Here is a 57,671-nt window from a genome sequence, read left to right as displayed (position 1 = left end):
CTAAATACGCCTGCCTTACAGGGCTGGGGTACCAGCTCTGCATTGGTAGGCTGCATGGTCGGTGCTATCGCCTGCGTTTTTTTGAGTGACAAATATGGACGTAAACGCCTACTGATTTTTGCAGGCTTTCTTTTTACCCTTTCAGCAATAGGCACTGCGCTGGTATCGGATTTTGGCTGGTTCAATATCTACAGGATTGTTGGAGGGGTAGCCATGGGAATCGCTCTGAATCTTTCTCCTATGTACATTTCTGAAATTTCTCCACCAGAGAAAAGAGGTATGTTTGTAACCATCAATCAGCTATTGGTAATGATAGGTGTGTTGATGGCACAGTTGGTCAACTGGCGAATATCGCTGCTGGATACAGCGCTGCCGGTGGATGCTACTAACGCGGTGATCGCCCAAAGCTGGAGTGGCCAGGCCGGATGGAGGTGGATGTTTGGCGCGGAAACTTTACCTGCTTTTTTATTTTTTGTGCTCATGTTTTTTGTGCCGGAAAGTGTGCGTTGGCTGGTGAAAAACGGACAGGAAGAAAGTGCCATGCGGGTGCTGAATAAAATAGGAGGAAGTGAATATGCCCAGTATCAGGTGAAAGAGGTGAAGAGAACAATTTCCAAAGAAGATGTATCGCATGTCAATTTTAAGCAACTTTTAAATTCCAGAGTCCTCAAGTTTATAGGTTTAGGAGTGTTTCTGGCTTTCCTTCAGCAGTGGAGCGGCCTGAATGTAATTATCTATTATGCCTCCGACATTTTTCAGGCGGCTGGTTATAATCTCAAGCAGATGATGCTCAATATCGTGGTAATTGGTACAGTCATGGTACTGTCAGTGGTAGTGACCATGCTTACGGTAGACAAACTGGGCAGGAAAACCCTGCTGTTGTTTGGTACATCTACCATGGCTGTGACTTATGCCCTGATAGGTTACTGCTTTTATGCCAACTATGAAGGTTTTCTTATCGTGCTGTTGGTACTGGCCAATGTCATGTTCTATTCTATTACCCTCGCGCCGCTTCTGTGGGTGGTGCTGTCTGAAATATTTCCTAATCGTATCCGTGGAGCGGCCATGTCAATCGCTGCTTTTGCCCACTGGTTAGGCAACTTTACGCTTACTTTCAGTTTTCCTACCATCAAAGAAAACCTGGGCTGGGCTAATAATTTCTGGCTTTATGGGGTGATTTGTGCAGTAGGTTTTGTAGTACTGTACTATATCTTACCCGAGACCAAAGGGAAATCCCTTGAGGAAATTGAGCACGAACTGATTGACGGCAACCCCAAAAAGGAAGAAGCGCTTCAGTCAGTAGTAAATGATTAACTTAGGGAGAAAGAAATAAAGTTTTAACAAAAACAAAAGTGCTTGTAGCCGTATGACTGCTGGCACTTCGTTTTTGTATATGGCTGCAAATATTTTTACCAAAAAAACAGGAATTGATAGTGTCAAATTTTCAACATTATTTCTTATTCCTTATGAAATAATCAACAAACAGCTCTATTTGTTATTTAAGGTGAAAAAGTGAAAAAATAGTTATCTCAGTTTGAAGGTGTTTGGCAATCGCTCCTCCACTTAGTTCATAGATACTCTGAATGTCTGAAATGAGGAGTATCTAAAGCATTCTGGGAGTAGCAATAAGCACAGGCAAAGTAGCTATTGCTCAGAGTGAAGCTAAAGCGAAACCATTAACAACCTAAAACTAATAACTATGTACACATCACTACTCTATGTGAAGAGAATACCTCTCTTCATCATCTACCTATGCTTTAGCATACCTGTACTTGCCCAGGATCTTGCGAGCAGTCAGCAGATTTCTGACCAGCAGGAAAACCTCTCGGAAGATAGGCAGAAGCCGGACAGCGAAGATCAGATGTTTGCCATCGTTACCGGAACTGTTACAGATGCTACAAATGGGGGAGCATTGCCCGGAGTAAATGTATTAGTAAAGGGAAGTACCACCGGTACGGTAACTGATATTGAGGGTAAGTACAGTATCAATGTGCCTAATGAGGATGATATCCTGGTGTTTTCTTCTATCGGCTACTCCCCGCAGGAAATAGCGGTGAATGGAAGAACAGTAATAGACATATCGCTCTCAGAAGATGTACAGAGCCTGGAAGAGATTGTAGTTGTGGGTTACGGTAGCCAGCTGAAAAAGGAAGTCACCGGCTCTGTTCAAACTGTTGACGCCACTGAACTGAAAGATGTACCCGTTGCTCAGGTAACCCAGAAACTTCAGGGTCGCTTAGCGGGTGTACAGATCAACCAAACTACCGGTAAGCCCGGACAAGGCATGTCGGTAAGAATTCGCGGTCAATTATCTGTTACAGGAGGTAGTGACCCACTCTATGTAGTGGATGGGTTTCCCATTAGTGGAGATATCAGCAACATCAACCCCGATGAGATACAGGATATTTCTGTGCTGAAAGACGCAGCTTCTACTTCACTGTATGGTTCCCGGGCTGCCAATGGTGTGGTACTGATCACTACCAAAAAAGGAAAAGCAGGACAGACGAATGTGAGCTTTACTGCTTTTGGTGGTATACAGGAAGTACCCGAAAAAGGGAGACTGGAAATGATGAATGCTGAAGAGTTTGCCCAGTTCAAAAAAGAGTATTACGAAGATGCCGGTCAGCCAGTCCCTGAGATATTCCAGGATCCTTCTGATTTCAGAGGTAAAAACAATGACTGGTACGATGCACTATTGAGAAAAGCCCCTATCCAAAGTTATAACCTGACCATTACTTCTAACAAAGAGAAAGTCAATACTGCCATTATCGCCGGGGTATTTGATCAGCAGGGTGTAGTGAAAAACTCGGAGTTTAAAAGGTATTCTTTGCGTATGAATACTACCTATGATGTTTCTGATAAGGTGAGGCTAGGCTTCAATATTGCTCCTTCTTACATAGAGGATAATATACCGAGAACGGATGGAACACGGGGTACAGGGATCTTATTTAACGCGCTTCATACCTGGCCTATCATGCCTATCTATGATGAAAATGGTGAATTGACCTTGTTTAACAGGTTTCCTGCTGAAACAGGTAATATTTTCGCCTATGCTAACTGGGTACGTTCTGTTGAAGAATTACAAAATGAAACAAAAGATGTGAATGTCTTATCCAATGCGTTTGTTGAGTTTAAGCCTATTCCCGGACTGACTCTCAAATCCACTTTTAACGCGGAAATCTATAATTCAAAGTTTTTCTATTTTAACCCTTCTACTGCCACAGGAAGTATTAACGTACCGCTGCCTACTACTGCGGTTTCTATCAGAGAAAACGTAGAAGATTTTTCCTGGCTGAATGAGAACCTGGCTACCTATTCCAAGACCTTTGGAGATCATAATTTTGAGTTGCTGGGTGGTTTTACTTTGCAGAAGTTTCGCAGAGACAGAACCCGGATACAGGCAGATACTTACGCGGATGACAGGTTACCAACCATACAGGGAGCGATCAATATCAACCGGGGAGGTACCAATAGTGGAGTGGAAGAATGGAGCCTGATGTCTTTCCTTTCCCGACTTACATATAATTACAGAGGGAAGTACTTGCTGACTGCCGCAGTACGTTCGGATGGTTCGTCTCGCTTTGGTTCAGAAAATCAGTGGGGTGTATTTCCCTCTGCATCCGCCGGCTGGGTAATATCTGATGAAGGCTTCCTCCAGGATATTCCTGCCATATCATTTGCTAAGATCAGAGCCAGCTATGGAGTAACCGGTAATAATAATATCGGTAACTATACGCAGTACGCGCTGATCAACAATACTGTAAATGCTGCTTTTGGAGAAAATATAGCGCCCGGCGCAGTAGTTACTTCTTTAGCCAATAGCAACCTGGGTTGGGAAACTACCAAGCAATTTGATATCGGCTTAGACCTAGGCTTGTTTGAGGACAGAATCCAGTTTGTATATGACTATTATACCAAACGTACTACTAACCTGCTGTACAGCGTACAGGTACCACAGGAGTCAGGTTTCTCTAATTTCAACGATAACATCGGTGAAATTAGATTCTGGGGACATGAATTTGCGCTGAATACCATTAATACTACTGGTAAATTTAGATGGACTACCAACTTTAATATTTCATTCAACAGAAATATTGTAGAAGAGCTGGCTGAAGGAATTGACAGGGTATATGGAACCTATCACATCACTAAAGTGGGAGAGCCTTTTGGGCAGTTCTATGGTCATATTGCCGATGGTGTGTACATGAACCAGCAAGATCTTGACAACTCTCCTCAGGTGCCAGGCCGATCCACCGTGGGTAGTATTAAGTTGGTAGATGTTAATGGTGATGGTGTAATTACTCGTGGAGGAGATAACGATGACCGTGCCATCATGGGAAATCCTTTTCCTGACTTCACCTATGGTATTACCAACAATTTCAGATTTGGCAATTTTGATATGAGCATCGTAGGTACTGGTTCTCAGGGTAATGAGCTATTGGTTCGCCACCTTTATAGTACCACCAACCTGGATGGTGTATTTAACCTGATGCGTGAAGTGAAATACCGTTTCAGATCCCCTGAAAACCCCGGTAAAGGTTTCTTTGGTACTACTGTAGGAGGTGGAAATGTAACTGGTATAGAAAGAGACTGGATAAATAGCCGTTTTGTAACGGATGCGTCATTCTTCACCATCAGAAATATTACGCTGGGCTATACTTTCAATGGATTAGGCAATGTGTTCAGGTCTGCCCGCCTCTATACTTCTATACAAAACGCTTACATCTTTACCAATTACTGGGGTGGTTCCAACCCTGAAACCAGTATGGAAAATGACGGAGATGGTGACGGAGGTAACCTGAGCCAGGGCGTAGACCTTTCCGGCTACCCGGTTCCCCGTACTTATACCATCGGTGTAAACCTGAACTTCTAATATGAGAAATATAATCTTTTATATTTTGACAACCTTACGCTATAATACCATGAAAAAAATATATGTTTTATTAATATCACTAGGCTTAGCATTGCCCAGCTGCCAGGATGATTTTCTGACCATTGTACCTGAAACATCCTTAAGTTCAGCTACATTCTTCAATACTGCCTCTGACTTCCAGCAGGCGGTGAACGGAACTTATGTTCCGTTGAGGACTATTTTTGATGACAGAGCCTGGCTGTTAGGTGAAATGCACTCTGATAATACTTACTATGCACGTAATATCCTTTTCGGAGCAACTGAACAGCAGGAAGATATTGCTGACTTTGCCATTCCCAGTGATGGAGGTGTAACTACCAACACGCACGTTACTAATCAGTACATCCAGGATTACCAGATCATTGCCCGTGCCAATCAGGTCTTAGCTGAAATTGATGATGTTGAATTTGATGCGGATCTGAAAAGCAATCTGAAAGGTCAGGCTTTATTTTTAAGAGGCTTTGCCTATTTTGAGTTGGCCCGTTATTTCGGAAGTGTACCGCTGCATCTGGAACCAGTTACTGTTCGTCAGGAAGCTGCCTTGCCACTTTCACCCGAAGAAGATATCTATGCCCAGGTCATCAGCGATGTGGAGCAGGCCGCCAGTTTACTGCCTCCCAAGTCTGAGCAGGAAGAGGGTAGAGCTACCTCAGGAGCAGCTAAAACCCTACTGGCCAATGTATATATCATACAGGAAAGATGGGCCGAGGCAGAAAGCCTGCTCAAAGAAGTGGTAAACAGCGGTGAGTATGCCCTGATGGAAGACTACGCGGATGCATTCTCAACCAGTACTGGCAATAAGAACAATATGGAATCCGTATTTGAGGTTCAGTTCAAAGAAGGGCCTGATGGGCTCAATGGTGATTTTATTTATGCTTTCATGCCTCGCCCAATGGCACCGGAAGAGCTGGTTACTATTACTGGTACTTCCAATCCTCAGCCTCTTAATGGTGAAGGTAATAACATCCCTACCCCCGATATCATTGCGGCATATGAGGAAGGTGATGAAAGAGAAGAGGCTTCCGTAGGTTATATCACCATTGACGGAAGTTTCTGGGCAGACAAAACTTATCCTTACATTAAGAAATTTGCTCATCCTCACTCCCTGCACGCTAATCACGGTATGAACTGGCCCGTTTATCGCTATTCCGAAGTGTTGCTCTTTTTGGCAGAAGCACTGAATGAGCAGGGCAAAGGAGGCGAGGCCGAAGGCTATCTGAACCAAGTACGTAGCCGGGCAGGCTTAGGTCCTGCTGAAGGTGACCTAGGAGAAGCTATCTTCCGGGAGAGAAGAGTAGAGCTTGCCTTTGAGAACAAGCGCTGGTTTGATCTGGTCAGAACAGGTAGAGCGATTGATGTGATCACTGCTTATGGAAATCGTATAAAAGCCAACCCTCAGGATTACTATTACCCTGAAGGTGCCGAGCCCAGAGGCAATGCCTTTACCAATATCAGTTTGAAATACGCGCTACCCGCAGCGGAGGCCGATCTAAGCCCTCATTTTTAGGAGAACGCATATATAACCCTAAATTGCTTCTCAAGCTTTTCAACACACCGGTGAAATGAGCCACATGCTCATTTCATTGGCGTGTTGTTGTTTTAACAGATAGATAAAATTTTGATGGATTTGCAAAAAATGTATCAGACCATAATGGTACAGGATACGTTATTTTATAGAACTTATAAATTTACTGTTTCTATAATTTTGCTAAATAGGAAGTGAATACGGACAAATTGAATTACCTTTTAAGAAATTACTACTGATACATACACCTATGAATCTGAATCATTTAACTAAAGCACTCACCCTCCTCTATGTGCTGATCATTTCAGCCTGTAACACTACCCCAGAGACTGAGGCTGATGTGGAAAGCGGACCTGTTGATCCTAAAGTAGAAAAGCTCAAGCTTCAGGATGGCTTCAAGGCTGAGCATTTATACAGCCCCTCAGAAAATGAAATGGGTTCCTGGGTATCTATGACTTTTGACGATAAAGGCCGCTTGATTACATCTGATCAGTATGGAGCCTTGTACCGTATGGAACTGGCGCCTATCGGTTCCGATTCCTTAACGCCAAAAATAGAAAAACTTAAAATTGAGGTTGAAGAGCCCGTGGCAGACTCAGTCATACAGATGGGTTACGCACAAGGCTTGCTGTGGCACTTCAACAGTCTGTACGTGATGGTAAACCATCGTGGTGATGATGAATTTGAGAAAGGAAGCGGGTTATATCGCCTGCAGGATACTGATAACAATGACCAGTTTGATAAAATTACTTTACTGAAAGCCTTAGAAGGTGCCGGCGAACATGGGCCTCACAGCATCGTTCCCAGCCCTGATGGTCAGTCTCTTTATGTGATTGCCGGAAATCATACCGATATACCGGAGATGGACGCTTATCGCCTTCCTAAGGTATGGACCAACGATAACCTTTTTCCTTTGATCAAAGACCCCCGGGGACATGCAAACGACCGGGAAGCCCCGGGGGGATGGATCGCCAATATTGACTCACTAGGAGAGCGCTGGGAGTTGGTTGGTGCGGGTTTTCGTAACCCATTTGACTTAGCTTTTAATGAAGCCGGGGATATGTTTACCTACGATTCGGATATGGAATGGGACCTGGGAATGCCCTGGTATCGTCCTACCCGTATCTGTCATGTAACCAGCGGTGCTGAGTTTGGATGGCGTACCGGTAATGGTAAATGGTCTCCCGCCTATCCCGACAACCTCCCAGCAGTGCTGAATATCGGCCAGGGGTCTCCTACCGGAGTGCTGCACGGAAAAACTGCCGCCTTCCCTGAGCCTTATCGCCGTGCTTTGTTTGCCTTTGACTGGAGTTTTGGTATCATCTACGCAATCCATTTGACTCCAGAGGGTGCATCTTATCAGGGTGAGAGAGAAGAGTTTATTTCAGGAATGCCTTTACCACTGACTGATGGTGTGATAGGCCCTGATGGCGCAATGTATTTCATGACCGGGGGCCGCCGTCTGGACTCCGATCTATACAGAGTGTATTATGATGGGGGAGAAGAAAGCAATATTGCACTGGCTTCTCTTGAAGAGGCAGATGTTACTGAAGCACATCAACTCAGAACCCGCCTGGAGCAGTACCATGAAGATGGGAAATCTGGTGGGCTGGAAGCAGCATGGCCTTATTTGAATCACGCTGATCGTTTTGTAAGGTATGCCGCCCGCATTGCCGTAGAACATCAGCCCGTAAGCAACTGGCAAAGCAAGGTGCTTGAGGAAGAAGATCCGGTGACGCTGATTCAAGGTACAATAGCATTGGCAAGACACGGCAATAAAAGTTTGAAAAACCAAATCCTGAATAAACTTGCTGAAATAGATTACAGTACACTCAGTGAAGCCCAGCAGGTAGATTTATTAAGAGCATTTGAAGTCACACTCGCACGTATGGGTATGCCCTCTGCCACTACCCGTCAGGCCATGATAGACTACCTTAGCCCCCATTATCCGGCTGATAAAGAAGTGCTCAACGGTTCTTTAAGTAAGCTGTTAGTATATCTGGATGACCCCAATGTTATTGAAACTACATTGACGCTACTGGAAGAAGATAACAGTGGCCTTACAGAACAGGCGAATGCTGCTACTGATGGCTCAGACCTGATCCTGCGAAACCCTCAGTACGGACTGGATATCGCCCAGATGCTTAAAAATGTGCCTCCTGCTCAGCAGACTTACTATGCCACCGTACTTAGCAAACAACGTTCGGGCTGGACTCCAGAACTGCGTGAAAGATACTTTAAGTGGTTCTACGATGCTTTTGACTTCAAAGGAGGTAACAGCTACATAGGCTTTATTGACAAAGCTCGTCAGGAAGCGCTTACCCATGTGCCCAAGAGCGAGTTTGACTATTATAACCAAATGTCTGGTGATTCACTACTTGCTAACAACGGTAGAGATCTGGCTGATGTGCCTCAACCCAAAGGGCCTCGTAATAACTGGGATCTGGAAGAAGCAGTAGCCGTACTGGATAGTGGTGGGTTGGAGAACAGAGACTTTGAAAATGGTCAGAATATGTACCTCGCTACCCGTTGTGTCACCTGCCATAGCATGCGGGGAGAAGGGGGTATCATCGGACCTGACCTTACCCAATTAGGTACTCGTTTTTCTGCCGAAGATATGATTACCGCGATCGTTGAACCCAATAAAACGATCTCCGATCAGTATGCTTCTACTGTCTTATATCTCAAAAACGGTCAATCAGTAGTAGGCAGGCTTACCGATCAGGATGAAGAGAACTATTACCTCTCCCAAAACCCATTTGCCCCGGATGTAATCCGTGAAGTACCCAAGGAGGAAGTAACAGATACCAAAATGTCTGCTGTATCAGTAATGCCTCCCGGTACCATTAACGCACTGGGCGAGGATGAACTTAGGGATCTGATTGCTTACCTCATGGCAGGAGGCAACCCGGATCATCCCATTTATCAGGAAGGTGAAAGTGAAGCCAGTACAGAAAGTACGGAATAAGCTTCTATGTCTTAACTCAATTGTACATTTTAAATACAACCTAACTACGAAACCAAACCCTATGCTGAAGAGAAATTTTTTAAGATACATCCCATTAGGAGCGCTGCTGCTGGCTTTTATAGTCAGCAGTTGCCAAAGCGCTAGCGAGAATAATGCTGAGGACAGTTCCACTGAAGAAAATCTGGCAGTACAAAACACAGCAAATGAGGATGCAGAAGGTTTTGTAACCATCTTCAATGGAGAAAACCTTGAGGGATGGGAAGGTGATCCTGGCTTGTGGAGGGTAGAAAACGGTAGCTTGGTTGGGGAGATCACGCCTGGTAATGAGCTGAAAGCCAACTCATTTATTATCTGGCAGGGAGGAGAGCCCGCTGATTTTGAGCTGAAAACCGAATTTCGCATTACTGAGACGGGCAATAGCGGTATCAACTACCGTAGTGAACGCCTGGATACTATTCCTTATGCACTCCGAGGTTATCAGGCAGATATTGATGGAAGAAATCGCTATACCGGACAAAATTACGAAGAGCGTAAGCGTACTACTCTGGCCTATCGCGGGCAACAAACAAGCATCAGCAGCCAGCCCAACCCTAACGAAGAAGGCTCTTTACGTGCCAACGTAGAAAGGAATGCCTGGAAAAATGCTGAAGTGACAGGAAACCTGGGGGAGGATGAGGCTTTAAAAGCCAAAATCAATGCAGAGGATTGGAACGAAGCCCACCTGATCATTAAAGGGAACCGCATGCAGCACTACATCAATGGCGTTCTGATGAGCGATGTAACAGATAATGATACGGTAAACCGCAATATGAAAGGCCTGTTGGGTGTGCAAGTGCATGTTGGCCCTCCCATGAAGGTAGAGTACAGAAATATCCGTTTGAAAGAATTGTAAAATTTATTGTCTTCTTTCCCTCTTCAGCGTTCTCCCCGAGTAACTCTGAAGATGTAGAAGTACAGTGACATAGATTTTTATGGTAGAAAGCGAGGCAGAAAACCAAAGCTGGAAAAATAAAATCTCCAATCCTGCACAGCTTGGAGGTATTGAGACTTCCGTAATTGACAATGGATTAGGGCGGGGAACTCGTATTGCCTGGCTCAATACTGGGACTGGTTTGCGCTATAAAATAGTGCTGGACCGGGCCATGGATATTGCGGATGCTTTTTACAATCAGCACAGTCTGGCCTGGCTTAGTCATACTGGAATTACCTCTCCTCAGCCCATGAGTCTCCAGGGTATTGACTGGATCAAAACTTTTGGAGGAGGCTTGTTTACCACCTGCGGACTCACCCATGTAGGAGGTCCGGAGTCTGATGAGTATGGGGAACGTGGTCTTCACGGAAGAATCAGCAATCTGCCTGCTGAAGTAGAGTCTGTCATTCAGCCTGATCCATTAGCTGGGAAGATGCAAATGAGCATCACCGGAAAGATAAAGCAGACCCAGGTATTTGGTCCCAGTCTGGAACTTAGACGTACCATTTCCGCTACTCTGGGGCAGGCTTTTATCCGTATCCATGACGAAGTGCTCAACCGCGGAAATACGACAGTACCTCACATGATGCTGTACCATTTTAACCTGGGCTGGCCGCTGGTAGATGAAGGTGCGGAGATTTTATGGAAAGGCAAGTGGCATGCACGGGAAGGAGAAAAAGCAGAAATTTTTAGAGAAGATCATAATTTTCGTAGCTGTCCTCCGCCTATGGAGAGTCACAGTGGAGGGGGAGAAGAGGCAGCATTTATTGATGTTGAAGCAAATAAGCAGGGCCTATGCTGCTGTGGCGTACACAATCCTCAGCTTGAGCTGGCCTTAGCACTTAAGTTTCAAAAAGAGCAGCTGCCCTGGCTGACCAACTGGCAGCACTGGGGCAAAGGTGAGTATGTGACTGGTTTGGAGCCAGGCACCAATCCACCGATAGGGCAGGCAAAAGCACGCAAAACGGATACACTCATTCATCTGGCGCCCGGAGAGCGAAGAGAATATGAGCTGGAAGTGGAAGTATTTGACAATGAAGAAAGCATCAGAAATTTTTTATATCACAACAACTTAAGATGAACACACTACGCTATGGAAACAATTGAAAAAGCGAGTTTAGCACAGAAAGCATTAGATCAGGGCAAAGGTATATTACGTCTGGCTCCTACCTGGGTACCACGCTCTTTCTGCGTACCGGGAAGAAGGATAAAACTACATCCCGATGACTATTATGTGCTGGGAGGAGAACGAGGAGGCATAGATGAGCGCTGGTTCTCTTCCACTACTCCCGCTAAAAATGGACCTCTCACCGGAGAAAATGAAGGACTAAGTGCAGTGGTTTTTACGGATGGAAATAAAGAACAGCAGTTTCTCTTAAGAGATGCCGTCAGTGAACTGAAAGGTAATTTGATTGGCGATCGTATCTGGAATGAGCATGAAAGCTGGCCGATGTACTCCAAGTTTTTTGACAATATGGGGCCGCTTCCTCACCATGTACACCATAATGATGAGTATGCTAAGATGGTAGGACAATTGGGTAAGCCCGAAGCCTATTATTTTCCTCCCCAGGTAAATAACCATGGTGGCGATTTCCCCTACACTTTCATTGGTATCTCTCCCGGTACTACCAAAGAAGAAGTTCGTCAGTGCCTGGAAAACTTTACCAAAGGAGATAATAAGATTACCAATTTCTCTGCGGCTTATCGCCTGGAGCCTGGCACCGGCTGGGATGTGCCTCCCGGATTGCTGCATGCTCCCGGCAGTATGTGTACCTATGAGCCTCAGAAGGCTTCCGATGTATTCGCTATGTACCAGTCGCTGGTGAATGAAGCCATTATTCCTGAGGAGCTGCTTTGGAACTGTACGCCTAAAGATAAAATCGGAGATTTTGATCATCTCATGAATGTGCTGGACTGGGAGCTGAATGTAGATCCTAATATGAAGGAAAATCGTTTTATGGCACCTGTACCGGTTAAGGCAATGGAAGAAATGCAGGCCGATGGTTATGTGGAAAACTGGATTTGCTATAAATCTGATGCTTTCAGTGCCAAAGAACTTACTGTGCTACCCGGAGCGACTGTTACCATCAAAGACAGTGCTTGCTATGGCATGATCATGATGCAGGGACGTGGTACAATGGGTGTTTGGGAGATTGAGACCCCCTCACTCATCCGTTATGGACAACTTACTTATGATGAGTTTTTCGTCAGTGAAAATGCTGCCAAAGAAGGCGTGAAGATCGTGAACACTTCCAAGACTGATCCTATCGTAATGTTAAAACACTTTGGGCCAGGTAATCCTGACCTGAAGCTTTAATTCTTGTGACAAAACCATGATAACCAAATGTCATGGTTTTGAACATTTTATACGTGCTTATTGAATGTGTAATCTTCAATAATTTTCCATATTTTGTTATGGTGAGCATACGGCTGATAATTATTTTTTTAACCATAAAATTTTACAACCTGAACGATGAACAATTATCCAAAACTACACAATGCTACCTGGCCTGGTTTGGTAGGTAAAGGACCTGATTCTGAGCCGGTAATTCCTTTTGATACCATGTTGGAAATGACTGCCGCCGCTGAGGTAGATGGAGTCAAATTTGATGGCGTTGATCTCGGTCTGTTAGACCCACACATTAATGTGGACAGCTCGGATGACGACATCAAAAAAATAGCTGATAAAATTGCCGGGTATAACCTGAAAGTAGGAAGCCTGGTGGCGCCCATCTGGGGCGGGCCGGTGCTGGGCAGCGATGAAGACCGTAAGACCTTTGTAAAAATGGTACGCAAAGCCTGCCATTTTGGAAAAGTATTGCGTGAACACGGTGTCCGTTCCTACGGAGTCATCCGTATTGATACAGCTTCCAGTCCCGAAGCCTGGACCAAAGATCCTGCAGGTAGTAACAAATTGATCGCTCAGACTTTTCGTGAAGCCTGCGATGTAGCTGCTGATTTTGACGAAAAACTGGCTGCCGAAGGAGAAATCTGCTGGGGAGGTATGCACAGCTGGAAAACAATGGTGGATACCTTAGAAGCAGTAGACCGTCCTAATATAGGTTTTCAGGCAGATATGTCTCATACGCTCCTGTATCTACTAGGCTACAACCGTCCGGAAGATCGCATTTTGCCCAAAGATTTTGACTGGTCGGACCGCAAGACGTTGGAAGAAGGGCTGAAAAAAGTTACCGACGCCCTTCGCCCCTGGACGATTGACTTCCACGTTGCCCAAAATGATGGTACTGTTCATGGAACAGGTTCACACGATAAAACTGGCCGCCACTGCCTGGCAACCGACCCTAACGGTAAGCTTGACGTTGCCCATGATGCTGGCTATTGGTTAAGAGATGAAAATGGTAAACTTACCAAAGCTTTTCAACACATCTGCTGGGATGGCTGTATGTTTGACAATGCAGTGATGGAAAAGCAACAAACCTGGAATGATATCTTAGCTACTTTGATCAAAGTCAGAGAAGCGCATGGCTGGAAAGCGTAAGCATACCAGATTTTTTTAAGACTTTGAAAAAATATTAGCAAGAATATGCCATACGTTCAGACGAATGGAATACAGCTGTACTATGAGGAGAGGGGTTCTGGTGATCCCTTATTGCTCATCATGGGAATTACGGCTCCGGGATCTGTCTGGGAAAAGCACGTAGCTGATTGGTCACAGCACTTTCGTTGTATAATGCCCGACAATCGTGGTGTGGGCTTTTCTGATAAACCGGAAGGAGCTTATACTACTGCTCAGATGGCCGACGACTGCGCCGGGCTGCTCAATCAACTGTCAATAAGCAGCGCGGCTGTAGTAGGCGTTTCTATGGGCAGTACTATCGCCCAACAACTGGCAATTCGTCATTCCGAAAAAGTACGCGCAATGGTACAAATGTGCCCCTGGGCTCGCTGTGACCGTAAAGGCGAAGCAATCTTTAGGCATATGATGCATGCCAAGGCACACCTGAGGCCTGAAGACTTTGCCAATTTTGTGCAATTGCTGATTTATCATAAATCAAGCTGGGATCAGGATAGTGTGTACCAGGAACTGATGCAAAGCCAGAAGGACGCTGCTACAGATCCCTACCCACAACCCCTGCATGGACTGGAAGGACAGGCACATGCATGCATTTCGCATAACGTGTTGGCCGAATTGTCCAAAGTTAAACAGCCATCTTTGGTCATTGGCGGCTTGGACGACGCCTTTATTCCTGCATGGATGGTGCGTGAAGTAGCAGAGGCCATTTCAAACAGTGAACTACATCTTTATGAAGATGCAGGACACGCTTTCCATTGGGAAAAGATTGATGATTTTAACCCAAGGGTTCAGAATTGGCTAAAAGAACATAGGTAAAATAAATACTGAGATTAAGCATTAGCAATGAATAAAATACGCATTGGTTGTGAGACCTATACCTGGCAAATGCCAGGTGAGCAATATAAAGATAAGCTGGAGCATATTCTGGAGGTTACCTCGCGGGCCGGCTTTGAAAGCATAGAGCCAGACACCAGTTTTATGGGGCGCTTTTCTGATCCCGTGCTGATGCAGGAAGCATTAGACAAGCATAAGCTGGAACTATCTGTGCTATGCCTGGCTGAAGACTGGCAAAATCCCCAAGAGACTGAAGATGAAAAAGCAAGGGCTGAACAGTGGATCAAATTTTTGAAGCATTTCCCTGATACTATTCTTTTGCTCGTACAGAAGCCTGGAAAAGACCGGGAGAACCTTGCTCAGCGACAGCAAAACCTGCTCTCATGTGTCAACGGGATTGCCAGAAGAGCTACAGATCAGGGTATTGTCTGTTCTTACCACCCCAATTCACCCGCAGGATCAATCTACAGAACCGAAGAAGATTATAAAATCCTCCTGAACGGTCTGGATGAGCAGGTAATTCAATATACTCCGGATGTAGGGCACATCGCCAAAGGGGCTATGGATCCTCTCAAAATCATTCGTCAGTACCGTGAGTTGGTGAACTGTGTACATTACAAAGATATGTATCAGGATGGTAGATGGGCGCCTATGGGTAAAGGGATTATTGACTTTGAAGGAATCACCCTGGAACTTAAGCATACCGGCTTTAAAGGATGGATCATTGTGGAAGATGAATGTGATGAAGCGATCACTGACCCAGATCAGGTGACACTGACTGATGGTATATATTATGATGAAGTATTGAAGCCTTTGCTTCGTTAAGAAAACGGTTTTAATGTATAATCTAAAATTTAGACACTAATGAGCAACAAAAAAGACTTAAGAATAGGTATGATTGGTACTGGGCTTATGGCCCGTACGCATACCAATGGTTATAAACAAGTTGGACAATTTTTTCCTGAACTAACACACCGTCCGGTATTAAAAGTGGTATGTTCCCGTAATCCGGAAAAAGTTAAAACATTTGCTGAGCAGTGGGGGTACGAATCTTTTGCAACTGACTGGAAAGATGTAATTGCCCGCGATGACGTAGATGCGGTAGATATTTGTACTCCTAATGACATGCATGCTGAAATTGCCATTGCAGCGGCTGAAGCAGGTAAAATGATACTATGTGAGAAACCTCTGGCACGTACAGTAGCTGAAGGCAAGCCAATGGTAGATGCAGTCAAAAAAGCAGGAGTACCTAACACAGTGTGGTATAATTATCGCCGTGTACCTGCAGTTAGCCTGATTAAGCAGATTGTAGACTCAGGTAAGCTGGGTAAAATTTTTCATTACCGTGCTAATTTTTTACAAGACTGGACAATCAATCCCGAATTACCTCAGGGAGGAGAAGCACTCTGGCGTCTGGATGCTGATGCGGCTGGCTCCGGGGTAACCGGTGACCTGCTGGCACACTGCATTGACACCGCAATGTGGTTGAATGGGGGTATCAAAGATGTATCTGCTATGACTGAAACCTTTATCAAAGAAAGGGTGCATCAGGCAAGCGGTAAAAAGCAGAAAGTAGGTATTGATGATGCCTGTATTTTTCACTGCCACTTTGATAATGGATCATTAGGCTTGTTTGAAGCTACCCGATATGCCCGTGGTCATAAGGCGCTTTATACGCTGGAGATCAACGGTGAGCATGCTTCACTCCGTTGGGATTTGCACGACATGAACCGACTTGAATTTTTTGATCATGATGACGAAGGTATTGTTCGCGGATGGCGTTCCATACTGGTTACTGATGGTGACCAACCTTATATGGATAGATGGTGGATACCCGGTACGTCAATTGGTTACGAACATACATTTACCCATCAGGTGGCTGATTTTCTAAAAAGCCTTGAAACCGGAGAGCCTTGTTCGCCTACTTTTGAAGATGCATTGGAGACACAAAAAGTATGTGAGGCTGTCTTAGATTCTGCCAAAGACAGAAGTTGGAAAGACACTGATGTAAAGTGGAGTTAAGCACCTGTGCTTTCGTTTTTTCAAAACCATAAGGCTAATACTTATACTTTTACAACTGAAGAATCAAATAACACTTCGCACAATTATTTGTAATTATATAAGAGAGGTAAAGGTAAAAGTCTGGTCAATTACAAAGTATTACGGCGTTTTCTACCCGTTTTTTTCTTGAATAATAAAAGCCACTTTTTTAGTGGCTTTTTTCATGGGTTCGGAGAGTTCACCCTGCTTAGGGCTGAGCTTTTAAATAAAGGAAAAGCGACTTTAACTCTTCATCTGTAAATTCTTTGGTCATCTGCCAGGGCATAAACTCGTTTTGCATCACTTTTCCCTCGGGAGTTTTGCCGGTGCGTAGTGTTTGTATAAAGTCTGCTTCCGTCCAATTGGCCAGCTTACCTGTAGAAGTAATATCAGCTACCGGTGGTGAGCCAGGCACCTGAGGGCTACCACCCTTAAAATTACTGTAGTGACAGCCGGTACAGCTTACTGCAAGATACTCCCCAAATTCGTGTGAAATACTTTTGTCCATATCAGCAGGAGGGATAAACTCATGATCTATCATTTCTACAGGAAACATATGCATCTTGCCAAAGTAGTTGAGTAATTTGCCTAGCGGACGCACTTCAATCGCTGGTAGTTCGCGAGTAACAGCAGCTGACTGGGTACAGTAGGCGATGAGAGCCGCCAGGTCTTTATCAGTCATGTTGGCGGTCTCATGGGCGGGCATAAATAGAAGAGGCTTTTGGTCTGGTCCAACCCCGTGTCTTAGGGCTCTGACCCAATCTTCAGCAGAGTATTGTGCACCAGTACCCCCTTCGCCTTTGGTAAGGTTAGTAGGTACCAGCCTACCCAGGGCAGGGTCATCAATCATTACTCTGCCTCCCAGATCATCACTGTGACAATCACGACAACCTTTGATTACCGACAAATGGGCGCCCAATGCGAGGCTGGCAGAGTCATAGCTTATTTTAGGCACGCTGACCTCATAACCATAGCTTTTTGCAGCTCTCTGGTTGAAATCCCAGGAGACATAGGCGTAAAATAACAGAAGCACCAATACAATTCCCAGTACCGAGAAAAGGGCGATTTTCAAGATTCGCTTAATCATAATAGAGATAGTTTTAGGTGTATAGCGGTAAATAGAAATATGCTAAGCAAAGTAGATAAGGCTTCTGCTGAAATGAATAAATATGATTCGTAGACTTTGCTTCTTCAGGAATGTAAAAATACTACCTTAATTTATAAATAAATCAAAGAAAACCCATGCAGACAATTGACTTTTCTTCTATAAATTAACGTAAAATTGAAATGAGGGCAGGCTTGCTGACTTCCGTAATAATACCCTATGCCTATGCTAAACTGAGGTGAAATTTCTGTGGATTTTGTAGTTCAAGTATAAAGAGGAGGAGCACTGGAAATCTTTTCCCCTAGACAATTGGTAGACCGTTAGGGTGGATTAATATTGATTATCTGAACATGAAATAAACTGACTTACAAAAAGTTAATCCCACTTAGCTTTTTATGATGAAGTTTAAAAAGAAAATTTTGACGCTCTTCAAAGTATCAGAAAATAAATAAATGTTACTACATCAATATTTTAATCTTTAGGATTTTGTCAATAAAATTTTGCAAACAATTGTAAAAACAAAATATTAGTCTAATAAACTATCAATATTCACATCAATTGATCAAATTTTAAGGGTTCATGTCAATTGAAGGAAGTAAGGTATACTTTGAATTTGCACGAATTCATACTACTTTAACGGGCATACTACTGGATTTTAGATACAGCAACCTACAAAACGCCTATGATGGGTGAGCATAATACTACCTCATTTGAGCTCCCACAAAATTGGGAGCAATTATATATTGAGTATGGACCTTTACTTTACAATTATGGCTGCAAGATTACTTCTCAGAAATCTTTGGTAGAGGATTGTGTCCATGATGTATTTGTCAGCTTGTTGAAGAATTCTCAGTCTCCAAAAACTATTGAGCACCCCAAAGCTTACCTTTTTAAATCATTTCGTCGCTTATTGATCAATAAGCTTAAGGCTGAAGCCAGATCTCATGAGCTTGTATGGGATAGAGAAACATATCAGTTTAATATTGAGCTCTCTACTGAAGCATATCGGATATTAGAAGAGTGCAACGAAGAGCAAAGAAAAATAATGGCTAGTGCCATTTTGCAGCTTTCACCTCGGCAGAGAGAAGCTATCTATCTGAAATTTTATGAAAGCTATAGCTATGAGGAAGTAGCTGGTATTATGAAAATAGAGAAGGCTGCGCTTTATTCAATGATGTACAAATCTCTTGCTCAACTCAGAAAAGTGCTCACGTCTGCCTTATCTACAAAAATCTCAGTAGGCTATCCTCTTTATCTGTTAGTATTTAGCTTGCTTGCGCCAATTTTATAAGAGAATTTCTTAACAAAATACTTTTTTTGTTATCAATAGATTAATAATAGTGGTATAAATCTAACGAAATTGTAATTCTCAAAAAATAAATTGATTTCATTGGTCAAATCTTCAGGCTTCTTCTCTCTACAATAATAGTATATCAGAAAGCATGCTTTATAACCAATACACAGCCTTAGACTTTGCGATGGATGAGCACTTTCAGCGTTGGGTATTTACCCGGGATGCTGAAGTCGCCGACTATTGGCAGACCTGGTTAGCACTACATCCTGAAAAAAAAGAGGCCATAGAGGAAGCCAAACGCTTACTCAGTTCACAAAATTTCAGGAAAGATGAATGGTCTACAGAACGCATGCTGATGACCAAAGAAAGGATCAGAGAAAGTCTTAAAGAAAAGAAAGCTTATGCCTCTTCTCCCCCTCCCCAAACTAAAGACAATAGACGGCTAATGTCCCCCTGGATGGCCATAGCGGCTTCTTTATTGCTCCTTATCAGCATCATATTTCCTCTTTTTATATTGAATCAGGATGAGCAGGAATTTGCTACCACTTACGGAGAAACCCAAAAATTTGAGCTACCCGATGGTTCAGAAGTGATTCTCAATGCAAATTCTAGCTTACGTTTTATAAAAGACTGGCAGGAAAAAGAACAAAGACAGGTTTGGCTGGAGGGAGAAGCCTTTTTTAAGGTAAGTAAGCTGATTTCTTCTGATAGTAAGGAAGCAGTGAAATTTATAGTGCATTTGCAGGATATAGACGTGGAAGTGGTAGGTACGGCCTTCAATGTAAACCATCGCTCCGGAAAAGTGGAAGTGACACTGGATGAAGGGATCGTGGATTTGAAAATGACTGGAGGAGAGCGGCTACGCATGGAGCCGGGTGATATGGTTGCTTATTCTGCTGAAACCCAGAGGCTGGACAAATTTAATGTCAACCCTCAAAAGGTTACCGCCTGGCGCAATCATCAGATGATGCTGGATGAGCAGCCTCTTTCAGAATTGGCAGTATTGATTGAAAACTACTATGGTGTAAAGGTACGGTTTAGCTCAGATGAACTTGCCGATAAAAAGATCAAGGCTACCCTTCCAACAGACAATCTGGACCTCGTTCTGGAAACTTTGGAACTTATGCTTGATGTACAACTGGAAAGAAATGAAAATGAAATCATTATGAAATAATCAATCACAAGAATTTTCAAACCAGCAAATTAAACTACTCATGTTATGAAAAAAAAGCTACTCTTTCGTGTGCAGTTAGCCTGGCTTCTGGCCTTGCTTTGTAGCTATGGCTATGCGCTGCCACCCCAACAACTGGCTGTCGCCAGTGGTTTTAATGAAGATCGCCTGACTACAGGTGATGATACCAAAGAACAGCAGAAAGAAGGAAAGACACTTAAAAGTGTACTGGAACAGCTGCAATCTGAGTATAAGGTGTACTTTACCTATGACCTCAGTCTGGTAGAAAACCAAAAAGTGCAGGTAGATGAAAATACAGCAAAAGGCTCAGTAGAAGAAGTACTTGAAAACTACCTTTCTCCCCTTGACCTGAAATACAGAAAAACTGGTGATAAGTACTACGTTATCTATCGTCAGAATAAGCAGGTGGATAAGGTACAGCGTACTGAACCACAGGTGAGTGACGCCCAAAGTAAGGATCCCAGAGCAAAATACTCTGAAACACAGCCCTGGCTAAGCTCTACTGCAGCTACCATGCTACAGATGGAAGTGATGGACAAGAATATCTCTGGTAAAGTAACAGATGCAGAAGATGGTACTGGCCTTCCCGGAGTAAACATCCTGGCAAAAGGAACCACTATCGGTACGATTACAGATGTAGAAGGTAACTATAACCTGAGTGTACCCGATGAGACTACCACTTTGATTTATTCATCTGTAGGTTACGAAGCGCAAGAGGTTGAGATTGGCGGGCGTACTACTATTAATGTAAGCATGGCTGCTGATGTACAATCTCTTTCAGAGGTAGTAGTAGTAGGTTATGGTGAGCAGAAGAAAGTAACTGTAACCGGGTCAGTGGCTGCTGTTGAAGGAAAAGAGCTGACTAAATCACCTACTTTAAACTTGTCTAATTCATTAGCAGGTCGTATTCCCGGTGTATTTGCTGTAAACAGAAGCGGTGAGCCGGGTTATGATGGTTCTGCAATCCGTATCAGAGGTACAAATACCTTGGGTAATAACAACGCACTGATCGTTGTTGATGGAATACCTGATAGAGCTGGTGGTTTGGAACGCTTAAACCCTGCGGATATTGAAAGTGTATCCGTACTGAAAGACGCATCCGCAGCCATTTATGGTGCACGTGCCGCCAATGGAGTAATCCTGATTACTACCAAACGAGGAAAAAGCGGAAAACCTCAGTTATCCTACTCTTTCAATCAGGGTTGGGCGCAACCTACCAGAGTGCCCGATTTGGCAAATGCTGCCCAGTTTGCGGAGATGAGAAACGAGCTGGAGATTTTTAACTTACCAGTAGAAGAGTGGGCAGCTGCTCAGGCCGCTTTTGATTCGGAGGGAGTTTACACGAGAAATGATGGAAGTGAATTACCGGCTACATATACCCCTGAAGATATTGAGCTTTTTAGAAATGGTAGTGATCCCTGGGGACACCCTAATACAAATTGGTACGATGAGACACTCAAAAACTGGTCTCCTCAGGCACAACATAATGTGCAACTCTCCGGTGGTTCGGATAACTTCAAGTATCTGGCATCTTTAGGTTATCAAAACCAGGATGCTTTTTACAAAAACTCAGCTACCGGCTATAAGCAGTATGATATCCGTATCAACCTGGATGGGCAAATCAATGAGTATATCAAAACTTCAATAGGTATGTTGGGACGTCAGGAAAGACGCTATTTCCCTACAGTAGGTGCCGGGCAGATTTTCAGAATGCAGATGAGAGGTATACCTACTTCTCCAGCTTACTGGCCTAACGGATTGCCCGGTCCGGATATTGAAAATGGTACCCAGCCTGTAGTAGTAACCACTAATGCCACCGGATATGATCAGGATGACAGGAATTACATTCAGACCAATGGATCACTGGAGATTTCTATTCCCGGTGTAGAAGGTCTGAAAGTAACAGGTACTGCTGCGATTGATAAATACATACGCCAGACCAAGAGATGGAATACTCCCTGGGATCTTTATACCTGGGATGGATTTGATGAGGCTGGTGAGCCTATTATGAACAGAGTACAACGTGGCCCAGCTGAACCTAATCTGACACAGGGTAATGAAGACCAGTTGAATATATTGTTGGGTACAACTATTAACTATACTAAAGCATTTGGAGATCATAACCTTACTTTCCTGGCCGGTGTAAACAGAGAAACCATAGAGTGGAGCGGGTTTAACGCCTACCGCAGGTTTTTCATCTCCGATGCGGTTGACCAATTATTTGCCGGTGGTACCAACGAGCAAAGGATCGGTGGTAGTGCCTGGGAACGTGCTCGTCTGAACTACTTCGGTCGTGTAGCTTACAACTATCAGGAAAAATACCTTGCTGAGTTCTTGTGGCGTTATGATGGTTCATACATGTTCCCTGAAGATACTCGCTACGGATTTTTCCCTGGCTTTCTGGCAGGTTGGGTGATTTCAGAAGAAAACTTCTGGAAAGACAACATCAGCTTCATGGACTTTCTGAAAATTCGTGGATCGTGGGGACAAATGGGTAATGATAATATTACGCAAGGGCCCGATGGAGATCTGCAGGAATACCAGTACCTTTCTACTTTTGGCCTTAGCAGCTATATTATTAATCAGCAGGAAGTTACTACACTATTTGAGACCCGTGTGCCTAACAATTCAATTACCTGGGAGGTAGCCAATAATGCCAATATCGGTATTGAAGGTCAGATGTTAGAAGGCAGAATCTTCTTCGAGTTTGACTATTTTATGAATAAAAGAACCGATATTCTTTGGCCCAGATTTGGCTCAGTACCTCAGCATACTGGTATGACTTTGCCCCCTGAAAACATAGCTGAAGTGAAAAACCAGGGCTATGACTTTAATGTAGGCTATAATGGTCAGATTGGTGAATTTAGTTTTAGTGCCAGCGTAAATGGCGGTTATGCGCAGAACGAAATTTTATACTGGGATGAAGCACCCGGTGCTCCTGCATGGCAGAGAACTACTGGAAAGCCCATGTATACCTATCAGGTATATGAGTATGATGGTGTCTTCGCTACTCAGGAAGAAATTGATGCCAATACCATTGACTATAGCGAGTTGACTAACAACTTACGTCCCGGAGATATGAAGTACAAAGACCTTTATGGTCCTGATGGCGTACCTGATGGTAGAATTACCGCTGATGACCAGGTGAGGACTGACTATACATCCATTCCGCTTTTCCAGGGAGGTATAAATCTAAGTGCCAACTATAAAAACTTTGATTTGTCTATCTTATTCCAGGGAGCTGCCGGAGCAAAGGTATTTGTGATTACTGAATCCGGAAGTATCGGTAACTTTTTGCTGGAAACCTATGAAAACCGCTGGCAGATAGATAACCCTAGTAGTGTACACCCTCGTATCGCCGACAGAAACAATCAGTGGTATTCTACCGGTAACTCTTACTGGTTGAGGGATGCGGACTATATTCGCTTAAAGAACTTTGAGATAGGGTATAATTTACCAGTAGATCTGACTGAAAGAGTTGGTATTGGTAACCTCAGAATCTATGCTAACGGACTCAATCTGTTTACTATTGATGAGTTAGATGTATATGACCCTGAGTCAAATAGCCAGAGCGGTCAGTATTATCCGCAGTCTCGTATTATTAACCTGGGTGCAACCGTAACATTTTAAGAATTGATAAACGCAAAGAAGATGAATAAGGTAAAATATATATCTTTAACTGTCGTCATGGCTTTGGGTATTGCTACGGGCTGTAATGATGACTTTGTAAACACCGAGCCTCTGGATGAAATTTCAGAAAATGCTGTGTGGGTAGACCCAGGGTTGGCTGAAGCAGCGGTAACCGATATTTATAATGGTTTGAATGACGGAGGTTTCAATGAGGAAATGCTGGCTTCCACTACAGATGAAGCGGTCTTTACCCACCCCGGCCGTGGAATCACTACCGTTACTGAGTCTCGTACGACTCCGGATAATGTCATCAACTGGGGAGACCCTCGTTTGAGGTATGGGGACTTATACAGCAGACTCAGGGCTACAAATATTGCAATAGAAAACCTGACTGAGCCTCAGTTTGATGATCCTGAATTAGCTGAAAGGCTTCTGGGAGAAGCTCGTTTCATGCGCGCTTTTTTCTATCATCAATTAGTACGTTTATGGGGTGGAGTTCCCATAATTGACAGAGTTTACGAGCTTGGAGAGGCTGATTATAGCCTACAGAGAAGCTCTTTTGAAGAGTGCGTTGATTTTATTGTGGCAGACTGTGATGCTGCTGCTCAGTTGTTGGAAGGTAAAGTTTTGGGTGAAGGGCGCGCTAATAGAGCTGCCGCTCTGGCTTTAAAGTCTCGGATATTGTTGTATGCCGCTAGTGACTTGCATCATATCCCTACAGCTTCTGCTAACTCTAGTGTAATTTCAGGCTTTTCTAATCCGGAGCTTTTGGGTTATACTGGTGGAGACCAGGCGGCACGCTGGCAGGCTGCTCAAGCCGCTGCCAAAGCCGTACTTGATGAAGCAGATGGCTATATGACAAACCTGACCGCCCCTGTCTCTCCGGAAGAAGGTGAGCAGTATTACGAGAATATGTCTTTAGCTAAAAATGGTGGTGAGAGTGAGTTGTTATTCGCCAGATACTTTATCAATGCTAAGGTAGAAGACGGAAGTAGAGCCGCTTTAGATAACGGACCAAACGGTTACCACAACTGGGCGGGAAATACACCTACGCAAAATCTGGTAGACGATTATGAAATGATGGATGGCAGTGAGTTTGACTGGAGTAATCCGGAGCATGCGGCAGCACCTTATGAGAATAGAGACCCCCGCTTTTATGCCACCATTTTATATGATGGTGCCGACTGGAAGCCTCGTACTGCTGATGTTGCGCCAAGAGATCCTGCCAATGAGATCCAAACCGGACAATATGAAATCATTCAAGATGGTGCAGTAGCCACACATTTTGGTTTGGATACCCGTCAGAGTCCTATTGAGGACTGGAATGGTACCCGTACCGGTTATTATATGCATAAATTCATCAACAAAGACCCTAGCATTGTGGATCAAAACACGCGTCAGGAAATTCCCTGGCCAGAGTTGAGATATACTGAGGCTATGCTTAACTATGCTGAGGCAAGCATAGAGCTAGGGCAGGATGCAGAGGCAATAGCGTGGCTGAATAAAATTCGTTTCCGTGCAGGTATGCCGGCGATTACTGCTACTGGTGATGAGTTGAGAGAGCAATATAGGAACGAGCGCAGAGTTGAGCTGGCATATGAAGAACATCGTTTCTTCGATGCGCGTCGCTGGATGATCGCTGAAGAAACATTAGGCCAGCAGCCAGGAATTATCTTGGTAGAAGGTACTCTGAAGCCAGGCGCTAACGTATCCCTTTACGAGTATAACCCTGATAACTACGATTATACTTACACAGTCGCTGACTTAGATCCAGGTTTTGAGAATCGCCAATGGCTGGATAAAATGTATTTCATGCCATTTGAAAGAGATGAGATAAACCGAAACGAAGCCCTGGTGCAAAACCCTGGCTACTAATAATGAGGTAAGCACATGTCGATCGCTTGCAATTAATCAGGTGCTTACTTGAATTTTTTAAAATCTATGCTGGTTATAAAATACTGGCATAGATTTTCTGTTTTAAGACGTATCTAAACTACACTCAAAATTGGTTCGGAATCCACATAAACTGATTTATTGGCTTTGCATGACAGGAGCAATGCTGATATCAAGTTGCAATGATCAAACAAAGGAGAGCTCTCAAAAGAATGCTTCCGCTAACATTACTCCTTCCTCTCCCCCCCTGTTTACCTTGCTTTCACCCCAGGCTACCCACGTCAAGTTCAACAACGAGCTTACCGAAGGCCTCAATACCAATGTAATGGCTTATGAGTACTTCTACAATGGAGGAGGGGTAGCCATAGGCGATGTTAATAATGATGGATGGGAAGATGTTTATTTCTCCGGAAATATGATCTCCAATAAGCTTTATTTGAATAAAGGCTTGGAAGACAAGCAGTCCCTTCAGTTTGAAGACATTACCGAGCAAGCAGGAGTTTCCGGAAAAAAAGCGCCCTGGAAAACGGGTGTGACTATGGCCGATGTCAATGGAGATGGCTGGCTGGATATCTATGTATGTTATTCGGGTAATGTAAGGCCTGAGAACCGTGTCAATCAGCTATTTGTCAATCAGGGAGCGGATTCTCTGGGTGTGCCTCATTTCAAAGAGATGGCTCAGGAGTATGGTTTAGGAAGTCCTGCTACCAGTACGCACGCTGCTTTTTTTGACTATGACCGGGATGGCGACCTGGATATGTTTTTGCTGAACCACAGCCCCTTCCCCTTACCTGTGCTGGATGAGTCTTCCACTGCCGAATTACTCAAAAAAGAAGATCCTTCCAATGGAGTGCGACTATTCAGAAACGAAGGTGGTGAAACACCGAAATTTACAGATGTAACCTCTCAGACGGGCATACAAAGCACTTCACTCTCTTATGGTCTAGGTGTAGGTATTGCAGATGTTAATCAAGATGGCTGGCCGGATATTTATATTTCCAACGATTATGCTATTCCGGACTTCCTTTACATCAACAATCAGAATGGAACATTTACAGATCAGATACAGTCACAGTTAGGCCATACTTCCCATTTCTCAATGGGTAATGATATAGCCGACATCAACAATGATGGCTTACAGGATATCTACACCCTGGATATGTTGCCGGAAGATAATAGAAGACAGAAATTATTGTTCGCTCCCGACAATTACGAACGCTTCAACCTCAACCTGAACGTAGGCTTTTATTATCAGTATATGCGTAATATGCTACATACTAATAATGGTTTAGGAGCAGATGGTCAACCTTCATTCAGTGAAATAGGACAACTTGCAGGGGTATCCAATACCGACTGGAGCTGGGCCGCCCTGCTGGCCGATTATGACAATGATGGCTGGAAAGATCTCTTTGTTACCAACGGTTATGTGCGGGATTACACCAATATGGACTTTATGAAGCACATGGGCGATTATTTGAAAAGGAGAGAAGGAAATCTGCTGCGCAAAGATATTTTGGAACTGGTACACCAGATGCCCTCTTCCAATGTGGTCAACTACATTTATAAAAATAATGGAAGTACCCCCGGGCAGAATACTACTTTTTCCGATGTTACTACCCAGTGGGGCATGCGTATGGCATCCAATAGCAATGGAGCTGCTTATGCCGACCTGGATAATGATGGTGATCTGGATCTGGTCGTAAATAATATTAACAATCCTGCCTTTATTTTTCAAAATGAATCAAGTCAGCAAAAAGATCGTCATTACTTGCAGGTCAAACTGGAAGGAGAGGAGAAAAATAGATTCGGTATAGGAGCTAAGGTAATGCTTTATGCGGATGGTAAAACACAGTATCTGGAACAGATGCCTTCACGTGGCTACCAGTCCAGCGTATCCCCTATTATGCATTTTGGCTTGGGAGAATCGGATGCAATAGATTCCCTTCGCATTGTGTGGCAAAGCGGGAAACAGCAACTCCTGACCGAAATAGAGCCAGACCAACGCATTACCCTGAATGAAAAAGAGGCTACGAAAAACTATCTTTTTTCAAAGCCACAAAAGACAATTTACCAGCAAGTAAAATCACCTCTTGCTTTTGAGCATAAAGAAAACAGGCTGAATGACTTTAAGCGTCAGCCGCTGATGGTAAATCCGCTGTCTTTTTCCGGGCCAGGTATGGCCAAAGCAGATATTAACGGAGATGGTCTGGAAGATGTGTATGTAGGAGGAAGCAGTGGACAGGCAGGAGCATTATATGTACAACAGGCCAACGGAAGATTTGTGCAGCAAAATACTACTGCTTTTGCCGAAGACCAGCGCAGCGAAGATGTGGATGCTCTGTTTTTTGATGCCAATGGTGATGGTGCAGCCGACCTTTATGTATGTAGCGGAGGTTATAATGATTTTATGCCGGAAGACGAAGCACTGCAGGATAGATTATATCTCAATGATGGGCAGGGAAATTTTACTAAAAGTGAAAGTGCTTTACCGCAAATGCTTACCAGCAGCAGTTGTGCCCGTGCCTCTGACATCAACGGAGATGGAAAGCATGACCTTTTTGTAGGGGGACGAGTGATTCCCGGCCGTTATCCTGAGACTCCCCGCAGCTATGTGCTGATCAATGATGGGCAGGGCAAGTTCAAAGATATGGCGCAGGCAGTATCGCCTTTACTACAGCAAATTGGATTGGTAAGCGATGCTGTCTGGGTAGACCTGAATAACGATCAGGAGGAAGAGTTGGTAATCGTAGGAGAGTGGATGCCAGTTAGTGTATTTGCCAAAAACGAGGGGAAATTAGAAGAGAAGACCAGCGACTATTTTGACAAAATGTATAGCGGCTGGTGGAATAACATTCTGGCTGATGATCTTAATGGTGATGGAAGAGCTGATCTGGTACTAGGTAACATGGGACTGAACACTCAGTGCAAAGCCAGCGACAGCGAACCGGCTGAGATTTTCTTTAAAGATTTTGACGATAACGGATCAGTAGACCCAGTTTTTAGCTTTTACATACAGGGTAAAAGTTATCCCTCTGTGACCCGCGACGAACTGCTGGACCAGATGGCCATGATGCGTACCCGCTTCTCCGATTACGATAGCTATGCGGATGCTCAGCTGAAGGATATTTTCACTGAAGAAGAACTACAGGGCGTACAGCATTTGCAGGCCAACGAACTTAAAACTATTTACTTTGAGAGTAGTGAAGGAGGAAAGCTGAAACCTAAAGAATTGCCATTGGTGGTACAATCATCGCCGGTCTTTACCATCAATGCTATTGACTATAATCAGGATGGTAATAAAGATCTTGTGTTGGGAGGCAACATCAGCCAGGCACGCTTGCGATTTGGGAAATGTGACGCGAATTATGGAATTTTGCTGGAAGGAGATGGTAAAGGAAACTTCAGCTACATCCCACAGCAGCAATCCGGCTTTGAAGTGTGGGGCGATGTCAGGAGCGTAGTAGAGGTGAATAATACATTACTGTTTGGCATCAATCAGGGAGAGATAAAAGCCTATAAAATCAACTAGAAATGAGAGGAAGAGCATATATTTTGTCGCTGTGGATGGGTATAATGGCTTTTGGCTGTACGCAGGAGCAGGCAGAATTGCCGGAATTACGCAATGAAGACATTCGCCGGCTCATGGCCAAAGTGACTGAAGTAATGGTGCATGATGTAACCAACCCTCCTTTGGCAGCGCGTTTCTTTGCCTACATCAACCTGTCCGGCTATGAAGTGATGGTACAGCATGTCCATGCCGGGCATGATTCTACGCTCCAGAGCATGGCTGGAGTACTTAATGAGTTTCCTGAAATCACCAAGCCGGATATTGAAGGACATTCGCCCTCTCTCAGTGCACTGCTGGCTATGATGGAGACCGCTCAAAAAATACAGCCCTCCGGCAGTATGATTGAAGCTTATGAGCAGCAGTTTTTAGATTCCTGTAAACGACTTGGCTACTCAGAAGAAGTCATCGCTCAGTCAAAAAACTATGCCCAGGATATCAGTAAGCAAGTTTTGGCTTATGTAAAGAATGATCGCTACCGCGAAATCAGCAACTATCCCAAGTACACACCGCTGGAAGGAAAAGGGCACTGGTACCCCACACCTCCCGCTTACTTTGCGGCGGTAGAGCCACATTTCAACACGGTACGTCCGCTCACTATGGATTCAGCCAGCCAGTTCAAACCCGCACCACCGGCTGAGTTTAGTGAAGACAAAGATTCCCCCTATTTTCAGATGCTGATGGAAGTGTATGAAGAAGGCGAGTCCTTACCGCAGGAGCATAGAAGGATTGCTTCTTTCTGGGATTGTAACCCTTTCGCCATGCAAAATAATGGCCACCTCATGGTCGGCCTGAAGAAAATCTCTCCCGGTGCCCACTGGATGGGGATTACCAGCATTGCCTGTGAAAAAGCAAATAAGAGCTTTTCAGAGTCAGTGAAGTTACATACTGTGGTGGCAGTAGGATTGATGGATGCCTTCATTTCCTGCTGGGACGAAAAGTACCGAAGTAACCGCATCCGACCTGAGACTGCGATCAGAAAATACATTGACCCCACCTGGGAACCGCTTTTGCAAACACCTCCCTTTCCGGAGTATACCAGCGGGCATTCTACGATCTCAGGAGCATCGGCATATATTCTGACCTATTACCTGGGAGATAATTTCAGTTATACTGACGATGTGGAAGTAGGCTATGGCATTCCTGCCCGCGATTTTACGTCTTTCATGGCAGCGGCTAAGGAAGCGGCAGTATCACGTTTGTATGGGGGTATTCATTATCGTGATGCCAATGAAAATGGCACGGCACAAGGGCTGAAAGTAGGTGAATGGGTGATCAATACCATTGAAAAAGAAAGCATGCAAAATCTGGCAAAGGCAGAATAAATCAGGAGGAGAGTTCGCTACAGTATTGTAGCAGCTTTCTGAGGTCTTCTTCGCTGTTGAAATCTATCGCTTCCTCCTTGATATAATCTCTGATAGTGTTTTTATTATCGGGAAATATCTTTTTCAAAGCAGATTTATTGGCTTTGTAAGTACGGTTATTTTGGTCAACAAAATAAAAAGTAGACTCTATGGCCAGTACCAAATCTCCTTTAAGCTTTAGGTTTTGTCTCTGTCCAGAACCAGTAGTATAAGAACTATATGTTCTGATAGATGATACTGCCGAAGACTGCTCATAGGCTCCCATTTTCTCAGCATTGACAGTCGTGAATTTCTGATGTACGGCAAGTTTTACAGGAGAATAATCCGCGATTGTTTCTACAAAGCCCGACTGTTCACCATAGTAGAAGATTTTATCGTCAATACTGATCTGTTTCACCAGATGCTCATCTGCCAGTGCCATGGTATCTCCGGTGATGTCTATAAACTGAATCTCTTCCAGGAGTAAGTTATAGTTGAGTCTGGCGTTTGCTTTAGTACCATTATGGAGGCTAACCATGCCTTGCTGAAATTGCTCAAGCAGATAGCGATCGCTGGCAGGGATAACCTGCTCTATTTCTTCTTCTGAACTTATCCGAAACCTCTCGTTATCCTGAGCTGAAACGTGTTGCCAGCAGGAAATACTAAGGCCTATTAAAAATATATACTTGCGCATGAGTAATGCGTTTGAGTTGAGTGTTATTCGTTATGGAATATACGCTTTTTTTAGGTGGAGTTCAATACAAATCTATGGGTATAGATTAATTTCTATTTACTCAGCCAGTATACGATAAAGTTCCAGGTTCAGATAATAATGATGTCCTTCTATACTTTTCTTTTCCAGTATGCCCATGTCGCCCAGCTGATTGAGATAGTTACGGGCGGTATTTTCTGCATAGTATCCACGGTCGGTGAGGTGTTTTACTTTGGTAAGAGGCTGATTAAAAATAGCGAGCACCAGTTGCTCTGGCCTTCTTATATCGGTCTCTTTATCCAATACTTCCAGTATGGCATCCTTGGTAGCGATGATGTCGTTAATTTTCTGATACGTAATATTGGAGGTAATCTCTACCGCCTTAAGTATATAAGATATCCAGGCTGCCCAGTCTCCTCGCTGTGAAACACCTGCCAGATAAGCGTAATAATTACTTTTATTTTCAATGATGTAGCGACTGAGAAAAAGTATGGGTAAGTCCAGTAAGCCTTTTTTTGTCAGATAATGGATGTTAAGCAATCGGCCTGTTCTACCATTGCCATCCCGAAAGGGGTGAATCGCTTCAAACTGAAAGTGGCCTATTGCCATCTTCAGTAAAGGGTCAATTGCGTATTGTTCGTCATTGTTAAGAAATTCCAGCAGGTTCTGTAATTTTTCTTCAATCAACTTAGGCCCTCGCGGTGGTGTATAGATCACCTGACCGGCCTGCGGACCGCTTTCACCCCGCCGGATGACAATCTGAGTGAAAGGAGGGCGGATGCCATCACTACTTTGCTTTACTGTGCGGTACATGCGGATAAGATACTCCATGTCAAACTCCTGCTGTTGCAGATAATCATGCCCTGCCCATAAAGCTTGTCGATAGTAGAGTACTTCTTTGGATGGACCGCTGGTCTCGTAAAGATTATCTTCTGAATAAGCCCTGTAAAGATCATCGTCAGTGGTGAAGATATTCTCTATGGCACTGGAGGCTTTGGCTTCCTGTAAGCTAATGGTATTGATGAGCATGCCGGGATTAGGGATGGCTACACTGCGGCCCTGCAAGCGGCCCAGGGCTAATTTAGCCTGCCCCAATTGCTCTAATACACCTACGGTTTTGTATAAGTCTTCGTGAATGGGAAGGAGGGGGAGGTCATTCCAGGCTTTATTACGGTCGGGATTAATGCGATAAGGATGCATAGACATTAATAAATATTGTTTTTAATGTCTGAAAGTTAGATAAATTATCTTTTAATGTCTACTTCGTGAGTAAACCTTATTTAAGTAATTTTTTAATGTTTAGTGATAAAAGCCGCCTTAAAAGGAGTAAGACATGAAAGTATAAACCTTAAAAAGGTTAAAAAATAAAGTATAAAGATTTAGGAAACCTTAAAAAAAGCCGGGAGTTGAAGCCCGGCTCACATATTTACTTTCGCATGAAATTATTTACTCATCCCATAAGCCGGCCATACTGTAAGGAGAACCTTCCATAGCCCAGAACGCACCATCAATAAAGCGGTGATGCTTATCCAGACCGGCAATGGTTTGCATCTCGTCATCACTTAGGTTGACTTGAGCAGAATCAATGTTCTGCTGAATACGCTTAGGATTTACAGATTTGGGAATAACAGCAGTATCTCTATTGACTGCCCAACTGATTAATATCTGTGCGGATGAACAATTGTGTTTTTCGGCTATGCTGTGGATAGTTTTATCCTCCATCAGAACCGGGTCACTTTCTTTTTTTGATCTTGCCGGGCGATCTCCAGAACCTAGTGGAGAATAGGCGGTCAGGTGGATACCTTCTTGTTTACAGTAGGCTACTAATTCTTTTTGTTGCAGATAGGGATGCATTTCTACCTGATTCATTTCAGGTTTACTCTCTGACTGCTGAAGAAGTTCCTTGATCTTTTTCTCACTAAAGTTGGAAACTCCAATGTGCTTGGCCAGCCCTTTCTTTTTGGCTTCCTCCATTCCTTTCCATGTTTTGGTGATGGGTACTTCATCCAGACTCAAAAAGTCATCGGGACTTCCCGGGAAAGTCACGTCCTCCTTCAGAGCTATCGGCCAATGTACCAAATAGAGATTGAGATACTCCAGTTGAAGGTCCTTCAGTGTTTTTTCCAGCGCGGGAATTACCTGCTCCTGGCGGTGAGAATTGTTCCAGAGCTTGGAAGTGACCCAAAGCTCCTCCCTTTTTACCATTCCGTCCGAGAAAGCTTTTTTCAGTGCTTCGCCTACTTCAGGCTCATTGCCATAGATGGCAGCACAGTCAATATGGCGGTAGCCACTCTTGATGGCAGCCAGTACCGCATCGTATACATCTCCCGGATCTGACTTCCAGGTTCCCAGCCCGATGGCGGGCATCTTATCTCCGTTTTTAAAGGTTAGTTTTTCCATACTTTGAAAAATAGCGAGAAATGAAAAATGTTTGCAAAAAGATAAAAATGAAACGAATCAACTCCAATTCCTGGCCAAACTGGGGCTCACAAAGAGGAAGATATCGCTTTTCGCCAGCGAAAGGATTGCTGATCTATCGCGCGCTGGGTAGCCAGTATACCTTCCAGGTGATCATATTCATGTTGTAATAGTTCTGATAAAGCTCCCTCTGCTTTAAGCTGTTGCTTTTCAAAATGCTCATCCAGGTATTCTATTATGCAGCTTTGATGACGCTCCACCTTTACCAGCAGATTGGGAAAACACATGCAATCATCCCAGACTTCAAACTTATCTTCACTTAAACTGGTAAATGTAGGATTAATAATGACTACCGGACGGTCAATGTTCATATAGATGAGGCGAATCATTTCTCCAATCTGCGGAGCGGCTATGGCCCGAAAAGCCCCATATTTGGCTTTGAACTCAAAAAGAATGTCATGCAGTTTCTGTACAACTTCTTGTATATGAGGAAGGTCTTCCGGCTTCAGTTCACGACTTTTTTCATGCAAACGAGGATCACCCAGGAGGAGTATTTGATCTGACTTTTGCTTATTGCTCATAGTAGTAGATTTTCCTTCAACTTATAATTTTCATGCCCCATGCTGTATTTTATTCAGGTTACGCCTGCACAGTCTGTGAGACAATGAGGTATAAAAGGTAAATGAATTTGAAGCTGCTTTCGTAAATATGAATCATAAAAAAGAGGGAGGTAAAAATTAAATCTGTCTAAAATAAATAGAATCTATGAAAATAGTAAGCTTGTCTGTTCTGAGCTTTTTTACACGTGTTGAATTTGGTCCTTACTCCCGAATCTCTTATCATTATTGTTTGACTTTGAAGACAACCTAATTTACCACTCAATGACTTTATCCAAATATTTATTTTTTGCATGTATCGTGCTTCTCCTGGGCTGTTCGCAGCCTCAGCCCGAAGAAGCCAGAAAACCCAACATCGTTTTTATTCTGGCCGATGACCTGGGTTATGGCGATTTAAGTGTATATGGACAAACGCATTTTGAAACCCCTAATATTGATCGTCTGGCAGAAGAAGGTATGCGCTTTACCCAGCATTATTCCGGTAGCACGGTCTGTGCACCCTCCCGCTCGGTGATCATGACGGGCAAACATACCGGACATACCTTTATCCGGGGTAATAAAGAAGTAAGGCCGGAAGGACAGTATCCCCTGGCCGACAGCATTCGTACCCTACCGGAGATGCTCAAGGAGCAAGGTTATGTTACCGGCGCTTTTGGGAAGTGGGGGTTAGGATATCCCGGCTCCGAAGGTGATCCTCTCAATCAGGGATTTGATCGTTTTTATGGCTACAACTGTCAGCGCTTAGGGCATCATTATTACCCCTATTACTTGTGGGACAATAACCAGAAAGTGATGCTGGAAGACAATGAAGGTATGCAGAAAGGGCAATACGCTCCCTCCCTCATCCATGAGCAGACGCTAAACTTTATTGAGCAAAACCAGGATACCAGCTTTTTTCTGTTTGTGCCCAGCATTATTCCTCATGCTGAACTGGCTGCGCCGGAAGCATATATGGAAAAGTATCGGGGCAAGCTTGAACCTGAGAAATCTTATGAAGGCTATGACGAAGGACCTGACTACCGCCAGGGACCTTATGAGTCGCAGGAGGAAACCCACGCCGCTTTCGCGGCCATGATCAATGTACTGGACGATCAGGTAGGAGAAATTGTAGCCAAGCTGAAAGAACTGGGTTTAGATGAAAATACCATCATTGTCTTCTCCAGTGACAATGGCCCACACCTTGAAGGTGGTGCGGATCCTGAATATTTTGACAGCAATGGCCCCCTGAGAGGCTTTAAGCGTGACCTGTACGAAGGTGGTATCCGCGTGCCTACCATCGCCCACTGGCCGGGAAAAATTCCTGCCGGAAGCGAAAGTGATCATATCTCAGCCTTCTGGGATTTGTATCCTACCTTTGCCGAGATAGCTGAAGCGCCACTACAGAAAGAAGTAGATGGAATCTCTATACTCCCGACACTGATGGGTGAAGAGGGACAGGAAGAGCATGAATATTTGTACTGGGAATTTCATGAAAGAGGCGGTAGAGTAGCGGTACGCAAAGGCGATTGGAAAGCAGTACGCTATGAGGTGCTGGAAAATCCAGATGGACCCCTGGAACTGTATAATCTGGCCGAAGATATAGGGGAAGAAAACAATGTGGCAGAGCAGCATCCTGAAATCGTAGCAGAAATGAACGACATCATCAATAATGCCCGTACACCTTCTGAAATATTTGCTTTTGGCTCAGGAACGTATTTGGGAGAAAACTGAAAAGCTTTTATAATGCCTGGGGAATAAGAGCATCCTCCTGCTCTGTTTCCCTGCGCATTGCTTCCATTTTGGCTTTTAGCTGGGATACAATGGTCTGGAATTCAGGCTCATCATTAATGTTTTTGAAGTATGGACTGTGCTCTAAAAGGGCATAGTCTATCCAGTTGTATGCCACCGCCTGCTGTAGCCACTTCAGCGCTTCTTCTTTTTTGCCTTGTACAGCATAGATAGCGGCAAGATGGTAAGGATGCTCGTCAGCCTGAGCCCCATTAGAAAATTCGTTAAGGGCAAGTGCCGTGGCCCTGGCTAACAAGATGTTGCCTTCCATTTGCTTGCCCTTTTCCATCAGAATTCTGCCCAAGCCTAGCAGGCTGACCGTATGGGGATCATTCATTACCGAAGGATTCAGCGCAATAGACTGGCGGTAATAAATCTCCGCCAGTGAGTCATTACCGGCGAAGCCTGCAATCATTCCGGCAGTTTCCATTACCCGGGAGTTTTCTTCTCCCTGTGCAAGTATGGAAGGCAGTAAGGATAAAGCTTCATCATGTTTTCCCTGGCTTACATAAGTATAGGCCAGTTCTCGGTAGGCATCCTGTAAAGGACGCATGTTGATAGACTTCTTCAACCACAGTTCTGCACTGGGTAAATCACCCAGGAGTCGATAGATCCATCCGATGATGTAAAAGGGAATGGAGTTGTTAGGATTAAGAGCTGCCGCTTTTTTCTCCCACATGAGCGCATCGGCCAGTTCTCCTCTCAGGAAGTAACTACTTCCCAGGTTTCCCACTGCCGGGGCATTGTTAGGATTAAGCTCCACGGCTTTCTGAAGCAGTTCAAAGGCTTTATCGTATTGCTGCGCATAATTATATGCATTGGCCAGCGCTTTATAGGCTTCGGAAGAGCTAGGATCAAGGGTGATGGCCTTTTCTCCCGCCACTATACTGGAGTCATTCCAGCTTACATCATAGCCGAAGCGGATATTTTTCTGGCTGTAAGCATCGCCCAGCCCGGCCCAGGCCAGCGCATAGTCAGGATCAAGGGCAATGGCTTCTTTAAACTGTGCTATGGCCAGCTCATTATACTCATCAGTGTAGTGGTAATAGTAATCACGGCCTTTGAGGTAGTAATCATAAGCAGTGATATTCTCGGTAGGCTTTTTTTCTATGCTTTCCTTCTCTGATGGCGTAAGCTGAGCCTCCAGTTTGGAGGCAATTGTCTTGGCAATCTCACTCTGTATCTCAAACACATCTTCCATGTCACGGTCATAAGACTCTGCCCATAAGTGTCTGTCATTGATGGCATCAATCAACTGGCCGGAGATACGGATACGGTTACCGATGCGGCGAACGCTACCTTCCAGCACCACCGATACGCCCAATTCTCCGGCGATCTGCTTGACCGATTTGGGGTTGTCCTTGTACTGTAATACGGAGGTGCGCGAAATTACTTTCAGTGCGGTGATCTTGGAAAGCTGGGTGATGATATCTTCGGTAAGGCCATCGCTAAAATATTCGTTTTCCTGATTGCTGCTGATGTTTTCAAAGGGAAGTACCGCGATAGATTTGTCGTTGATACCAGCAGTATCGCTGACTGGTGTGTCTGCACTCCACTCTGTCCAGTAGTTGAAGTACAGATGTTGCAGTATAAGCAATATCACCAGGGCGATGTTGACAATAGTACCAGTAAAAGGTTTCTTCTTGGCAGGAGGATAAGGGTTTTTGTCTGCCTCCACTGAGGTGGTCCGTATAATGCCTTCGGGACTAAGCTCAAAAGCCCAGGCAAGCACAAGTGCGATAGGGAAACCGAAGAGGAAAAAAATGATCACCGCCGTGGTAAACCAGTTGGGCACATTGAGATAAGGGAAAATAGCCACTGCGATCTGAATCACCAGCCAGGCAGTGATGGCATATACGCTGGCCACTCTGAAAACATTACGTCTCTGGAGCTCCTGGAAAAAGGAAGACTTCTTTTTGACTGATTCGTCAGGCATTACAAGCTAGATTGTGCTGACTATATTAATAAAAAAAAACCGTAATTGATATATAGCTGTTGCTACATTTAAATAACCAGAAGGAGAAGGAGCGTTTTATAAAGGATATCCAGCTCATCTTCTTACTCACGGAGGGCATAAATGTTTTCAGCAGTGACACCTCTTTTTTATGGGTGTATCTTCCTTCCTTGTCTCTACCGATCTTATTCCATGATGCACAAACCTGAGCATATACCAGTAAGATCACTACTCATTAGAAGGCGAAGCTTTGCTTTCCGCCTGGTAAGGACCAAATACACCGGTAACTTCTCTTTCTGCATTATTGTCGTTGAGGGTAATCACCTGATACGTTTGTCCTCCTGCCGCTACTCTGATGACAATATGCCCCTCGGTACTTTGGTAAGCTCTTTCCAGCGATGGACCGATCACCTGCTTATTGGCTTCCAGGATATTGGTGGCAAAAAGGTCGCGCTCACCGGGATAAAGGTGCCTGGAAGTCACCCGGCGCAGCACTTCATGGCCGGGATGGTCGGACGACCAGGTCTGTTCTATCCACACCCGGGGCCTAAGCGTGCTGATGAAGGTAGGGTTGCAGCAATCACGGTTGCCATGATGGTTAAAGGCTACTACATCTACCGGACCTACGGCTTTGGCAACCGGAGTCTCCACATCTTTCCATTCCGGCTCACCCAGATCGGCAATGCCCGGCATATCACCTCCGGTAAAATAGTCAAAAGGTCCATATGAGATACGGAGAGCGTTGCTCAGCGGATTCTCTCCCGGCCTTTCCTGCACGGGCGTATCGCTGAAGTCAGGAAAATACTCATAAGTTTCATCGCCTTTACCAGTCCAGATGCTTCCGTTGGATTTGATGTTACGCACTTCAAATTCCGGGTATTTGTCAGCCAGATATTTGAGTGCGATTTGGGTATTACTGCCTGCTTTGAGCTGGGCGGCCTGCATGCCTGCCTCTTTTCGTTGGTATTCAATAAACTTCTGGTAGTTGTCAAAGGTCTCATACCACTGTTTGAAAGGCGGATTAAAGGCCATCATCTGCCGCACGCCTTCTCCCTTGAGCGGAACCGGATAAGCATAGTCGGGATAGCCTCTGTCCAGCAGCATCCGGATAGGAATATATTCTCCCACCTCCGTGATGCCGGTCAGTTTGTAATCTCCCTCATGAGAAGGCTCTGATTTTTGGTGAAGACTGCCGTAATGATCGTCGTGAAAGTGGGTGATCATAGCGTAATCCAGCACAGGGGCGCTGTTGGCAGGCGCAAACTGACGGATGTACTCCACAATCCAAAGCGGAGCACTTTTGCTGCTGTCGGGATGGATACGGCTATTGCGGGGGGTGCCGATGCGTTCGCCAAAAGGGTTCATGTCTCCGGCATCTACCAGCAATGTAGTGCCGTCGGGAAAGATAAAATAGGCGGCATCCCCTCTTCCGGTATTGATATGGTGGATATCCAGCATGCCTTCTTGCCAGGGTGGGAGTTGTTCACCCACCTCTTGCCCCCGGACAGTGTTCAAGAGAAATAAAAGACTGAGAAAAAGTAAAGGCCCTATGTTTCGTGTCATGACAGCTAGTTTTGATCATTGATATTCTCTTTAGATTGTAGTTTGACTTCCTATGGACGGCCTTTGATTTCAACTGAGACATGCAATATTCGCTCAATACGCAATTTGTCTACAAGTCTGAAAAAGTAGGTTTTCCATCTTTCATTTCCCAGCGTTTTGCCGATAAATAATAGGTGTAACCTTTGTCGGGATTGCCCTGATAGAACAGGTATTTGCTGCCGTCCTCATCAATAAACACGCCCGGGTGGCCTGATTCGGTAGCATTCCAGGCATTATTTTCTCCTTTAGGCAAGACCGGCTCATCACTTACTCTCTCCCAGTGGATACCATCCTCGCTTCTTGCCAGCCCGATCTGCTGCCCTTCGTGATTATAGGCCCCCGCATAAAACATATACCAGATATCGCCTATTTTACAGACCGAAGAAGCTTCTATGCAGTTCATTTCCCAGGGCAGTTCAGGTTTCAGCAGCGGCTCCTGGCTGATTTGCTTCCATGATGATCTTCCAAAGCCATCCGCCACAGCGGCCACGGATACGCCTACCATCTGCTGTTCGTAAGCAGGGTCGCGGGTGGCCCAGTATAGGTAAGCGGTATCCTGATGGATGAATACATCAGCGTCTATCGCCCGGCCTACGTTCCAGTCGCCGGTGGGGGAGAAGATGGGATTGCTTTCATCACGCTGGAAGTGGATGCCGTCCTCCGACCAGGCGTGGCAGATAGCATCATTTTCAGCATTGCCATAGGTCTGGTAAAAAAGATGCACCTTACCCTCATGCACCAGCGCTCCGGGGGCACATAGTCCTTTGCTTTCGTACTCGGCCTGCGGCAGTATTTCGTCCAGCTTTTCCCAATGCTTCAGATCGTCGGACACCGCGATGCCGATATTCCATCCGCTTTTGTTTTCCGCACCATTTTCGTCAGGAGGAAGGGAGTGATACATATAGTAGCGGCCCTGAAACTTCACCACCGATGGGTCTTTGGCATAGGGACGCCCTTTGCGGGAGATATCCCGATAGAGCATAGACTGCTCCGCCTCCTGCTCCTGCAGTTTTTGCAATACATCCCGGGAAACCCGGAAGATGGTGCCATGACGAATACCTTCGGGCATCTCCAACTGCTCCGACTTCTCCTCCCAGCTTTGCAGATCATCCGATACCAGTAGTCCAAACTCACCTTTGCGATACTTGTCAAAGTACAGATGCCAGGTGCCGTCAATCTGCGCAGCCGTAGGGCCTTCCGCCCAGTAGTCGCCGCTGATAGGCTCACCTTCCACCTGATAAGGACCGGTTATTTCATCGGCATAAGCAATGCTGATGTTCTTCTGGGCCTCGGGTAATTCCGATTCGTCTTTGATAAACATCAGGTAACGATCTTCCAGCGGATAAATACTGGCATCAATCGCGTTGAATCCGGGATCATACAGCAGTTCAGTAGGAGTGAACTCCTCAAAGTCGGAGGTAAGTGTATAGTAGATGCGGTGGTTTCTCAGCGTACTGTCTTTGGTGCTGTTGGCGGTTTCAAGAAACTTGTCGGTAACGGTAGACGACCAGTAGATGATGAACTGCTCCTCTTCCAGGATGTAATTGATTTCCGGTGCCCAGCAGTTGCGCACGCTATCTTCGTGGGCCATCACCGGAATGGCGATCTGCTCCGACCAGTGGATGAGGTCATCAGAGTGGGCGTAGCCGATGGTATTGCCCTGCCAGGAGGTTGTCCAGACCATATGGAAGGTGCCATCGGGCGTTTGGGTAATGCAGGGGTCGCGCATCAGCGTACTCTCGCCCACCAGAGGCTGTAAGTAAGATTGTCCGTCATTCAGCGCTTCCCACTTCAAGCCATTTTCACTCCAGGCGAGGTGCAGGCCATCTTCTCCATTGCCGGTAAAGTAAGAAAAGAGATATACCGCCTCCTCTTCTTCCTGAGGCGGACTGGCGCATTGCGTCATCCAGAGGGTGAAGGAAAGGCTAAGCAGGAGAAAAGTAGTAGCGGCAGTGCTTCGCTTGCTCATAGGCTTTGTGTAGTTGTACAGTATTTAAGTTAAGGGCAGACAATATAGAAAGAAGGGTGGAAATTACCATTTTGTGCCAGTACGAAGGTCATGGGGAGGCATGCCTATCGCTTGATGTATTCCAGCCCAAACTTTTTGATAGGCTCCACCAGGGCCAGCGCCTTTTTGCCGTTCTCCGTCAGGGTATAATCTACCCGGGGCGGCACCTCACCGTGGTTATGCCGGATGACAAGGTCGTTGTCCATGAGGTTTTTGAGTTCCTGCACCAGCATTTTCTCGCTGATGTCGGGGATGCCCCGCTTCAGCTCTCCGTATCTTAGCCTTCCCTCCCCAATCTGGCTGATGATCAGGAGACGCCATTTCCCTCCCAGCATTTCCAGGGTGGTGCGGATGGGACATTGGGCAGTAATCTTACTTTCTTTCATACTTACTTAAAGGTAGGTACCCTGCTAATGGGTATGTAGGGCTAAGATAGTTAGATTTGTAGAAAAACACATGTCTTATGAAGAAAATAGCATTATTTGGTGCCAGCGGACAGAGCGGTAAAGCCTTTTTGGCGCAGGCACTCGCCAAAGATTATACGATCAAAGCCCTGGTACGTACGCCCGCCAAGGTAGAAGAGGAAGCTCAGCTTTCTACCAAACTGCACATCATCCAGGGGGATGTACTTAAGGCAGAGGATGTGGAGCGCACCGTAGAAGGTACGGACCTGGTGGTAAGCCTCTTTGGCCATGTGAAAGGTTCACCGGAAGACTTGCAGACCAGAGGCACCCAACATATCGTAAATGCCATGCAAAAGCATAGAGTGGAGCGCATCATCTCCCTTTCCGGAGGAGGACTGCCCTATGAAAAAGATGAACCGAAATTTGCCGATAAGCTGATCAGGGGCATCATGAAAATAGCTGCCTCCAAAATTCTTAATGATGCCATCCAACATGCGGAAGTGCTGGAGGATAGCGGGCTAAAGTGGACCATTGTGAGAGGGCCTCGCCTCACCAACGAACCCCAGCGGGGAGCATACAGAGTGGGTTGGGTAGGGGTAAATGCCAGCACCAAAATAGGGCGGGCTGATCTGGCGGATTTTATACTCCAAGAGGTGGAAGAAGCAAAGTACACCTACCAGATGCCCTTTGTGAGTTATTGAGCGACTTTCATCCGGCACAAGGCCAAAGGCAGCGGTATGATTACGTCTGTAATAAGCGCGGTGATGCTGCATAAAAGCTACTTTTTGTGCCAGAGTGGCAGAAAAATGGCTGATTTATTTTTGAAAATGTGCCGCAACTCCGGGTACACTACGCATTACCCAATGAAAATGTAAAGCGACCTTACGTCCACTACACTTTTTCGTATAAAAAAGTGTAGTAACCCTGGGGTTACAAGGCTTTTTTCTGAGAAAATGTATAGTGTTCCTGCCAGTATGGCACATATTCCGTGGAACATGCGTGGTGTACAGCCGAATGTGGGACATCTCCCTATGAAAAAGTGTAGTAAACCGGGGGTTGCAGGAAATTTTTATGTAGAGGGATTAAAGGGCTGCTAAGTAATGGCTCATTTTCCTTCAGAGTGTTGCGTCTATCCGACAAATATGTTGTGTAGACGCCATAAGTAGCCAAGCTGTGTTTGCTAAAAGCCTGAATTGAACTGTTTGAGGTGCTTTAGGGCAGCTGAGTGTTAACATGAGAAAGCAGAGTACGTAGGTTACCCACTTCTTTTCCATGACTTGACTGGCCATCAGGTGAGCTTCACGCGCTAAAGTGTATCATGGCTACTCCTATTCTTGCCGGCTGTAAGGAATCTCTTGTGCTTGCGCATGAATTATACAAGTGATCTTATACATTTGAGGAAAATCAATTATATTACCTTTATGTGTAAACACCTCTATCAAATGCTAAAGCACTTTGTTGACACTGTGTTAGGGGCTATTGATCAGGGGAAAGTATATGGGATATAGCCGCAATATGCGCTATCTCATTGTTAGGGGTAATCCAATAAAAAAGAAATGGTAATAGCTATTTTTATAATTGCGATGGTTGTATTCTGTATTTATATCTGGAAAGTGTTTCTTCACTATAAATTGCTGAGAATTGAAAATGATGGGCGCTATAATAAGGATGAAGATTATTTTCTTAGCTTATGGATAAAAAATAAAAACTCGGAATTATTGGCTCAAGGAGGATCACTAAAAGAAATAGGTAATGATCTTACGATTAGTGAAAGCCAAAAGTTAAAAGAAAAGATTAACAATCTTATTCAGATAGTTAGATATGGAATAATCGTATTGTTGATCGGAATATTGATTATGCAAATGATATAAATTACGGGGAAAATAGATATGCCTACCCCTAACAAAATGTATCGGCTATCGCTACGGCTGCGCCTTCGCCAGCCGCTACATCGGTCGTTGTGCACTATAGTATGAAAAATTTGATCTGCTTTTTATCTATGATAACCATAGGATGTTCACCGATAAAGCAAACATCTAGCGGTTATTCAATAAAAGGAGAGTCAAAGGTTATATCAAGATTGATAAATAATGAATTAGAAGATACGGCAACGATAGAAGGATATATTTATTCAAGACTCGATTCAACCTTTTTAAAAGGAGCTAATATATTAGTTGATGAACGAAATAAGATTGGAACCACCTCAGATGAATCAGGTCATTTTAGTATAAAAATAAAGCCCGGTGTATATGACCTTAAAGTCGATTATATCGGGCATCAGGGAGAAAAGTTAGAAAGAATAAATATTAAAGATCAAGATCATATTTTAGTTTTATTTGAGCTAGGAACCAGTGTGATTTATTGATGAAACAGTGCACAACATCACCTAGCCACAACCGGGCGGAAATGAGCGGAAGATTCCTATTTGCTCCAATGAAAGAAAATTTAACTTGAAAAGAAAACGCACACAAGGCCCGTCATGATGGCTAGCCTTGGCGTTAGTGCTAAGCTAAAAATTAACAAAAGCAGGACAAAATCTGTAATTTTGATAAAGTCAAACTCAATAAGGATGAACTTACTAAATAGAATTACAATAGATCCGCAAATATGTCATGGCAAACCATGTGTACGAGGTATGAGATGGCCAGTAGAAGTAGTTATTGATATGCTGGGAGCTGGAATGAGTATAGAAGAAATCCTTGAAGATCATCCTGAATTGGAAAAAGAAGATATATTTGCCTGTCTACAATACGCAAAGCTCTCTCTTTCTGGACACAATATTAAAGAGGTCGCTTAATGAAGTTTCTCTGTGATGTTCACATATCCTACAAAATAGTAAAATATCTCAGAGCATTAGAATTTGAGGCTATTCATGTAAATGAAATCTTGGATAAATGGCATACAAAAGCGGACGCCGCGGATGGAGATATTTGCACCTATGCTGATAAAAATGATTCGATTGTTCTTACGAAAGATGCTGATTTTAGAAATAGCTTTTTGATCAGCAATACCCTTAAGAAATTAGTAAAAGTTAACCTTGGTAATCTCTCTACCTCCGCGTTGATAGATGTACTTTCTGAAAATCTGCAAGCAATACAGAAATTAAATTCAAGGGGAGGATTTATGATTGAATTAGATCAGAACTCAGCAACTTTTATAAAAAGAGAGATGTAAGCTAGGCACTAACAAGCCACAAGCGGAAAGCTATGGCTGTGCCTCCGCTGGTCGTAAAAACCTTAAAGAAGCACTTATATGAGAAAAATAGCCAGCATCTTGTGTATTACATTACTTGTTGCTTGTGTAGAAGATGTAGATGTACTGACCTCCGGGGAAATAGCAGGAAATGAACTGCGAACTCAGGCAGATAGATTACAAATACAAACCGCATGGATTTACGAATGGTCAATTCATGGAAGCGGCTTCAGTCAATACAGTAAAGTGAACGAAGGTGGTTTTAGTATATCCGGTCAGTTTCTCAGACTTAATAATACTTTGGGTACTGATTACTACAATCTTGACAAACTCCAATACTTCTCCTTTGATCAGGATAGGGTCCGGATCTATTTTAAATAGTTCACATTAACAGCGGGTACAAAAGTTTGGAGCACTGACATATTCATCGCCTGTTGTCGCCCTTGACAGTCGTTCGGAGGCCTTACAGAAGTATGATAATAGTCCATTTGTGTGGATGCTGCTTCTTTTTTTCAACTACGCTCTTTTTCCCTTTCAATAAATTGGTAGTTTAGTAAGTATAATCTATCATGCCTCATGACCAGGGACATCATTGATATCAACGATTTTACCATACTGGTAGAGGAAGCCAGCACCGATCAGCCTTCCGTGGACTCCTGCTTTTTTGACGAGCCGGTCATTGGCGTTGCCTTTTATGGTTCGGGTAATGTGGAGCTTACCGTCAGGTATGGCGAAGCCAATAAAGTATTCAAACACACAAATGGCTTGGCTCTTTCTTTTTATGCGGATGAGCAGGTTGAGTTTGTCCACAACGTATTTGCTGACCGGCCACTGGAGTGTATTGTGGTGGCTACTGCCATACGCAATCTCAAAAAACTTCCCAACCAGGAGGGAGAGCTGTTCGGAGAAATGCTGCACCAGCTGGTTTATCCCCAAGACCATTATGTAGAAGGCCCCAGCTTTTTTATGAGTCCGGAGATGCAGGCTATTGTTGAGCAGGTGTTTCGTATACAATATACCGGCAAGGCAAAGATGATGTTTTTCCGCAGCCAGATGACTTCACTGCTGGCTCATTTCTTTGGGCAACTCTCCATGATGAGTGAATCCGGCATCCCGATGGCCGAAAGAGATAAGTTACAAATGGCCAGAGAAATTCTGACTGACAATCTGGAAGCTCCACCCTCGCTGTCCGAGCTATCCCGGCAAATCGGACTGAACACTTTTAAACTCAAGAAAAGCTTTAAGGCCCTGTTCGGTGTACCGGTCTTTAAGTACCTGCACAATGAACGACTGGATAAGGCGCATGAACTGATCCGAAATCAGGGAATGGGCATACAGGAGGCTGCCTGGCAGGTAGGCTATGATAGCCTCAGTTCTTTTTCCAATGCCTTTGCCAAAAAGTTTGGCTTCCGTCCCAGCCAGATCAAACAATAATCCTTTCGGAAAATCCTTTACGAACAAATCCTACTCCTTTTCAGACAAATCACCCGGAGCGTAATGCCATAGCTTTGTCTCATTGACAATCAAAAAGTGACAGCTATGGAAATATCCATCAAAACAATCACCCTGTTGGCAGCCGTACTGCTGACTGGCCTTTCGGCGGGCCTGTTCTACGCCTGGGCAGTTTCGGTAATCCCCGGCACCCGAAAAGTGACGGATATGGTTTATCTGGAGACCATGCAATCCATCAACCGGGCGATTCTGAATCCTGCTTTTTTCCTGATATTCTTCGGAAGTCTGCTGCTACTTGTTACGAGTACCATTCAGCAATACCAGGCAGGACTAAGCTTCTGGCTCATGCTGGCAGCAGCGCTTACCTACCTCATTGGCACCTTTGGCGTGACAGCCTTCGGCAATGTTCCGCTAAACAATATCCTGGATGCCTTGCAGTTGAGCGAACTGAATCCTGAGCAAATGCTCAGCAGTCGGAGACAGTACGAAGGGCTGTGGAATCGTCTGCATATGATCAGAACAGTCTTCTCAGTCCTTGCTTTTCTGCTTTCCCTACTAGCAGTCTTTTCCCATTCAAAAATCATTTAATCATTCTCAAATCTCTAAATAAAAGTATCATGACAAGTAACATTTTAGTAATCGGTGGAACCGGCAAGACCGGTCGCAAAGTAGTACAAAGCCTTCAGGCACTTCAACAAAATGTAAGCATCGGCTCTCGCAAAGCCAATCCTGCTTTTGACTGGCAGGATCCTGCGGGCTGGGCAAAAGCATTGGAAGGTATAGAGAAGATGTACGTTACTTTCCAACCCGATCTGGCCGTACCCGGCGCTTTGGATGCCATTGAAGCATTGACCCATCAAGCCAGGAAAAGTGGTATTAAGAAGATAGTGCTGCTTTCCGGCAAGGGTGAGAGAGAGGCAGAACTTTGCGAACAAATAGTGATGCATTCGGGCATGGATTACACCATAGTACGGGCCAGCTGGTTCAACCAGAACTTCAGCGAAAGCTTCTTCCTGGATCCCATCCTGGCGGGACATGTGGCGCTGCCTAAAGCAGAAGCCAGAGTGCCCTATGTAGATACCGACGATATTGCTGCGGTGGTGGTGGAAGCTTTGCTCAATGACAATCACAACGGAAAAGTCTATGAACTTACAGGGCCTCGCCTGCTTACCTTTCCTGAAATAGTCGGCGAAATCTCCAGGGCAACAGGAAGAGAGATTAGGTTTACTCCTATCTCCATGAATGCTTATATCCAGATGCTGGAAGAGGCAGGCGTACCCGCAGATTATGTGTGGTTGATCAATTACCTGTTTACCAATGTACTAGATGCTGAAGGTAACAATCAGATTTCGGGAGATATTGAAAAAGTGCTGGGCAGAAAACCTAAGGACTTTGCAGATTATGCCAAAGACACAGCAGCTACCGGTGTTTGGAATGCCAGCGTAGAAACGATCAGCTAAGTCTTTTCTCTATCTGAAATGTAATCATGCATCGCTCATAGTCCGCTCAAATTTGAGCAAAACTATGAGCGATGATGAATTTGTTTTTAACATAGAAATACTAAACTCATGAACATCAAAAGATTGTTTTTTGCTGCGGCCATTGCCTGGGTATTGGGAGTAAGTGCCTACACTGTATCATTCTTTTTCAACATCTTAGAAGATGCAGAATTCCAGGCCAATTTAGTACTCATGCTTGCACTGATTCCAAGTGCGATTGTTGGCACTCGTTTTTATTACCGCCAGGAGAATATTACCAATGGTTTTGTATTCGGCGCAGGCATGTTTGGCATTGCCATGTGTTTTGACGCCCTGATCACAGTGCCCGTTTTTATTATGCCAATGGGAGGAAGCTATCTTGCTTTTTTCGGTGATCCAGGATTCTGGCTGATTGCATTTGAATATATTCTGGTAGTAGGATTATATACCCTTTGGCGAAAGCGGTTAGCAGTATAAGCTCACAACATCAAGCAAATACAAAACTGAAAAGCCGTTTTTAAAGACATGATATATCCATGTTGGAGGATGTAATAAGCAACCAGCATGAAGGCATAATAAGATGTTAATAAAAAAAATCTGCAAAGTGTGATTTTTTCAAAACTCAGACGAATAACAGAATAAATGATAATCAAACAAGCATGAAAAATTAACTCCAAATAAGAGAGTGCTTCAAACCTACAAGAAATCAAAAGAAAGTATCTATCTAGTACAGATAAATTTAATGCGATTGTTTTCTGCCTCGCAAGAAGCGGGACAAACTTTATTCTTTCCCTATAACAACTATTTTCTGCTGAGCTTTTATTCTACTGTTACAGATTTTGCCAAATTGCGGGGCTGATCAACATTACATCCTCTTAATACTGCGATATGATAAGAGAGTAGTTGCAGAGGAATCACAGAAATCAGAGGCATCAGCTGCTGATTGGCTTTAGGTACTTCCAGCACATGATCTGCCATTTCAGCAATCTGGGTATCACCTTCTGTCACAATGGCGATGACCTGTCCTTTTCTGGCTTTTACCTCCTGTATATTGGATACAATCTTTTCATAGGACCCATCCTGAGTAGCGATAAAAATTACCGGCATCTCTTCGTCAATTAATGCAATAGGACCATGCTTCATTTCAGCAGCAGGGTAGCCTTCAGCATGAATGTAGGAGATTTCTTTTAGCTTCAGAGCACCTTCCAGCGCCACCGGGAAGTTGTGTCCGCGTCCCAGATAAATGGCATTGGGAGCATCTTTGTAAATTTGCGAGATATACTCTATCTGCTCATTGAGCTTAAGAGCCTTTTCTACTTTTTGAGGGATCTGACTCATCTCTCTGAGCAAGTTACTATATTCCTCATCGCTCAGGGTTCCTTTGCTTTTGCCGATGAGCAAAGCAAACATCGTAAGCACGGTGAGTTGAGCTGTAAAGGCCTTGGTACTGGCTACGCCAATTTCTGGTCCGGCATGGGTGTAAGAACCGGCATGAGAAGCACGGGCGATGGATGAACCCACAGCATTACAAACGCCTAATACAGTAGCTCCTTTGCTTTTTGCCAGTTCTACCGCTGCTAAAGTATCAGCTGTCTCTCCGGATTGAGAAATGGCGATTACGATATCTCCGGGGTTGATTACCGGGTTGCGATAACGGAACTCAGAAGCATATTCTACCTCTACCGGTATACGGCATAAGTCTTCTAAAATGTATTCTGCAACCAGGCCAGCATGCCAGGAAGTACCGCAGGCTACAATAACAATACGGTTGGCATTGACGAGTTCGTCAATATGGTCACGAATACCCCCCATCATTAAGGTGCCGGTTTCAGCATTCAGACGGCCTCGCATACAATCGCTGATGGATTTGGGCTGCTCATGAATCTCTTTGAGCATGAAATAGTCAAAACCACCTTTTTCAATGGCTTCCAACTCAATATCTATCGTCTGGATGTAGGGATCAGAAGGAACATCGTTAAGGTCTTTAATATGAAATGTGCCGCCTTGTACTACGCAAACCTCATCATCATTGAGGTAAACTACTTCATTGGCATATTCTACAATAGGGGTGGCGTCCGAAGCAAAGAAGAATTCGTCTTTTCCCAAGCCAAGTACAAGCGGACTGCCTTTGCGTGCTGCAATCAGCATATCCGGTTCATCCTCTGACATGACAACAATGGCATAAGCGCCCACTACTCTTTTCAATGCTATTCTTACTGCTTCTTCCAGCGTAAAACCATTGTGCTGCTTAACATCTTCTATGAAATGGATAAGCACTTCGGTATCAGTCTCGCTCTTAAACTCATGCCCTTTCTGAAGCAATTCTTTCTTCAGCGCGTCATAGTTTTCAATGATGCCATTATGGATAATAGCCAGTTTGCCATTTCCGGAATAGTGAGGGTGTGCATTTACATCATTAGGTACACCATGCGTAGCCCAACGTGTATGTCCCATACCCACCTGACTATTAAGCAGATCAGGAGTGATTTCATTTTGTAAGTGCCCCTCAAGCTCAGAAACTTTTCCTTTTTTCTTATATACGCTTAAGTTATTATGATTAAGGGCAATCCCGGCACTATCGTATCCACGGTATTCAAGGCGTTTAAGTCCTTTGATGACTACTTCGTGAGCCTGACGATGACCTATATAGGCAACAATTCCACACATAAGCTTAAAAATTTGTAGCGATTTTTACTTAAGATACTTTACGTACACCACAAAAGCAGTGCGAGAAATCTTTGTGAGCTTTTAACAAAAATCATAAATGATATGACAATAAGAAGATTTTCTCTATACACCCTGCCTTTACTATCTGGAAGTGAATTTGATAAGTGTTTTTGTAATCAATTGTTTAAAAAAACAAAATAAAGTACAGGGGGTAAAAAAGAGTTTCATACTCACTTTTCCGATTCTGCCTGGCAGTGCTCATATATATATTTCAGTATTTCAATATCAGCCTCTGAAAGCTGCAATCCGCGTCTTTGTACTACATGTTGGGCTACCTCCAGCGCCTTTTCAATGCGATATACGCTGCTTTCTTCTATGCCTCCCCAGCTAAAACTGGGAATAAACTTTCCGGGATAGCCAGTACCAAAGATATTGGCAGATACCCCCACTACAGTACCCGTATTGAACATCGTGTTAATTCCACATTTGCTATGGTCACCCATCATCAGTCCGCAGAAAAGTTCGCCGCTATCTTCGTAACGATGTGTCCCATAATTCCACACTTTGACGGGTTTATAGTTGTTTTTCAGGTTTGAGGCATTGGTATCTGCCCCAAAGTTGCACCATTCACCTATCACAGAGTTTCCCAGAAAGCCCTCGTGACCTTTATTGCTGTTGCCGAATATCACTACATTTTTTACTTCTCCACCCAACTTGGAGTGGGGGCCAATGGTGGTCGCTTCTCTGATCTTGCTGCCTATGTTCACATGCGAACCTTCCAGCATGGCAAAAGGCCCCTTGATCACTGCATTTTCGTGAACAGTAGCATTTTTTCCCAGATAAATAGGGCCAGCTTCTGCATTTAATATGGAAGCCCTGATAGAGACACCTTCTTCAATAAAGATATCTTCTTGCTTACCATATACAATGGTATGCGGATCATCCAGTTGAGCTGACTGTCGGTTTTTCGTAATTAGATCAAAATCTGCTTTGATTTGCTCCGCATTTTGCAGAAAAATGTGCCAGGGCTGCGTAAGCTGTTGAAGCTGAGGGGTATATTCAACATTCTGAAGAGGAGAAAGCATGCTTTTCAGTTGCTCAAAAGCCTCTTTGTAAGGTGTGTCATACTCCTGATGATCAAGCGTACTAAACTGATTAGGTGATGTATGAGCTGCGATGAGCAGCTCTCCCTGTTTTAAAGTTTGACCTTCAGCCAGTTGAGCTACCGCCTGTTGTAGTGCTTCATCAGGATAGACACTGGCATTGATGAAGAGAAGCTTATTGGCTCCAGATACATGAAAAGAATATTTTTTTTGTAAGTAAGCTTCAGTAAAATAACTAGGCTGAAGGGAGGAGACAAGCCTACGAATCCATTTTTCACGCATAGTAAGAATACCTGAGCGAATTTCTGCTATAGGCCGGGTAAGCGTAAACGGCTTAAGGTTATCTCTAATGATCGGCGTATCAAAAAAAATGAGATGCATACAAAAATTGTGGTTTAAGCAAAGATACTAACTTGTGCTTAAGTTAATATGAATGAAGTGCTTTCGCACTTGAATGTATTGAATTGAGTATTTATTACTGTTTATCCTAATCATTGACATTAAATATGGCGAAACTAAGCGAAGCCCGTACGTTCTTAAATTCTTTTACCAGTACTGATGCCAGAAAGTTTGTGCAGTACATCATGAAAAGGAATTACGCGGAGGCTATCGTGGAGCATCATCCTGACCCTCAATCTATTAATGAAGAAGTAGTTATAGAAAAATGCCAGTATCTGGTTACCTCCGCCTTTCAGAGGATTGAACAAATTCAGCATTCACCTGAGGAGCTTTTTCCGCTTTTCGCGCAGCTTTCCCGAAATAAGCAGCCTCGGGATGAGATTTGGTTTGACGAATTTTTACAAGCTTATCAGCTTTACAAGCATCAGCGGAAGTTGCGCAGGCGCTACGAAAAGATAAAAGATTACCTGCAAGGCGAATCCTATTGTGATATAGGTTGCGGGGGAGGTGATTTTGTGGCTTTTCTCAAGCACCATCATAAGTCTTTTCATCAGCTAGCGGGTATAGATGTAATGGACTGGCGTACCGAAGCGGTTAAAGATGAGATTGGTTTTCAGACGCTGGATCTTTCTCAGCCCAATACCTTCAGTGAAATCAAGTACGATACGATGACTTGCCTGGCGGTACTCCATCATGTAGGCAATACCGACGAAGCCCAGGGGTTTTTCTTACAAAATATTAGAAACTCACTCGCTGAGGGAGGGAGGCTGATCATTGAAGAAGATGTGATGTTGCCAGAAAATGAAATCAAAAATCACCCTGCTTATCAGCACCAGCTTAAAAAATTGAAAGCTCAGCAGAGTATTCTCTCGGACTTTCTTCAATTTGATTACGCTACACAAAAAGACTGCATCATCCTGATTGATTTTTTGGCCAATGCCTTGGCAGTGGGAGTGCCAGAGATGGCTTTTCCCTGCGGATTTCGCAGCATAAATGAATGGACCACACTCTTGGAAAATAATGGGTTTGCAGTTGAGGAGGTAAAAATCGCTGGTTTTGTACCAGGAAATTTCAATCAATCTTCTCATGTCTATTTTGTACTCAACAAGCTATAAGCATTGAGTTGCTCAGGCTATAAGTATTTATAAGTCAGGAAATAATCCTGCAAGCTTTTGTGTTAGAGGATGAGTCATTTACACTTTTAACCTATGCGATCAATATTTCATAGTCTATATATAATCATAATTCTGTTTGTCATAGCTGCTTGTAGCAGCAGCAAACAAATAGATCAGCTTTTTTCTAAATCTTCTCCCTACGAAAAGTACCTGCAAAGACTGCAAAAAAACGAACTGGACCAGACAGCACTGGGAACAGACTGGCTAAAAGCAGGTGAAATGAGCCTGGAAGATTCTCTGCTGATTGAGCTGCCTTATCATGAAACAGGTTATTTTCCCCCTGAAAAACCTAAAGCCCTTAGCCTGAGGTATCCTGTACGTGAGGGACAGCAGATTCACATTAATCTGGAAACGCTGGCTCAGCCGGAAGCTACCATTTTCATAGATGTATTTTCCGTAGAAGAAGACAGCAGCCTTGAACTTTTGCATTCAGCCGATACTTTACCTCAGCTTCAGTACGAAGTGGAAGAAAGTGGCTGGCATGCCTTGCGCATTCAACCAGAACTATTGCGGGGTGGCGCTTACAACTTGAACATTAATTTTCAGCCCTCACTGTCTTTTCCGGTAAGTGGGATCAATAGTAAAGCTGTAGGCAGTTTCTTTGGTGCACTCCGTGATGGAGGCAAAAGAAGTCATAAAGGTATAGATATCTTTGCGCCCAAAGGTACGCCAGTATTGGCAGTGAGCGATGGAGTGGTAGGGCACAGAATGCAAAGTGGTCTGGGAGGCAAAGTCGTCTGGTTAAGTAGCATAGAAAACCGTTTCCGGCTATATTATGCACACTTGGATAGTCAGGCAGTAAGGCCGGGACAGCGAGTTTTTGTAGGAGATACTTTAGGCTTTGTGGGTAATACCGGTAATGCCCGTACTACGCCTCCGCATCTGCATTTTAGCATCTACAAGATGGGCAGAGGCGCGGTAGACCCTTATCCCTTCGTGCATTCTTTGCTTACTGAAGAGCAAATCTTGGCAACTGACCCTTCCAAAGTAGGGATTGCTGTGCGTACCAAAGCCACACTTTCCAATATCCGCAAGGGACCAACTACAGATTCGGAAGTTATGGGGAGTTTCCCTCAGCATACCTGGTTAAATGTTGAAGGCAAAAGCAACCGCTGGTACCGTGTTTCTCTGCCTGATGAGCAAAAAGGATTTATCCATGATAGCCTTGTAGAGCCTCTGGGAAAGGCTAGCCAGCAGCTCACACTTGGGAATGAAGATAAATTTTACTTTGACAATCCTTATGAAAGTGAGCCAGTAAGGGGCGACTGGATTGCCGGAACTACAGAAGTGTTGGCTAATTATGATTCTCTGCTTTTTGTCAGAACAAGTGAAGGACAACACGGTTGGGTAGATACAGGAAAGTAGCTTAATGACCGGGAATAAGCCTGTTGAAAAATTTTGTAGATAATTTTCAATATTTAACTTTGTCTTTGATATTCTGGCACTAAATTTACTATGTTTATAAAGAATTGAGCCAAACACAGACCATATCGCTTTATCAGCCTTTGCTTTACGCCATAGCGTTGCGCATGGTGGGTTCTTTGCAGGATGCTGAAGATATCGTACAGGATACTTTTGTGAAATGGCTTACCATAGATCATGAAAAGATAGAAAACACTAAGGCTTATCTGATCCGCACCGTCACCAATAATTGTATCAATCACCTCAATTCTTTCCGCAAGAAAAAGAGCGAGTATTTCAGCAATCTGAAGAACAGTGAACTGCTGGAAAAATATCGTGAGTTTGAACTCCCTCGTTTTGATCTGGAAAATGAACTTTCGGAAGCCCTGGCGCTCATACACAAAAAACTGGAGCCGGTAGAAAAAGGAATTTATTTGCTTCGTGAAGTGTTTGACTTTGAATATGAAGATTTACAGGAAATCTTCGGTAAGAAAAAAGAAAACTGCCGTCAGCTTTTTTTCAGAGCTAAAGAAAAACTTCAACAGGAAAACAGAAAAAAAACTTCAACAGATCCACAACCCTTACAACTGCTGGAAAGCTTCAAAAAAGCCTGCAACTTCGGACAGCTATCCGAATTTGTAAACCAGATCAGCCAGGAGGTGAATAAGTTTACACTTCAAAAAAAGTAAAAAAAAACTTTTCCCTTTCTGTCACATTTCAATTTCTCACTTGTCTTCTTAAGAAAATATCCCATTTAAAGGGAAAGGTGTATAGAAACAGACTCTTATTTTAACTAAAGCTTATGTACGTAATTCTCGCTTTCTTTGTAGCCCACTGGTATTTATCATTATTCTTCCAGACCTTCTTTTTGCATAGGTATGCTGCGCATAAAGCATTTACCATGTCAAAAACTGCCGAAAAAATATTTTTCGTGCTTACCTGGATTTTTCAGGGTTCTAACTATCTGAGTGCCTATGGCTACGGGGTGATGCACCGCATGCACCATGCTTTCGCTGATACTCCCGAAGATCCACACTCACCTACTTACGACGAAACGATCTGGAGGATGATGTGGAAAACCAAAACCATTTATTCGGCTATCTGTAGCGGCAAGTACGAGGTAGAAGAAAGATTTACCAAAGGAGTACCTCGTTGGGATGTTTTTGACAAATTTGCCCGTTCATGGGTTTCTCGTATTTTCTGGGGCACTATCTACGTACTAATTTACATGCAGTTTGCTACCGTTTGGTGGTTGTGGTTATTGCTTCCTGTTCAGTTTCTGATGTCTCCTATCCACGGAGCAATCATCAACTGGTTTGCTCATAAGTATGGTTATGTCAACTTTAAAGTAAGCGATACTTCTAAAAACTTCCTGCCGGTTGACTTCCTGATGATGGGCGAGAGCTATCATAACAATCACCATAAACACGGCTCCAGAGCTAATTTTGGCGGTTTCCGCTGGCACGAAATAGACCCAACGTATCTGGTTATTCTTATGCTGGATAAAGTAGGCGTGATTCACCTGAACAAACGTAAAGAGGTGAAAATCGGAGAAGCCAGAAAGGCGGCATAAAAATATTTTAGTCATTATTCAAGGTAAAGTTTGACGTTCAATTAATAAATTGAGCGAAAGACTTTACCTTTTTTATTTTAGCAGTATGCTTCAACTCAAAGGTGTACACCATATTGCCATCATTTGCTCTGACTATCAGCGGTCTAAGCACTTTTATACTGAAATACTCGGATTTCAAGTGGTAAGAGAGGTCTATCGTGAAGAAAGACAATCCTATAAGTTAGACCTCGCTCTGAATGGGCAGTATGTGATTGAATTGTTTTCTTTTCCAAGCTCTCCTCCACGACCCAGCCGGCCGGAAGCCAGAGGCTTAAGACATCTGGCGTTTGAGGTAGAAAATGTAGCAGAAGCTGTGCAGGCTTTGGCAGAGAAAGGTATCAATTGTGAAGAGATCAGGACAGATAAGCTCACCGAAAAGCGTTTTACCTTCTTTGCCGACCCGGACGGTCTGCCGCTGGAACTGTACGAAAAATAAAAAAGGGTAGCCAAGCAGCTACCCTTTCGTTTTCAAAACAGATTTATATTTATCAGAAGTGATATCTTACGAAGGCTTCCATGGCTTCGTATTCAGCTAAGCCTAGCTTGTCATAAGCATCGGCGGTGCCTTTGTTACGGTCTTCAGCACGCTGCCAGAACTCTCGGGGGTCTGAGCCAGGGAAGAGAGGGCGGTCTTTCTGAGACTGGTGCTTAAATACTGCACGACGCTTTCTCATCAATTCTACCGGGCTGATAGGCACTGCCATTTCAATCTGGTCAATGTCCCACTCCTGCCACGCACCGCGGTACAGCCATACATAGCAGTCTTTCATCCACTCCTCATTTTTCAAACGATCTACCGCCTGCATGATAGCGCTCAGACATACCCGGTGTGTACCGTGAGGATCAGAAAGGTCACCCGCTGCATAAATCTGATGAGGTTTTACCTTTTTCAGTAAGTCTACGG

General features: G+C 44.2%; 45 protein-coding genes (2 of these 45 running past the window's edge). 33 read left to right on the top strand and 12 right to left on the bottom strand.

Features of this window, described 5'->3' with window-relative positions:
• From WJR50_RS08190 to WJR50_RS08140, 11 genes are all read left to right on the top strand, one after another.
• Positions 1-1,314 carry the 3' portion of a sugar porter family MFS transporter gene (locus tag WJR50_RS08190; RefSeq protein ID WP_341292763.1) on the top strand. It extends 135 nt beyond the left edge of the window, so the window shows 1,314 of its 1,449 coding nt (coding positions 136-1,449); its start codon lies beyond the left edge, outside the window; it ends in the stop codon at positions 1,312-1,314.
• Between the two features lie 547 nt (positions 1,315-1,861).
• The gene (locus WJR50_RS08185; protein ID WP_341292853.1) at positions 1,862-4,873 is read left to right on the top strand and encodes a SusC/RagA family TonB-linked outer membrane protein; all 3,012 of its coding nucleotides are present in this window, start codon (positions 1,862-1,864) and stop codon (positions 4,871-4,873) included.
• A gap of 49 nt (positions 4,874-4,922) precedes the next feature.
• Positions 4,923-6,419: a RagB/SusD family nutrient uptake outer membrane protein gene (locus WJR50_RS08180; RefSeq protein ID WP_341292762.1), complete on the top strand. Its 1,497-nt coding sequence runs from the start codon at positions 4,923-4,925 to the stop codon at positions 6,417-6,419.
• A 268-nt stretch (positions 6,420-6,687) separates the two neighbouring features.
• A complete protein-coding gene (locus tag WJR50_RS08175; protein ID WP_341292761.1) occupies positions 6,688-9,405 on the top strand; it encodes a c-type cytochrome in 2,718 nt (905 codons plus the stop codon).
• Positions 9,406-9,466: 61 nt separating this feature from the next.
• Positions 9,467-10,297, top strand: coding sequence for a 3-keto-disaccharide hydrolase (locus WJR50_RS08170; protein WP_341292760.1), 831 nt, complete (start codon positions 9,467-9,469; stop codon positions 10,295-10,297).
• Positions 10,298-10,376: 79 nt separating this feature from the next.
• Positions 10,377-11,456, top strand: coding sequence for an aldose 1-epimerase family protein (locus WJR50_RS08165; protein ID WP_341292759.1), 1,080 nt, complete (start codon positions 10,377-10,379; stop codon positions 11,454-11,456).
• Between the two features lie 12 nt (positions 11,457-11,468).
• Positions 11,469-12,692 (top strand): class I mannose-6-phosphate isomerase, encoded by a 1,224-nt coding sequence (locus tag WJR50_RS08160; protein ID WP_341292758.1) that lies wholly within the window; start codon positions 11,469-11,471, stop codon positions 12,690-12,692.
• A 156-nt stretch (positions 12,693-12,848) separates the two neighbouring features.
• Positions 12,849-13,874, top strand: a complete 1,026-nt coding sequence (locus WJR50_RS08155; protein ID WP_341292757.1) for a sugar phosphate isomerase/epimerase family protein — start codon at positions 12,849-12,851, stop codon at positions 13,872-13,874.
• A gap of 45 nt (positions 13,875-13,919) precedes the next feature.
• On the top strand, positions 13,920-14,726 hold the full coding sequence (locus WJR50_RS08150) for an alpha/beta fold hydrolase (protein WP_341292756.1): 807 nt from the start codon (positions 13,920-13,922) through the stop codon (positions 14,724-14,726).
• Positions 14,727-14,753: 27 nt separating this feature from the next.
• Positions 14,754-15,569: a sugar phosphate isomerase/epimerase family protein gene (locus WJR50_RS08145; RefSeq protein WP_341292755.1), complete on the top strand. Its 816-nt coding sequence runs from the start codon at positions 14,754-14,756 to the stop codon at positions 15,567-15,569.
• Between the two features lie 39 nt (positions 15,570-15,608).
• Complete coding sequence (locus WJR50_RS08140; RefSeq protein ID WP_341292754.1) at positions 15,609-16,766, top strand: Gfo/Idh/MocA family protein; 1,158 nt, start codon at positions 15,609-15,611, stop codon at positions 16,764-16,766.
• A 226-nt stretch (positions 16,767-16,992) separates the two neighbouring features.
• Here WJR50_RS08140 and WJR50_RS08135 read toward each other — a convergent pair whose 3' ends face one another.
• On the bottom strand, positions 16,993-17,871 hold the full coding sequence (locus WJR50_RS08135) for a c-type cytochrome (protein ID WP_341292753.1): 879 nt from the start codon (positions 17,869-17,871) through the stop codon (positions 16,993-16,995).
• 700 nt (positions 17,872-18,571) lie between these two features.
• Here WJR50_RS08135 and WJR50_RS08130 point away from each other — a divergent pair.
• The 6 genes from WJR50_RS08130 to WJR50_RS08105 all read left to right on the top strand — a co-directional run bounded on the left by WJR50_RS08130 (position 18,572) and on the right by WJR50_RS08105 (position 30,788).
• Entirely contained in the window at positions 18,572-19,180 is a 609-nt protein-coding gene (locus WJR50_RS08130) for an RNA polymerase sigma factor (protein WP_341292752.1), read from the top strand.
• Positions 19,181-19,331: 151 nt separating this feature from the next.
• Positions 19,332-20,357 carry a FecR family protein gene (locus tag WJR50_RS08125; protein WP_341292751.1) on the top strand — a complete coding sequence of 342 codons (1,026 nt, stop codon included), beginning with the start codon at positions 19,332-19,334 and terminating at the stop codon, positions 20,355-20,357.
• 531 nt (positions 20,358-20,888) lie between these two features.
• Complete coding sequence (locus WJR50_RS08120) at positions 20,889-24,005, top strand: SusC/RagA family TonB-linked outer membrane protein (RefSeq protein WP_445223458.1); 3,117 nt, start codon at positions 20,889-20,891, stop codon at positions 24,003-24,005.
• Positions 24,006-24,026: 21 nt separating this feature from the next.
• Positions 24,027-25,880 (top strand): RagB/SusD family nutrient uptake outer membrane protein, encoded by a 1,854-nt coding sequence (locus tag WJR50_RS08115; RefSeq protein ID WP_341292750.1) that lies wholly within the window; start codon positions 24,027-24,029, stop codon positions 25,878-25,880.
• 181 nt (positions 25,881-26,061) lie between these two features.
• Positions 26,062-29,427 carry a VCBS repeat-containing protein gene (locus WJR50_RS08110; protein ID WP_341292749.1) on the top strand — a complete coding sequence of 1,122 codons (3,366 nt, stop codon included), beginning with the start codon at positions 26,062-26,064 and terminating at the stop codon, positions 29,425-29,427.
• Positions 29,428-29,429: 2 nt separating this feature from the next.
• Positions 29,430-30,788 carry a vanadium-dependent haloperoxidase gene (locus tag WJR50_RS08105; protein WP_341292748.1) on the top strand — a complete coding sequence of 453 codons (1,359 nt, stop codon included), beginning with the start codon at positions 29,430-29,432 and terminating at the stop codon, positions 30,786-30,788.
• Between the two features lies 1 nt (position 30,789).
• Here WJR50_RS08105 and WJR50_RS08100 read toward each other — a convergent pair whose 3' ends face one another.
• The 4 genes from WJR50_RS08100 to WJR50_RS08085 form a co-directional block, all read right to left on the bottom strand.
• Positions 30,790-31,500: a hypothetical protein gene (locus WJR50_RS08100; protein WP_341292747.1), complete on the bottom strand. Its 711-nt coding sequence runs from the start codon at positions 31,498-31,500 to the stop codon at positions 30,790-30,792.
• Positions 31,501-31,596: 96 nt separating this feature from the next.
• Positions 31,597-32,724, bottom strand: coding sequence for a Fic family protein (locus WJR50_RS08095; RefSeq protein ID WP_341292746.1), 1,128 nt, complete (start codon positions 32,722-32,724; stop codon positions 31,597-31,599).
• Between the two features lie 240 nt (positions 32,725-32,964).
• Positions 32,965-33,918 (bottom strand): aldo/keto reductase, encoded by a 954-nt coding sequence (locus WJR50_RS08090; protein ID WP_341292745.1) that lies wholly within the window; start codon positions 33,916-33,918, stop codon positions 32,965-32,967.
• 86 nt (positions 33,919-34,004) lie between these two features.
• Entirely contained in the window at positions 34,005-34,517 is a 513-nt protein-coding gene (locus WJR50_RS08085; protein WP_341292744.1) for a peptide deformylase, read from the bottom strand.
• A 300-nt stretch (positions 34,518-34,817) separates the two neighbouring features.
• Between WJR50_RS08085 and WJR50_RS08080 the strand changes: the two genes are divergently transcribed.
• Positions 34,818-36,263 (top strand): arylsulfatase, encoded by a 1,446-nt coding sequence (locus tag WJR50_RS08080; protein WP_341292743.1) that lies wholly within the window; start codon positions 34,818-34,820, stop codon positions 36,261-36,263.
• A 7-nt stretch (positions 36,264-36,270) separates the two neighbouring features.
• Here the strand turns inward: WJR50_RS08080 and WJR50_RS08075 are convergent, their stop codons facing one another.
• The 4 genes from WJR50_RS08075 to WJR50_RS08060 form a co-directional block, all read right to left on the bottom strand.
• Positions 36,271-38,256, bottom strand: a complete 1,986-nt coding sequence (locus WJR50_RS08075) for a TPR end-of-group domain-containing protein (protein WP_341292742.1) — start codon at positions 38,254-38,256, stop codon at positions 36,271-36,273.
• A gap of 246 nt (positions 38,257-38,502) precedes the next feature.
• Positions 38,503-39,837, bottom strand: coding sequence for a ComEC/Rec2 family competence protein (locus WJR50_RS08070; protein ID WP_341292741.1), 1,335 nt, complete (start codon positions 39,835-39,837; stop codon positions 38,503-38,505).
• A 109-nt stretch (positions 39,838-39,946) separates the two neighbouring features.
• Positions 39,947-41,845 carry a family 43 glycosylhydrolase gene (locus WJR50_RS08065; RefSeq protein WP_341292740.1) on the bottom strand — a complete coding sequence of 633 codons (1,899 nt, stop codon included), beginning with the start codon at positions 41,843-41,845 and terminating at the stop codon, positions 39,947-39,949.
• Between the two features lie 104 nt (positions 41,846-41,949).
• Positions 41,950-42,270: a winged helix-turn-helix transcriptional regulator gene (locus WJR50_RS08060; RefSeq protein WP_341292739.1), complete on the bottom strand. Its 321-nt coding sequence runs from the start codon at positions 42,268-42,270 to the stop codon at positions 41,950-41,952.
• 77 nt (positions 42,271-42,347) lie between these two features.
• On the opposite strand from WJR50_RS08060, the gene WJR50_RS08055 reads away from it, so the two are divergent.
• From WJR50_RS08055 to WJR50_RS08010, 10 genes are all read left to right on the top strand, one after another.
• Complete coding sequence (locus WJR50_RS08055; RefSeq protein WP_341292738.1) at positions 42,348-42,989, top strand: NAD(P)-dependent oxidoreductase; 642 nt, start codon at positions 42,348-42,350, stop codon at positions 42,987-42,989.
• A gap of 855 nt (positions 42,990-43,844) precedes the next feature.
• A complete protein-coding gene (locus tag WJR50_RS08050) occupies positions 43,845-44,159 on the top strand; it encodes a hypothetical protein (protein WP_341292737.1) in 315 nt (104 codons plus the stop codon).
• A 128-nt stretch (positions 44,160-44,287) separates the two neighbouring features.
• Positions 44,288-44,653 (top strand): carboxypeptidase-like regulatory domain-containing protein, encoded by a 366-nt coding sequence (locus WJR50_RS08045; RefSeq protein WP_341292736.1) that lies wholly within the window; start codon positions 44,288-44,290, stop codon positions 44,651-44,653.
• Between the two features lie 114 nt (positions 44,654-44,767).
• Positions 44,768-45,085, top strand: coding sequence for a DUF433 domain-containing protein (locus WJR50_RS08040; protein ID WP_341292735.1), 318 nt, complete (start codon positions 44,768-44,770; stop codon positions 45,083-45,085).
• The gene (locus tag WJR50_RS08035) at positions 45,085-45,462 is read left to right on the top strand and encodes a DUF5615 family PIN-like protein (RefSeq protein ID WP_341292734.1); all 378 of its coding nucleotides are present in this window, start codon (positions 45,085-45,087) and stop codon (positions 45,460-45,462) included. Before WJR50_RS08040 ends, WJR50_RS08035 begins: the two co-directional genes overlap by 1 nt.
• Positions 45,463-45,540: 78 nt before the next feature.
• Positions 45,541-45,861, top strand: coding sequence for a hypothetical protein (locus WJR50_RS08030; RefSeq protein ID WP_341292733.1), 321 nt, complete (start codon positions 45,541-45,543; stop codon positions 45,859-45,861).
• Between the two features lie 195 nt (positions 45,862-46,056).
• The gene (locus WJR50_RS08025) at positions 46,057-46,914 is read left to right on the top strand and encodes a helix-turn-helix domain-containing protein (protein ID WP_341292732.1); all 858 of its coding nucleotides are present in this window, start codon (positions 46,057-46,059) and stop codon (positions 46,912-46,914) included.
• A 105-nt stretch (positions 46,915-47,019) separates the two neighbouring features.
• Entirely contained in the window at positions 47,020-47,520 is a 501-nt protein-coding gene (locus WJR50_RS08020) for an anthrone oxygenase family protein (protein WP_341292731.1), read from the top strand.
• 29 nt (positions 47,521-47,549) lie between these two features.
• The gene (locus tag WJR50_RS08015; protein WP_341292730.1) at positions 47,550-48,392 is read left to right on the top strand and encodes an NmrA family NAD(P)-binding protein; all 843 of its coding nucleotides are present in this window, start codon (positions 47,550-47,552) and stop codon (positions 48,390-48,392) included.
• A gap of 108 nt (positions 48,393-48,500) precedes the next feature.
• Entirely contained in the window at positions 48,501-48,887 is a 387-nt protein-coding gene (locus WJR50_RS08010) for a DUF5367 family protein (RefSeq protein WP_341292729.1), read from the top strand.
• A gap of 342 nt (positions 48,888-49,229) precedes the next feature.
• On the opposite strand, the gene glmS is transcribed toward WJR50_RS08010, so the two are convergent.
• The gene (glmS, locus tag WJR50_RS08005) at positions 49,230-51,077 is read right to left on the bottom strand and encodes a glutamine--fructose-6-phosphate transaminase (isomerizing) (protein WP_341292728.1); all 1,848 of its coding nucleotides are present in this window, start codon (positions 51,075-51,077) and stop codon (positions 49,230-49,232) included.
• Positions 51,078-51,307: 230 nt separating this feature from the next.
• Complete coding sequence (locus WJR50_RS08000) at positions 51,308-52,561, bottom strand: putative sugar nucleotidyl transferase (protein ID WP_341292727.1); 1,254 nt, start codon at positions 52,559-52,561, stop codon at positions 51,308-51,310.
• A 125-nt stretch (positions 52,562-52,686) separates the two neighbouring features.
• Here WJR50_RS08000 and WJR50_RS07995 point away from each other — a divergent pair, with 125 nt between their 5' ends.
• The 5 genes from WJR50_RS07995 (at position 52,687) to gloA2 (ending at position 57,203) form a co-directional block, all read left to right on the top strand.
• Positions 52,687-53,694, top strand: coding sequence for a class I SAM-dependent methyltransferase (locus WJR50_RS07995; protein ID WP_341292726.1), 1,008 nt, complete (start codon positions 52,687-52,689; stop codon positions 53,692-53,694).
• A gap of 93 nt (positions 53,695-53,787) precedes the next feature.
• Positions 53,788-55,119, top strand: coding sequence for a peptidoglycan DD-metalloendopeptidase family protein (locus tag WJR50_RS07990; protein WP_341292725.1), 1,332 nt, complete (start codon positions 53,788-53,790; stop codon positions 55,117-55,119).
• A gap of 104 nt (positions 55,120-55,223) precedes the next feature.
• Positions 55,224-55,844, top strand: a complete 621-nt coding sequence (locus WJR50_RS07985) for a sigma-70 family RNA polymerase sigma factor (protein ID WP_341292724.1) — start codon at positions 55,224-55,226, stop codon at positions 55,842-55,844.
• Positions 55,845-55,957: 113 nt separating this feature from the next.
• The gene (locus WJR50_RS07980; RefSeq protein WP_341292723.1) at positions 55,958-56,728 is read left to right on the top strand and encodes an acyl-CoA desaturase; all 771 of its coding nucleotides are present in this window, start codon (positions 55,958-55,960) and stop codon (positions 56,726-56,728) included.
• 85 nt (positions 56,729-56,813) lie between these two features.
• Entirely contained in the window at positions 56,814-57,203 is a 390-nt protein-coding gene (gene gloA2, locus WJR50_RS07975; protein ID WP_341292722.1) for an SMU1112c/YaeR family gloxylase I-like metalloprotein, read from the top strand.
• Positions 57,204-57,255: 52 nt separating this feature from the next.
• Here gloA2 and nagB read toward each other — a convergent pair whose 3' ends face one another.
• A protein-coding gene (gene nagB, locus WJR50_RS07970) for a glucosamine-6-phosphate deaminase (RefSeq protein WP_341292721.1) crosses the window boundary here: on the bottom strand, positions 57,256-57,671 show its final stretch. The gene runs 1,498 nt beyond the window's last position; 416 of the gene's 1,914 nt are visible here — the last part of the coding sequence; its start codon lies off the right edge, out of view; the stop codon is at positions 57,256-57,258.

Source organism: Catalinimonas locisalis (assembly GCF_038039535.1).
Taxonomy (GTDB): domain Bacteria; phylum Bacteroidota; class Bacteroidia; order Cytophagales; family Cyclobacteriaceae; genus Catalinimonas.
This window is presented reverse-complemented; position numbering and strand designations above follow the sequence as displayed.

Excerpts from the sequence above, each read along its gene's own strand:
- WJR50_RS08185 (WP_341292853.1), top strand. The coding sequence starts at position 1,862 with ATGTTTGCCATCGTTACCGGAACTGTTACAGATGCTACAAATGGGGGA.
- WJR50_RS08180 (WP_341292762.1), top strand. The coding sequence starts at position 4,923 with ATGAAAAAAATATATGTTTTATTAATATCACTAGGCTTAGCATTGCCC.
- WJR50_RS08175 (WP_341292761.1), top strand. The coding sequence starts at position 6,688 with ATGAATCTGAATCATTTAACTAAAGCACTCACCCTCCTCTATGTGCTG.
- WJR50_RS08170 (WP_341292760.1), top strand. The coding sequence starts at position 9,467 with ATGCTGAAGAGAAATTTTTTAAGATACATCCCATTAGGAGCGCTGCTG.
- WJR50_RS08165 (WP_341292759.1), top strand. The coding sequence starts at position 10,377 with ATGGTAGAAAGCGAGGCAGAAAACCAAAGCTGGAAAAATAAAATCTCC.
- WJR50_RS08160 (WP_341292758.1), top strand. The coding sequence starts at position 11,469 with ATGGAAACAATTGAAAAAGCGAGTTTAGCACAGAAAGCATTAGATCAG.
- WJR50_RS08155 (WP_341292757.1), top strand. The coding sequence starts at position 12,849 with ATGAACAATTATCCAAAACTACACAATGCTACCTGGCCTGGTTTGGTA.
- WJR50_RS08150 (WP_341292756.1), top strand. The coding sequence starts at position 13,920 with ATGCCATACGTTCAGACGAATGGAATACAGCTGTACTATGAGGAGAGG.
- WJR50_RS08145 (WP_341292755.1), top strand. The coding sequence starts at position 14,754 with ATGAATAAAATACGCATTGGTTGTGAGACCTATACCTGGCAAATGCCA.
- WJR50_RS08140 (WP_341292754.1), top strand. The coding sequence starts at position 15,609 with ATGAGCAACAAAAAAGACTTAAGAATAGGTATGATTGGTACTGGGCTT.
- WJR50_RS08135 (WP_341292753.1), bottom strand. The coding sequence starts at position 17,871 with ATGATTAAGCGAATCTTGAAAATCGCCCTTTTCTCGGTACTGGGAATT.
- WJR50_RS08130 (WP_341292752.1), top strand. The coding sequence starts at position 18,572 with ATGATGGGTGAGCATAATACTACCTCATTTGAGCTCCCACAAAATTGG.
- WJR50_RS08125 (WP_341292751.1), top strand. The coding sequence starts at position 19,332 with ATGCTTTATAACCAATACACAGCCTTAGACTTTGCGATGGATGAGCAC.
- WJR50_RS08120 (WP_445223458.1), top strand. The coding sequence starts at position 20,889 with ATGCTACAGATGGAAGTGATGGACAAGAATATCTCTGGTAAAGTAACA.
- WJR50_RS08115 (WP_341292750.1), top strand. The coding sequence starts at position 24,027 with ATGAATAAGGTAAAATATATATCTTTAACTGTCGTCATGGCTTTGGGT.
- WJR50_RS08110 (WP_341292749.1), top strand. The coding sequence starts at position 26,062 with ATGCTGATATCAAGTTGCAATGATCAAACAAAGGAGAGCTCTCAAAAG.
- WJR50_RS08105 (WP_341292748.1), top strand. The coding sequence starts at position 29,430 with ATGAGAGGAAGAGCATATATTTTGTCGCTGTGGATGGGTATAATGGCT.
- WJR50_RS08100 (WP_341292747.1), bottom strand. The coding sequence starts at position 31,500 with ATGCGCAAGTATATATTTTTAATAGGCCTTAGTATTTCCTGCTGGCAA.
- WJR50_RS08095 (WP_341292746.1), bottom strand. The coding sequence starts at position 32,724 with ATGTCTATGCATCCTTATCGCATTAATCCCGACCGTAATAAAGCCTGG.
- WJR50_RS08090 (WP_341292745.1), bottom strand. The coding sequence starts at position 33,918 with ATGGAAAAACTAACCTTTAAAAACGGAGATAAGATGCCCGCCATCGGG.
- WJR50_RS08085 (WP_341292744.1), bottom strand. The coding sequence starts at position 34,517 with ATGAGCAATAAGCAAAAGTCAGATCAAATACTCCTCCTGGGTGATCCT.
- WJR50_RS08080 (WP_341292743.1), top strand. The coding sequence starts at position 34,818 with ATGACTTTATCCAAATATTTATTTTTTGCATGTATCGTGCTTCTCCTG.
- WJR50_RS08075 (WP_341292742.1), bottom strand. The coding sequence starts at position 38,256 with ATGCCTGACGAATCAGTCAAAAAGAAGTCTTCCTTTTTCCAGGAGCTC.
- WJR50_RS08070 (WP_341292741.1), bottom strand. The coding sequence starts at position 39,837 with ATGACACGAAACATAGGGCCTTTACTTTTTCTCAGTCTTTTATTTCTC.
- WJR50_RS08065 (WP_341292740.1), bottom strand. The coding sequence starts at position 41,845 with ATGAGCAAGCGAAGCACTGCCGCTACTACTTTTCTCCTGCTTAGCCTT.
- WJR50_RS08060 (WP_341292739.1), bottom strand. The coding sequence starts at position 42,270 with ATGAAAGAAAGTAAGATTACTGCCCAATGTCCCATCCGCACCACCCTG.
- WJR50_RS08055 (WP_341292738.1), top strand. The coding sequence starts at position 42,348 with ATGAAGAAAATAGCATTATTTGGTGCCAGCGGACAGAGCGGTAAAGCC.
- WJR50_RS08050 (WP_341292737.1), top strand. The coding sequence starts at position 43,845 with ATGGTAATAGCTATTTTTATAATTGCGATGGTTGTATTCTGTATTTAT.
- WJR50_RS08045 (WP_341292736.1), top strand. The coding sequence starts at position 44,288 with ATGATAACCATAGGATGTTCACCGATAAAGCAAACATCTAGCGGTTAT.
- WJR50_RS08040 (WP_341292735.1), top strand. The coding sequence starts at position 44,768 with ATGATGGCTAGCCTTGGCGTTAGTGCTAAGCTAAAAATTAACAAAAGC.
- WJR50_RS08035 (WP_341292734.1), top strand. The coding sequence starts at position 45,085 with ATGAAGTTTCTCTGTGATGTTCACATATCCTACAAAATAGTAAAATAT.
- WJR50_RS08030 (WP_341292733.1), top strand. The coding sequence starts at position 45,541 with ATGAGAAAAATAGCCAGCATCTTGTGTATTACATTACTTGTTGCTTGT.
- WJR50_RS08025 (WP_341292732.1), top strand. The coding sequence starts at position 46,057 with ATGACCAGGGACATCATTGATATCAACGATTTTACCATACTGGTAGAG.
- WJR50_RS08020 (WP_341292731.1), top strand. The coding sequence starts at position 47,020 with ATGGAAATATCCATCAAAACAATCACCCTGTTGGCAGCCGTACTGCTG.
- WJR50_RS08015 (WP_341292730.1), top strand. The coding sequence starts at position 47,550 with ATGACAAGTAACATTTTAGTAATCGGTGGAACCGGCAAGACCGGTCGC.
- WJR50_RS08010 (WP_341292729.1), top strand. The coding sequence starts at position 48,501 with ATGAACATCAAAAGATTGTTTTTTGCTGCGGCCATTGCCTGGGTATTG.
- glmS (WP_341292728.1), bottom strand. The coding sequence starts at position 51,077 with ATGTGTGGAATTGTTGCCTATATAGGTCATCGTCAGGCTCACGAAGTA.
- WJR50_RS08000 (WP_341292727.1), bottom strand. The coding sequence starts at position 52,561 with ATGCATCTCATTTTTTTTGATACGCCGATCATTAGAGATAACCTTAAG.
- WJR50_RS07995 (WP_341292726.1), top strand. The coding sequence starts at position 52,687 with ATGGCGAAACTAAGCGAAGCCCGTACGTTCTTAAATTCTTTTACCAGT.
- WJR50_RS07990 (WP_341292725.1), top strand. The coding sequence starts at position 53,788 with ATGCGATCAATATTTCATAGTCTATATATAATCATAATTCTGTTTGTC.
- WJR50_RS07980 (WP_341292723.1), top strand. The coding sequence starts at position 55,958 with ATGTACGTAATTCTCGCTTTCTTTGTAGCCCACTGGTATTTATCATTA.
- gloA2 (WP_341292722.1), top strand. The coding sequence starts at position 56,814 with ATGCTTCAACTCAAAGGTGTACACCATATTGCCATCATTTGCTCTGAC.